46 protein-coding genes (2 of these 46 running past the window's edge) are annotated in these 57,671 nt (G+C 30.6%); 37 read left to right on the forward strand and 9 right to left on the reverse strand.

Annotated elements, in window-relative coordinates; all coding sequences use genetic code 11:
• On the reverse strand, window positions 1-457 hold the 5' portion of the coding sequence (locus ACSIGE_RS00330; RefSeq protein WP_440880810.1) for a VPS10 domain-containing protein. 3,608 nt of this gene lie to the left of the window's left edge; the window shows 457 of its 4,065 coding nt (coding positions 1-457); the start codon lies at window positions 455-457; the stop codon falls past the left edge of the window.
• Window positions 458-833: 376 nt separating this feature from the next.
• On the opposite strand from ACSIGE_RS00330, the gene ACSIGE_RS00335 reads away from it, so the two are divergent.
• Window positions 834-1,679 (forward strand): transketolase, encoded by an 846-nt coding sequence (locus ACSIGE_RS00335; protein ID WP_440880811.1) that lies wholly within the window; start codon window positions 834-836, stop codon window positions 1,677-1,679.
• A gap of 268 nt (window positions 1,680-1,947) precedes the next feature.
• Complete coding sequence (gene bshA / locus ACSIGE_RS00340; protein ID WP_440880812.1) at window positions 1,948-3,072, forward strand: N-acetyl-alpha-D-glucosaminyl L-malate synthase BshA; 1,125 nt, start codon at window positions 1,948-1,950, stop codon at window positions 3,070-3,072.
• 106 nt (window positions 3,073-3,178) lie between these two features.
• Here the strand turns inward: bshA and aroB are convergent, their stop codons facing one another.
• Window positions 3,179-4,237 carry a 3-dehydroquinate synthase gene (gene aroB / locus ACSIGE_RS00345; protein ID WP_440880813.1) on the reverse strand — a complete coding sequence of 353 codons (1,059 nt, stop codon included), beginning with the start codon at window positions 4,235-4,237 and terminating at the stop codon, window positions 3,179-3,181.
• Between the two features lie 102 nt (window positions 4,238-4,339).
• Here aroB and ACSIGE_RS00350 point away from each other — a divergent pair, with 102 nt between their 5' ends.
• The 20 genes from ACSIGE_RS00350 (at window position 4,340) to ACSIGE_RS00445 (ending at window position 25,813) form a co-directional block, all read left to right on the forward strand.
• Window positions 4,340-5,503 (forward strand): proline dehydrogenase family protein, encoded by a 1,164-nt coding sequence (locus ACSIGE_RS00350; RefSeq protein ID WP_440882228.1) that lies wholly within the window; start codon window positions 4,340-4,342, stop codon window positions 5,501-5,503.
• Window positions 5,503-5,808, forward strand: a complete 306-nt coding sequence (locus ACSIGE_RS00355) for an LETM1 domain-containing protein (RefSeq protein WP_440880814.1) — start codon at window positions 5,503-5,505, stop codon at window positions 5,806-5,808. Before ACSIGE_RS00350 ends, ACSIGE_RS00355 begins: the two co-directional genes overlap by 1 nt.
• A gap of 113 nt (window positions 5,809-5,921) precedes the next feature.
• Entirely contained in the window at window positions 5,922-7,694 is a 1,773-nt protein-coding gene (gene typA / locus ACSIGE_RS00360) for a translational GTPase TypA (RefSeq protein ID WP_440880815.1), read from the forward strand.
• Window positions 7,695-8,090: 396 nt separating this feature from the next.
• Window positions 8,091-9,590 carry a transcriptional regulator gene (locus ACSIGE_RS00365; protein WP_440880816.1) on the forward strand — a complete coding sequence of 500 codons (1,500 nt, stop codon included), beginning with the start codon at window positions 8,091-8,093 and terminating at the stop codon, window positions 9,588-9,590.
• A 271-nt stretch (window positions 9,591-9,861) separates the two neighbouring features.
• Entirely contained in the window at window positions 9,862-11,319 is a 1,458-nt protein-coding gene (locus ACSIGE_RS00370; protein ID WP_440880817.1) for a hypothetical protein, read from the forward strand.
• Window positions 11,320-11,712: 393 nt separating this feature from the next.
• Complete coding sequence (locus ACSIGE_RS00375; RefSeq protein WP_440880818.1) at window positions 11,713-13,200, forward strand: tetratricopeptide repeat protein; 1,488 nt, start codon at window positions 11,713-11,715, stop codon at window positions 13,198-13,200.
• A 284-nt stretch (window positions 13,201-13,484) separates the two neighbouring features.
• The gene (gene hisG, locus ACSIGE_RS00380) at window positions 13,485-14,342 is read left to right on the forward strand and encodes an ATP phosphoribosyltransferase (protein ID WP_440880819.1); all 858 of its coding nucleotides are present in this window, start codon (window positions 13,485-13,487) and stop codon (window positions 14,340-14,342) included.
• 13 nt (window positions 14,343-14,355) lie between these two features.
• A complete protein-coding gene (gene hisD, locus ACSIGE_RS00385) occupies window positions 14,356-15,645 on the forward strand; it encodes a histidinol dehydrogenase (RefSeq protein ID WP_440882229.1) in 1,290 nt (429 codons plus the stop codon).
• Entirely contained in the window at window positions 15,638-16,675 is a 1,038-nt protein-coding gene (gene hisC, locus ACSIGE_RS00390; protein ID WP_440880820.1) for a histidinol-phosphate transaminase, read from the forward strand. The genes hisD and hisC overlap by 8 nt, the downstream gene beginning before the upstream one ends.
• 28 nt (window positions 16,676-16,703) lie before the next feature.
• Window positions 16,704-17,840: a bifunctional histidinol-phosphatase/imidazoleglycerol-phosphate dehydratase HisB gene (gene hisB / locus ACSIGE_RS00395; RefSeq protein WP_440880821.1), complete on the forward strand. Its 1,137-nt coding sequence runs from the start codon at window positions 16,704-16,706 to the stop codon at window positions 17,838-17,840.
• A gap of 61 nt (window positions 17,841-17,901) precedes the next feature.
• Entirely contained in the window at window positions 17,902-18,486 is a 585-nt protein-coding gene (hisH, locus tag ACSIGE_RS00400) for an imidazole glycerol phosphate synthase subunit HisH (protein ID WP_440880822.1), read from the forward strand.
• Entirely contained in the window at window positions 18,486-19,199 is a 714-nt protein-coding gene (hisA, locus tag ACSIGE_RS00405; protein WP_440880823.1) for a 1-(5-phosphoribosyl)-5-[(5-phosphoribosylamino)methylideneamino]imidazole-4-carboxamide isomerase, read from the forward strand. The genes hisH and hisA overlap by 1 nt, the downstream gene beginning before the upstream one ends.
• Window positions 19,193-19,951, forward strand: coding sequence for an imidazole glycerol phosphate synthase subunit HisF (hisF, locus tag ACSIGE_RS00410; RefSeq protein ID WP_440880824.1), 759 nt, complete (start codon window positions 19,193-19,195; stop codon window positions 19,949-19,951). Before hisA ends, hisF begins: the two co-directional genes overlap by 7 nt.
• Complete coding sequence (hisIE, locus tag ACSIGE_RS00415) at window positions 19,942-20,526, forward strand: bifunctional phosphoribosyl-AMP cyclohydrolase/phosphoribosyl-ATP diphosphatase HisIE (RefSeq protein ID WP_440880825.1); 585 nt, start codon at window positions 19,942-19,944, stop codon at window positions 20,524-20,526. The genes hisF and hisIE overlap by 10 nt, the downstream gene beginning before the upstream one ends.
• A gap of 367 nt (window positions 20,527-20,893) precedes the next feature.
• Complete coding sequence (locus ACSIGE_RS00420) at window positions 20,894-21,832, forward strand: fasciclin domain-containing protein (RefSeq protein ID WP_440880826.1); 939 nt, start codon at window positions 20,894-20,896, stop codon at window positions 21,830-21,832.
• 258 nt (window positions 21,833-22,090) lie between these two features.
• Window positions 22,091-22,258 (forward strand): hypothetical protein, encoded by a 168-nt coding sequence (locus ACSIGE_RS00425; protein WP_440880827.1) that lies wholly within the window; start codon window positions 22,091-22,093, stop codon window positions 22,256-22,258.
• Between the two features lie 36 nt (window positions 22,259-22,294).
• Window positions 22,295-23,449 (forward strand): class I SAM-dependent methyltransferase, encoded by a 1,155-nt coding sequence (locus ACSIGE_RS00430; protein ID WP_440880828.1) that lies wholly within the window; start codon window positions 22,295-22,297, stop codon window positions 23,447-23,449.
• A 17-nt stretch (window positions 23,450-23,466) separates the two neighbouring features.
• Window positions 23,467-24,033: a Crp/Fnr family transcriptional regulator gene (locus ACSIGE_RS00435; protein ID WP_440880829.1), complete on the forward strand. Its 567-nt coding sequence runs from the start codon at window positions 23,467-23,469 to the stop codon at window positions 24,031-24,033.
• Window positions 24,034-24,103: 70 nt separating this feature from the next.
• Entirely contained in the window at window positions 24,104-24,778 is a 675-nt protein-coding gene (locus ACSIGE_RS00440) for a type 1 glutamine amidotransferase domain-containing protein (protein WP_440880830.1), read from the forward strand.
• A gap of 111 nt (window positions 24,779-24,889) precedes the next feature.
• Complete coding sequence (locus tag ACSIGE_RS00445; RefSeq protein ID WP_440880831.1) at window positions 24,890-25,813, forward strand: EamA family transporter; 924 nt, start codon at window positions 24,890-24,892, stop codon at window positions 25,811-25,813.
• Here ACSIGE_RS00445 and ACSIGE_RS00450 read toward each other — a convergent pair.
• The 5 genes from ACSIGE_RS00450 to ACSIGE_RS00470 all read right to left on the reverse strand — a co-directional run bounded on the left by ACSIGE_RS00450 (window position 25,788) and on the right by ACSIGE_RS00470 (window position 29,555).
• Window positions 25,788-26,603 (reverse strand): DUF1853 family protein, encoded by an 816-nt coding sequence (locus tag ACSIGE_RS00450; RefSeq protein ID WP_440880832.1) that lies wholly within the window; start codon window positions 26,601-26,603, stop codon window positions 25,788-25,790. The two genes, ACSIGE_RS00445 and ACSIGE_RS00450, sit on opposite strands and share 26 nt — an antisense overlap.
• 121 nt (window positions 26,604-26,724) lie before the next feature.
• Window positions 26,725-27,630 (reverse strand): tRNA (adenosine(37)-N6)-dimethylallyltransferase MiaA, encoded by a 906-nt coding sequence (gene miaA, locus ACSIGE_RS00455; protein ID WP_440880833.1) that lies wholly within the window; start codon window positions 27,628-27,630, stop codon window positions 26,725-26,727.
• Window positions 27,630-28,448, reverse strand: a complete 819-nt coding sequence (locus tag ACSIGE_RS00460; protein WP_440880834.1) for an ion transporter — start codon at window positions 28,446-28,448, stop codon at window positions 27,630-27,632. Before ACSIGE_RS00460 ends, miaA begins: the two co-directional genes overlap by 1 nt.
• A gap of 182 nt (window positions 28,449-28,630) precedes the next feature.
• The gene (locus tag ACSIGE_RS00465; RefSeq protein WP_440880835.1) at window positions 28,631-29,122 is read right to left on the reverse strand and encodes an acyl-CoA thioesterase; all 492 of its coding nucleotides are present in this window, start codon (window positions 29,120-29,122) and stop codon (window positions 28,631-28,633) included.
• A gap of 43 nt (window positions 29,123-29,165) precedes the next feature.
• On the reverse strand, window positions 29,166-29,555 hold the full coding sequence (locus tag ACSIGE_RS00470; RefSeq protein ID WP_440880836.1) for a 6-phosphogluconate dehydrogenase: 390 nt from the start codon (window positions 29,553-29,555) through the stop codon (window positions 29,166-29,168).
• 97 nt (window positions 29,556-29,652) lie between these two features.
• On the opposite strand from ACSIGE_RS00470, the gene ACSIGE_RS00475 reads away from it, so the two are divergent.
• The 6 genes from ACSIGE_RS00475 (at window position 29,653) to ACSIGE_RS00500 (ending at window position 36,267) form a co-directional block, all read left to right on the forward strand.
• A complete protein-coding gene (locus ACSIGE_RS00475) occupies window positions 29,653-30,828 on the forward strand; it encodes a GlmU family protein (RefSeq protein WP_440880837.1) in 1,176 nt (391 codons plus the stop codon).
• Between the two features lie 318 nt (window positions 30,829-31,146).
• Entirely contained in the window at window positions 31,147-32,811 is a 1,665-nt protein-coding gene (locus ACSIGE_RS00480) for a sodium:solute symporter (protein WP_440880838.1), read from the forward strand.
• A gap of 782 nt (window positions 32,812-33,593) precedes the next feature.
• A complete protein-coding gene (locus ACSIGE_RS00485) occupies window positions 33,594-34,007 on the forward strand; it encodes a contact-dependent growth inhibition system immunity protein (protein WP_440880839.1) in 414 nt (137 codons plus the stop codon).
• Window positions 34,008-34,090: 83 nt separating this feature from the next.
• Window positions 34,091-35,260: a hypothetical protein gene (locus ACSIGE_RS00490; RefSeq protein ID WP_440880840.1), complete on the forward strand. Its 1,170-nt coding sequence runs from the start codon at window positions 34,091-34,093 to the stop codon at window positions 35,258-35,260.
• Window positions 35,261-35,411: 151 nt separating this feature from the next.
• Window positions 35,412-35,825, forward strand: a complete 414-nt coding sequence (locus ACSIGE_RS00495) for a hypothetical protein (protein WP_440880841.1) — start codon at window positions 35,412-35,414, stop codon at window positions 35,823-35,825.
• Window positions 35,826-36,099: 274 nt separating this feature from the next.
• Window positions 36,100-36,267: a winged helix-turn-helix transcriptional regulator gene (locus ACSIGE_RS00500; RefSeq protein ID WP_440880842.1), complete on the forward strand. Its 168-nt coding sequence runs from the start codon at window positions 36,100-36,102 to the stop codon at window positions 36,265-36,267.
• A 346-nt stretch (window positions 36,268-36,613) separates the two neighbouring features.
• On the opposite strand, the gene ACSIGE_RS00505 is transcribed toward ACSIGE_RS00500, so the two are convergent.
• Both ACSIGE_RS00505 and ACSIGE_RS00510 read right to left on the reverse strand, forming a co-directional pair.
• Entirely contained in the window at window positions 36,614-36,808 is a 195-nt protein-coding gene (locus ACSIGE_RS00505; protein WP_440880843.1) for a cold-shock protein, read from the reverse strand.
• 147 nt (window positions 36,809-36,955) lie between these two features.
• Window positions 36,956-37,255, reverse strand: coding sequence for a cold shock domain-containing protein (locus tag ACSIGE_RS00510; protein WP_440880844.1), 300 nt, complete (start codon window positions 37,253-37,255; stop codon window positions 36,956-36,958).
• 1,541 nt (window positions 37,256-38,796) lie between these two features.
• Here ACSIGE_RS00510 and ACSIGE_RS00515 point away from each other — a divergent pair.
• The 9 genes from ACSIGE_RS00515 to ACSIGE_RS00555 all read left to right on the forward strand — a co-directional run.
• On the forward strand, window positions 38,797-43,491 hold the full coding sequence (locus ACSIGE_RS00515) for a hypothetical protein (RefSeq protein WP_440880845.1): 4,695 nt from the start codon (window positions 38,797-38,799) through the stop codon (window positions 43,489-43,491).
• Window positions 43,492-43,497: 6 nt separating this feature from the next.
• Window positions 43,498-45,579: a hypothetical protein gene (locus ACSIGE_RS00520; protein WP_440880846.1), complete on the forward strand. Its 2,082-nt coding sequence runs from the start codon at window positions 43,498-43,500 to the stop codon at window positions 45,577-45,579.
• A gap of 2 nt (window positions 45,580-45,581) precedes the next feature.
• On the forward strand, window positions 45,582-46,889 hold the full coding sequence (locus tag ACSIGE_RS00525) for a hypothetical protein (RefSeq protein WP_440880847.1): 1,308 nt from the start codon (window positions 45,582-45,584) through the stop codon (window positions 46,887-46,889).
• Window positions 46,889-48,247 (forward strand): hypothetical protein, encoded by a 1,359-nt coding sequence (locus ACSIGE_RS00530; protein ID WP_440880848.1) that lies wholly within the window; start codon window positions 46,889-46,891, stop codon window positions 48,245-48,247. The genes ACSIGE_RS00525 and ACSIGE_RS00530 overlap by 1 nt, the downstream gene beginning before the upstream one ends.
• Before the next feature lie 84 nt (window positions 48,248-48,331).
• On the forward strand, window positions 48,332-50,215 hold the full coding sequence (locus ACSIGE_RS00535) for a SprB repeat-containing protein (RefSeq protein WP_440880849.1): 1,884 nt from the start codon (window positions 48,332-48,334) through the stop codon (window positions 50,213-50,215).
• A 5-nt stretch (window positions 50,216-50,220) separates the two neighbouring features.
• On the forward strand, window positions 50,221-55,137 hold the full coding sequence (locus tag ACSIGE_RS00540) for a T9SS type A sorting domain-containing protein (protein ID WP_440880850.1): 4,917 nt from the start codon (window positions 50,221-50,223) through the stop codon (window positions 55,135-55,137).
• A complete protein-coding gene (locus ACSIGE_RS00545) occupies window positions 55,138-56,490 on the forward strand; it encodes a PKD domain-containing protein (RefSeq protein ID WP_440880851.1) in 1,353 nt (450 codons plus the stop codon). It abuts the gene before it with no gap.
• A gap of 46 nt (window positions 56,491-56,536) precedes the next feature.
• Window positions 56,537-57,010, forward strand: a complete 474-nt coding sequence (locus tag ACSIGE_RS00550; protein WP_440880852.1) for a hypothetical protein — start codon at window positions 56,537-56,539, stop codon at window positions 57,008-57,010.
• Between the two features lie 155 nt (window positions 57,011-57,165).
• On the forward strand, window positions 57,166-57,671 hold the 5' portion of the coding sequence (locus ACSIGE_RS00555) for a fibronectin type III domain-containing protein (protein ID WP_440880853.1). Its footprint extends 2,620 nt past the window's final position; only the first 506 of its 3,126 coding nucleotides appear in the window; it begins with the start codon at window positions 57,166-57,168; its stop codon lies off the right edge, out of view.

Genomic DNA, 57,671 nt, shown 5'->3' on the forward strand with positions numbered 1-57,671 from the left:
GCGAACTCTTTTGTTGTACACCTCCATTTTTAAAAGTTTCAAAGGGACCAAGAGGAATCCAGTTTGCAACAGCTACTTGATTTTTGGATATATTTCGCGATTTTAAAACTCGATAACTATTTTTGTTTAGTTCATCTAAAGAAGGAATATGAATACTTCCATCATCTTTTAGATAATCCTGATCATGAATAATTTTAGAGAAATATTTAAAATTTTGTGTATGAATATTTTTTTTAAATAAATGATTTCTATAATAAGTGTTAAAAGCTTCTACAATTTTATAATAATTAGGATTTGAACTGTATAATAAATGAATCCATTCTGGTGCATCAGATTCTATCAATGGTATTATTTTAAAAAGCTCATGATATTTAGGGGTTGGTGAATTTTTGTTTTGGGAGAATAAATTGATACTAAAAAGCAGGGAAAAAAAGAAAATATGCAACTTTTTTTTCATTGTTGAAGTTTTTAGAGGTTTGGTTACTAGTAATATAAATATAAAGATAATAATGTAATTTTTTTTGAAAAATGATTTAGACTTTTATTGATCAGATAATAAACTGTCAATGATTTTACATTTTAATTCGTGAGGTAGCAATTAGGTCAATACTAAAGAGAAAACAAAGCAATGACATTTCTTTTATGAAGTGTAGAATTTTTATTTTGACTAATTCATTTAAATTTAGTGTACGGAACAGGTTTTTATATTAAAGTTTTAATTTAAAATTCATTTTTTGATGTGTAATGTAAATCCTAAATTTAAATAAGAAATAAAAAAGTAATTGCCCATTTTTATTTAAAGAATTACATTTGCTATACAAAACATAACACGAATGCCAACAACACAACAACTTCAAAATTTTACGCAGCAAGTTCGTAGAGACATTTTACGTATGGTTCACGCCGTAAGTTCAGGTCATCCAGGAGGATCATTAGGATGTGCAGAATTTATATCATGCCTATACCAGGAAATTATGGAATATTCCACTGATTTTAGTATGAATGGGGATAATGAAGACTTATTTTTCTTATCCAATGGCCATATTTCTCCTGTTTTTTATAGCGTTTTGGCGCGCAGTGGATTTTTTCCAGTATCTGAATTAGCTACCTTTAGAAAGTTGAATACACGTTTACAAGGTCACCCGACAACTCATGAACATTTACCAGGTGTACGCATCGCCTCTGGTTCTTTAGGACAAGGGATGAGTGTCGCTATTGGCGCTGCTGAAGCTAAAAAGTTAAATAACGATGCTAAAATAATTTATTCTCTTCATGGTGATGGAGAATTACAAGAAGGGCAAATTTGGGAAGCAGCAATGTATGCTTCGGCTAAAAAAGTTGATAATTTAATAGCTACAGTTGATGTTAATGAGAAGCAAATAGACGGTACAACAGATGAAGTTCTTGCTATGGGAAGTTTAAAAGCTAAATTTGAAGCTTTTGGTTGGGATGTTCTAGAAATACAAAAAGGAAATAATATAGAGGCTATTTTAAAAGGAATGTCAGAAGCAAAATCTAGAACAGGAAAAGGAAAACCTGTATGTGTACTGCTACATACAGAAATGGGGAACGGTGTAGACTTCATGATGCATACCCATGCTTGGCATGGAAAGGCTCCAAATGATGATCAATTAGAAAAGGCATTGGATCAAAACCCAATAACATTGGGAGATTATTAAGAAAGTTATACCTTAAAATTAATAATAAAATATAAACGCTATCATTAAAAGTGATAGTGTTTTTTATTTAACAAAATAAAAAACGAAATCTCTTAAGTAAAGCTGTAAATTTACACTTGTGGATAGTCATTAATATTGTTTAATGAAAACTGATTTTTTGATGCATCATTAAGTTTAATAAGATTTGGATTAACAAATCTTTAAAAAAACTTAATTATTAAAATGATATTTTTGAGAACACTAACATAAAAACCCAATCAAAATAAATATGAAAATAGGCATTGTATGCTATCCTACTTTTGGAGGAAGCGGTGTTATGGCAACAGAATTAGGGATGGCTTTAGCAGACAAAGGACATGAAGTGCATTTTATAACTTATAACCAGCCTGTTAGACTTGATTTCATATCGCATAGATTACATTTTCACGAAGTAGTATTAGAAGAATACCCACTTTTTCAATATCAGCCATATGAACTGGCATTATCAAGTAAAATGGTTGAGGTTGTAGAAAAGCACCATCTAGAAGTACTGCATGTTCATTACGCAATACCTCATGCTTATGCAGCTTATATGGCTAAGAAAATGCTTATAAACAAAGGCATTCATGTAAAAGTGGTAACAACATTGCATGGAACTGATATTACATTAGTAGGAAGCCACCCTACATATAAAACAGCATTAGAATTTAGTATTAATAAATCAGATGAGGTTACTGCAGTATCAAATAGTTTACGAGAGGATACATTGCGGTTATTCAACATAGAAAAGGATATAAAAGTAGTGTATAATTTTATTGATGGTAAGAAGTATAGTAATGAAAATGAGGTGGAGTGCAAAAGAAGTGCACTTGCAAATAAAGAAGAACGAATTCTTACACATATTAGTAATTTTAGGCCTGTAAAAAGAACAGAAGATGTTATAAAAATATTCTTTGAAGTTCAGAAAGAGATCCCCTCTAAACTACTCATGGTTGGAGATGGACCAGAAAGATTAAAAGCTGAAAATTTAGTTAATAAATTGAATTTAGATGGTAGAGTATTATTTTTGGGTAACAGCGATGAAGTTGCAAAAATTTTATGTTTCTCAGATGTGTTTTTACTTCCTTCAGAAACGGAAAGTTTTGGTTTAGCTGCATTGGAAGCAATGGCAGCAAAAAATGCCATTATATCAACGAATTCAGGAGGGCTACCAGAAGTTAATATTTCTGGAAAAACAGGTTTCTTAAGTAATGTTGGAGACATAAAAGATATGGCAAAAAATGCGATTAAGGTTTTGAAAAATGACACAGTTTTAGACGAATTTAAACAAAACGCAAAAGAACATACTTCAATATTTTCTTTAGATACTATTTTACCTCAATATGAAGCGATTTACAAAAAATGTTATAGATAACGTCTTTATAAGCAAAATAGTAATCTGTTGAAAGTAGGTAGTTCTTAATAAAAAGATCCAAGCCAGATGAAATTAATTACAAAAATGGAGATTTCCAATAAATATTTTATTTGATATAAAATTGAATACTTTCGTTTATTAAAGAATTAGAAACGTTACAGTCGATCTTGAATTTTTCGTAATTTTCTAATAAAATAAAATTGATTTGACCACCTACATTCTTTTTGTCATGTTTCATTAAATGAATTATTGAATTAATATCATCTTTTTCAATAGCTGTTTTACCATAAATAGATGTAATAGCAGACTTAATTTGATAAACATGTTCTTCAGGAAAATTTAGAATTTTAGAAGAAATATAAGCTTCGCAAACCATTCCTATCGCAATTGCCTCACCGTGTGTTAGGTTTTCTTTGGTTTCACTATCCAAAAAATAAGATTCTATACCATGTCCAATAGTATGTCCCCAGTTCAAAACTTTTCTAACATTCTTTTCTTTCGGATCTTCTAAAACTACGTTATTTTTTATTTCAATGGAACGATGAATTAAATCAATAATATTCAAATTAGGGTTATCCTTTATTTCATTGAATAATCGAATATCATGTGTCATTCCATATTTAATAATTTCAGCAGTTCCAGATCTAATTTCTCTTGGGGTTACTGTATGTAAGTATTCAGGATCAATTATGATTAACTCAGGGTTAGCAAAAACACCAATCTGATTTTTTAAAACACCTAGGTCGACTCCTGTTTTTCCTCCAACGGAAGCATCAACCATACTTAGTAGGGTAGTAGGTATATTAACAAATTCGATACCTCTTTTAAAAGTTGAGGCAACAAACCCCCCTAAATCAGTTATAACACCGCCGCCTAAAGTAATTAATAAACTTTTTCTATCTGCTCCAAGCTCAGTCATGGCATTCCAAACTCCTATACAGGTTTCTAAGTTCTTATAAATCTCTCCAGCATCAATTTGAATAATTTCTATAGGCCTATCTGTTTTTAATAGTCTTATAAATCTAGGATAACAATGCTCAAAAGTGTTTTCATCGACTAAGATAAAAATAGAGGAGTATGCTCTGTTTTTTATATAAGAAGCTAATTCAATATATGCTTTTTCTTCAAAGTAAATAGGGTATGTTGAGGCCTTAATAGATTTCATTTATTATGTTTTTCTAAAAATGCAAATTAAATAGAAAAAATGGAAATATTTAATACCATACAATTATATTTGTTTCGAAGATTAATTATTAAAGTATTTGTTATGGGACTATTTGACAATACGGAAACTGCGTTTAAATTAAAATCAGATTCAGAATTAGAAAGAGCTTCTTTCTTGTTTAAAATGATTCAAAATCAACCAATGGTTAGAATTGGTACAGCTGTTACAAATTTTGCTTTAAAAGCTCATTTACCAGTAGAAGGTTTAATTAGAGCTACAGTATTTGATCATTTTTGTGGAGGTGTAACAGAAGACGATTGTTTACCCAATATAACGAAAATGTATGAAAAAGGTAATGTTCATAGTATTTTAGATTATTCTGTCGAAGGAAAAGAAGATGAAGAACAGTTTGAAAATGCTTTAAGAATGACCTTAAAGACCATTGATTTTGCAGCAGAAAAAAAATCAATACCTTTTGCAGTATTCAAACCAACTGGATTTGGGCGTTTTGCTCTTTATCAGAAGTTAACTGAGGGTAGAGAATTGAACCAACTAGAGAAAGTTGAATGGGAAAGGGTAATTGAGCGATTTCACACTGTTTGTAAGTCAGCTTCAGAAAAAAATGTACCTTTACTAATTGATGCTGAAGAAAGTTGGATGCAAAAAGCCGCAGACGATTTAGTCGAAAGTTTAATGGAGATATATAATAAAGAAAAAGCATTAGTTTTCAATACATTACAGATGTATCGTCATGATAGAATGGCATATTTGAAATCACTGCATCAAAGAGCTCATCAAAAAGGATATCACATCGGAATGAAAGTTGTTCGTGGAGCTTACATGGAAAAAGAAAGAGCCAGAGCTGAAGAGATGGGGTATGAATCTCCCATTTGTGTTGATAAAAACGCAACGGATATTAATTATAATAATGCGATTACTTACATGATGGATCATAAAAATATGGCAATTTTTGCAGGTACTCATAACGAAGAAAGTTCTTATTTATTAATGGATTTAGCAAAAAAACATAACATAGCTTCAACAGATAAACGTATGTGGTTTGGTCAATTATATGGCATGAGTGACCATATAAGTTTTAATTTGGCTAATGAAGAATATAACGTAGCGAAGTATGTTCCTTTTGGTCCAGTTAGAGATGTCATGCCCTATTTAATTAGAAGAGCAGAAGAAAATACCTCAGTTGCAGGGCAAACTTCTCGTGAATTAAACCTATTAAAAACAGAGAAAAAAAGACGAAAACTGTAATGAATACAGTTGAAGAAATAAAAGAAGCAATTCAAAAAAATAAGAAAAGGCTAGCTCTAGAACTTCAAGAAAGTAAAGAGCTAGTATTTTTAATCAAAAAATCACTTTTAACATCTTTAACTGAAAAAGAGAAAGGAAAAGTTAAAGAACAATTACTTGATATTTGTAGAGCTATTCCCGCCTTTACCGTTTTTATGCTTCCTGGGGGTGCTTTATTATTACCTTTGTTGATAAAGTTTATACCAGATATATTACCAAGTGCCTTTAGAATAGATGATTCAGAGTTAAATGATGAGGAGGAATAAACAAAAAATTATTATTGAGTTTGTTAGCTGTCAATTTAATTTTGTATCTTAAATAAAAAACTTCATATATTACATAATAATATACTATTTTTGCGCCAAATTTAAGTAGCAAAATGCAATCAATAAGAAATATCGCTATTATAGCACACGTCGACCATGGAAAAACAACTTTGGTTGATAAAATAATAGACCAGGCTAAAATTTTAGATGAGCGAAAGGAGCGTACAGATTTATTACTAGATAATAATGATCTTGAGAGAGAACGCGGAATTACTATCTTGTCAAAGAATGTATCGGTTAATTATAAGGGTGTTAAAATTAATGTAATAGATACACCTGGGCACGCCGATTTTGGTGGTGAAGTAGAGCGTGTGTTAAAAATGGCCGATGGTGTCCTTTTATTGGTTGATGCGTTTGAAGGTCCTATGCCTCAAACTCGTTTTGTTTTAGGAAAAGCAATTGAATTAGGGTTAACACCTGTTGTAGTTGTAAACAAAGTCGATAAAGAAAATTGTACTCCTGACTTGGTTCATGAAAAAGTTTTTGATTTAATGTTTGCCCTTGATGCAACTGAAGAACAACTTGAGTTCACCACCATATATGGTTCAGCTAAAAACGGCTGGATGAGTAAAAATTGGCAAGAACCAACAGAAGATATAATTCCGTTGCTAGACGCTGTTTTAGAAACTATTCCTGAAGCGCCTTATAGAGAAGGTTCTCCTCAAATGCAAATTACGTCATTGGATTATTCTTCATTTAAAGGAAGAATAGCCATTGGGCGAGTATTTAGAGGTGATTTGGAGAAAAACAAAGACTATATGCTTTGTAAGTCAGATGGGTCAACTAAAAAAGTTCGTATTAAAGAACTTCATGTTTTTGAAGGGATGGGAAAAGTTGAAGCAGATAAGGTTAGAAGTGGAGATATATGTGCTATAACGGGTATAGATGACTTCGAAATAGGTGATACGATTGCTGATTTAGAATCACCAGAAGCAATGCCAAGAATAGAGGTTGATAAACCTACTATGAGTATGCTATTTACAATTAATAATTCTCCATTTTATGGAAAAGAAGGAAAGTATGTAACTTCGCGTCATTTAAGAGATCGTCTTTATAAAGAAACTGAAAAAAACTTAGCCTTAAGAGTTGAGGATACGGATACAGAGGATAAGTTTAATGTTTTTGGTAGAGGAATTTTACACTTATCGGTACTAATTGAAACAATGAGACGTGAAGGTTATGAATTGCAAGTAGGAAGACCACAGGTAATCTTAAAAGATATAGATGGGGTAAAGAGTGAACCATACGAAACATTAGTGATTGATGTGCCAGAAGATTTAGCTAGTAAGGCAATTAATCTTGTCACTATGAGGAAGGGGGATTTGTTAGTAATGGAACCCAAAGGTGATTTGCAACACTTAGAATTTGATATACCATCAAGAGGTTTAATAGGATTAAGGAATAAATTATTAACAGCTACACAAGGAGAGGCAATTATCAATCATCGTTTAAGAGGATATGACGCCTATAAAGGCGAATTTTCTGACTTAGTAAACGGTGCAATAATATCTTCTGAAGCGGGAAAGGCTACAGCATATGCTATAGATCGTCTTCAAGATAGAGGAAGATTTTTTATTGATCCTAATCAAGAAATATATAAGGGACAGGTTGTTGGAGAAAATGCGAAGCAAGACGATTTAGCAGTTAATTTAATAAAAGGTAAAAAATTAACAAACGTAAGAGCTTCAGGCTCTGATGATGGAGTTAAAATTGCACCTAAAATAGATATGTCGCTCGAGGAGTGTATGGAGTATATTAAAGATGATGAATATTTAGAGGTAACCCCAGAAAGTTTACGTTTACGAAAAATCAATTTTGTGAAATAATTGTATATGTAATAATATCTTAAAATATTTCCTTAGTTTTACCAAGAGTTATTGACATAAAAAACCCATTATAAATGATCATTTATAATGGGTTTTTCGCTCGACATGAGCTTTTTTATAAATTTAGTAATGAGTTTTTCTATCGTAATTTTAAATCTGTAATTATATGATTTAAGTGACTTATTTATAGTGTTTTTATCCTATTTATCTATGTTAATTAACCATTTGTGTGTTATTTTTCACATTTTAAAAATTATCGTTTAATATTTTTTTTGTCGTGAAGATATTTTTGAAATAAATTATATTTGGATGGGTTTAAGCTAATATATTTATTTGTAAGTGGGTTTTCATTATTTTTTTTGTATTGATAAAGTATGTGTTTTTTGGAACAATAAAGTGAATTTACTTTTTTGTTTAATATTTTTATCTTTTAATGTTCTTGGTTTTAAAGGGGAATCAGATGTTAATGGTGATGGTGTCGTTGTAACCTATCATAAATATATTGATTCTGAGGATGAAAAATTACTCGATTCAATTTTAACAAGGTTAAGGTCTAGGAAGCTTACTTTTAAAGAAGATTCAATTAATAGTAAAATATTGTATTTAAGAGGTGTTAAAAACCTTAAGCTTTTGCGATATAAAAAAGCTATAAAATATTATTTAAAGGCATATGAATTGGCTGAGAATTATGAGGATTGTCTTTTATTGGGGTTGGTTAAAAATGATTTAGGAGTTATTTCCTCAAAAATGAATGAGGATGCTACAATTACTGAAGTTTATTATAAAGAGGCCATTGATTATTTTAAAAAATCAGATAGAAAAGTTCAAGAATTAGATACATATTATAATTTAACGATATTAAATAAGAAGAATAAAAACTGTAAAAATGTTCTTGAATACTCAGAATTATGTATAAACTTAATAAAAAAAACAAAAAAAAGATCTGATTTATTGAATACACTTTATGTTATTAAAGCAGATTGTTATATTGCAACAAAAGATTTTGAAAATGCTAAGAGATCATTTATATCTGCAGATAGTTTTATAGTGAATACAGGACCTGAAAGATTCTTATACTTTTTGAAGTATGCAAAGTTTTTAGAATCAAATAGAGAGTTTAGTAAAGCTAATACTCTTTATAAAAAGGTAGTTTCTTTAAAAAGTGAACAAAATAAAGAGAATGAAAGAAACTTAAAAGAAGCTTTTGAAAGAGAACTAAGCTTAGAAAATAAACTAAAAAAAGATAATCAAATAATAATTAATTCGCAAAGAAAAATATTATACTTGAGTAGTGTAATTATAGTTGTATTAGTTTTATCTTTAATTTCAGTTTTTTATTTAAGAAAAAAAAATAGAGAAAGAAATAAAAGCATATTTCATTTAAATGAGAAATTAAAAAAATTAATAGCTAATCTAGAAGACAAAAATAAAAAACTAGAAAACAATAAAAATGAAATAGAACAACTCTTAAAACTAAACGAACAAGCTTTGTTTTCACGTATTCTTAAAATTTCAACATATAATGATACCCTTAATAAAATAATCGAGCAAATAGATTCTTTTTATGACAACAATTCATTTAAATCTTCCTTTCTTGCTACTATTAGAAGTAAACTTATTAGTTTGGTTTGCGAAGAAGAATTATGGAAAGATTTCAAAGTTCAATTTGAAAAAATTCGTCCAAGTTTTTTTACTAAATTAAAAGAGATAGCGCCTAATTTATCTGTTAATGATTTAAAGCACTGCACCTATATTGTTTCAAATTTAAAAAGTAAAGAAGTAGCTCAATTAATCAATGTTTCTCCTAGAAGCGTTGAAACAGCCAGGTATCGAGTTAAAAAGAAAATAGGTCTTGATAAGGAAGAAAATTTATACGATTTTTTAAGCAATCTTTAAATTCTTTCAAAATTTTAGCGAATCAATACCTATTTTTTCGCTATGTTACTAAATTGTTATTTTTATAAAAAAAAACATATATATAATGATAATCATTAATTTTGTGATTCTATTTTATGTTTTTTTTGTTAAAAATATAATTTTTAAGGTTAAGTGTTTTTATATTATGACTAGAAGATTTACTTTTAAATTTATCTTATCATTTCTTTGTTTATTTTTTTATGATATTAATGTATTTTCATTCATACAGGATAAAAATGGGGCAATCAGTGTGGAGAATTATCAAAATAAGGTTATTGATATTTTTAATAATTTTAAAGAGACAGAGGATACTTCAGATATTGAGGTTTTACGTAAGTTCTTGAAAAAAAATAACGAACTTAAATTAACAGATACTATAAATAGTTATATTTTATATCTAAACGGTGTTTATGAAGCAATAACGCTACATAGGTATAAAGAGGCTGATAAAATTCTAGAAGAATCCTATAAGCTTGCAGTCAAAACTGAAAACAAGTTGCTACAAGGTTATATATTTAATGATAGAGCTGTTCTAATCAATTATATATATAAAAACTACGAAAAGTCAGATTTGTTATATCGAAAAGCAATAGAGTGTTTTGAAAAAGTCAATAATAAAAACAAGTTGATTGAAATATATTATAATTTGACAGTTAATTCTAGGGAGTTGCAAAACTATAAAAAGGCATTGAAGTATGCTGAAACTTGTCTGAATCTTATCGGTGATAATGAAGAGTTATTAATTTATTATAAGAGACTTTATTACTTAATAGCAGATACCTATATAAAATTAAATAAATATAAAAGAGCCGAATATTATATTAATATTCTAGAAAAAAAATTGCAAAAAAGTAATCATAAAAACAAAGAAAGAACATATGCTTGGTATTATGAAGCAAAAGCTAATTTAAATGCTTCAAAAGGAGAAAACAAACTTGCTGTTGATGATTTAAAAAAAGCGATTCTTTCATGGAGAAAGTTAAGTAGTTTTAATATCAAATCAATTGAAGAATCTTACAAGAGAGAATTAGACTTAGAACAAAAACTACGAATAGAAAACAAAAAGACGATAAAAAATCAAAAAAAAATTCTTTTAGTTGGTCTAACAGCAATAGTATTACTTTTCATGATCATTTTTTTATTGATTCTTTTTTTTAAAAAAAATAGCCGAAAAAATAATCAAATAACAGAGTTAAATAAGGAATTAAATAGTTTAATTATAGATTTAAAAAACAATAATATTAAATTAAATAAAAAAAATAGGGAGATTGAAGATTTACTTAAATTAAATGAAAAAACGCTCTTTTCTCGTGTTCTAAAAATTTCAACATATACAGATACAATTAGGAAAATTAGTTTAGAAATTGATGATTATATGAATAAGAACTCTTCTGCTTCTTCTTATGTTATGAAAATTAGAAATAAATTAGAATTATTAATTTCAGAAGATGAATTATGGGAAGACTTTAAGTTTCAGTTTGAAAAAATTAGACCAGATTTTTTTGATAAAGTAAAAAAGTTAGCTCCTGATTTATCGGTAAATGACTTAAAGCACTGTACTTATATTGTATCAAATTTGAAAAGTAAAGAAGTTGCTCAACTAATAAATATATCACCAAGAAGTGTTGATACAACAAGATATAGAATCAAAAAAAAAATAGGACTAAATAAAGATGAAAGTTTATATGATTTTTTATCGAGTTTATGAATTATTTCTTTAGAACATCTTTCTTATAAAACAAGATCAACAATTATGAAATTGAGCTTTATTTGAAATAATATCAAAAAATAATAATTAAATAAATAAGTGATAAAAAATATTTAAACAAGAATTCTTATTCATCATACATCTTTTATGATGTAATAACTAACTGAAGAAAGATCATGGTTAATCGTCGAAAAAAAAAAGAATTTAAATATAAAATTATTTCTTTCAGGAAATATCCATGAACTTAAGTTATAGTTAATTTATTTTCAATTAAGTAAATATGTAAATTAGAAGAGAAAAAATATTAATAATTCAGTTTTACACAAAAAAAGAAACAAAGTGCGTAAAATTAACTTTTTAAATAAGTGTTTGATTATATATTTCTTTATTCTGATGAAGAGTATAGTCCTTGGAGCTACAGCAGATAAGGGAAAAACAAAAAGTCTAAGTAGTGATGATAAAATTTTAACAGCCTTTTATTCATTCCAAAAAACAGAGGATACGAGGATTCTTGATACTCTTTTTAGATATATAAAGATTAATAACATTAATGTAAAAGAAGATTCTATTAAAAGTAAATTATATTATTTACGAGGAGTCTGTTGTTATATGAATAAAAATTTTGAAAAGTCTGGTTTTTTTTTTAACAAAGCGTTGACTTTAATTCAAAATTCAAAAGATCATTTTTTTTTAGGATTAGTTAATAATGCTGTTGGAGCCAATGAGGTCTTAAAAAATAAAAATTTTTTAAAGGCCAGAGATTATTATAAAAAAGCACTATTCCATTTAGAAAAAACAAAACAAAAGCAGCATATAATTGATACTTACTATAATCTTTTTATGAATTCAAGAGATCTTTGTCAATGGGAATCATCAATAAAATATGTGATGTCTTGTCTCGATTTAATGAAAGAGATTAAATCGGAAAGAAATATAGTTAGAATTTACGCTCGAACAGGAGATAGTTATGTTAAATTGGGAGATTATGCTAATGCAGTTTCTTATTTTAAAAAAGCAGAGCAGTTTCTTGATGAAAATAATCTTTTTGATAATAGTTTAATTAATTATGTTTATGGTGAGTATTATTCTGCTCGAAATAAATTTAAAAAGGCATCAAACTATTTTAAAAAGTCTCGAAATATTAGTGTTAAAATGCACTTTAAGCAACAGGCACTATTAAGTAAATCTTTTGCTAAAGAATTAGACTTAGAAAGTAAACTTAAAAAGGATAAAGAAATCATAATAAAAGCACAAAGAAGGTCCATGTTTTTAGGAAGTATTTCGTTGATTTTTTTGGTTTTACTTGTTTCTGTTTTATTTTTCAATTCAAAAAGAGACAGGAAGAAAAAAAGAGAAATAATAGATTTGAATAAAAAATTAAGTTCGTTAATAGTGGAAATGAAAGAGAAAAATATTTTATTGAAAGACAAAAAAAGCGAAATTGAAAATTTATTGAAATTAAATGAGCAATCTTTATTTTCAAGAGTTTTAAAAATTTCAACATATAACGATAATATACGAAATATAAGTAAGGATATTGATGCCTATGTAGACACTAATTCTTCTGCTTCCAAATATTTAATAGGCATTAAAAAAAAGCTTAATATTCTTATTTCTGAAGAAGAGTTATGGGATGATTTTAAAGTTCAATTTGAAAAAAACCGTCCAGAGTTCTTTGAAAAGTTAAAAAATGTAGCACCCGATTTATCTGTAAATGATTTAAAACACTGTACTTATATTGTATCAAATTTGAAAAGTAAAGAGGTTGCACAAATGATAAATGTATCTCCAAGAAGCGTTGAAACAACAAGGTATAGGATAAAGAAAAAAATAGGGTTGGACAAAGAAGATAGTTTATACAATTTATTAAATAACTTGTAAATAGAGTGTTATTTTTCAAAAAAGAATATTTTTTAATAGAACCAAATAATTATTTGGTAATTAAAATAATTTTTAGAATATTTGCTTAATAATTTTAAATAGAATGAATTTTATTCAATTACATCACCATCATTTTCATACTTGCACTCAGGCGAGCTGAAAATGTATTGAATAAAAATTAAAATATATTTTAACCCGTTTGAGTAAATCAAACGGGTTTTTTATTTCTATACTATCAAGAAATAAACTTTCCAAGAAGATTTACTCAAACAAAAAAAACTAAAATGAGTAAATTAAAAATAGCCATACAGAAATCAGGAAGATTAAATCAAGATTCTCTACAAATTTTGAAGGACTGTGGTATTTCAATTGACAATGGAAAGGATCAGCTTAAAGCTTCTTCTAGCAATTTCCCACTTGAAGTTTTTTATTTAAGAAACGGCGATATTCCTCAGTATTTGAAGGATGGAGTTGTTGATATTGCCATTATTGGTGAAAACTTATTGATAGAAAAGGGTGAAGAAATCAACTTTATTGAAAAGCTCGGTTTCTCAAAATGTAAAGTCTCCTTAGCAATTCCAAAAGGTGAAGTTTATGACGGGATACAATATTTTCAAGGAAAGAAAATAGCAACTTCATACCCGAAAACGGTAAGTGATTATTTAAGTGAAAACAGTATTGATGCACAATTGCACATTATTAATGGATCGGTTGAGATAGCTCCTAACATAGGTTTAGCAGGTGGTATTTGCGATATAGTTTCAAGTGGTTCTACACTATTCAAAAACAATTTAAAAGAAGTAGAAGTAATTTTAAAATCTGAAGCGGTTTTGGCGGTTTCTCCAAAAATTGAAAGCTCAAAACAAGAAATACTTGATAAGCTTCAATTTAGATTACAGTCTGTTTTAAAAGGACGACAATCGAGATATGTTTTATTGAATGCACCAAATGATAAATTGGAAGAGATAATCAATATTCTTCCTGGAATGAGGAGTCCGACAGTATTACCTTTAGCTGAAAAAGGCTGGAGTTCAGTACACTCAGTGCTTAATAAGAATGAATTTTGGGAAATAATAGACGAATTAAAAAAGTCGGGAGCAGAAGGTATTTTAGTGTGTCCAATTGAAAAAATGGTGATGTAATATGGACAATCTAATGAATATAATTACAAATCCAGATAAAAGCTCTCTTCAAAGTTTAACAAAAAGAGTGCTACTAAATAATGAAGGTTTAACCGAAAAGGTTCAAAGTGTTTTATCGAAAGTTAAAATAAAAGGAGATACAGCTATTAAAGAGTATACAAAGCAATTTGATGGTGTTGTTCTTGATGGTCTTTTGGTTTCAAATGAAGAATTAATTGAAGCTGAAAACTTGGTAGAGAATTGTTTAAAAGAAGCAATTAAGTTGGCACAATCAAATATATTGAAGTTTCATACTTCGCAAATAAGTGAAGAAAGCATTGTTGAAACAACAGAAGGAGTCAATTGCTGGAGAAAAAGTGTTCCTGTAGAAAAGGTAGGATTATACATTCCTGGAGGATCAGCTCCTTTATTCTCAACAATTTTAATGCTAGGTGTACCAGCGAAATTAGCCGGATGTGAAGAAATTATCCTTTGTACTCCACCAAATAAAGAAGGAAAGGTTAATCCGGTGATTTTATACACAGCCTCTTTGGTTGGTGTTACAAAAATTTTCAAAATAGGAGGTGCACAGGCAATAGCAGCAATGGCTTTTGGAACAGAAACGATTCCCAATGTATATAAAATTTTAGGGCCAGGAAATCAGTTTGTAACAAAGGCAAAGGAGTTGGTTCAACAAAAAGGAGTGGCCATTGATATGCCAGCAGGCCCTAGTGAAGTTTTGGTTATTGCTGACGAAACGGCGAATCCTGAATATGTGGCAGCGGACTTACTATCACAGGCAGAACACGGACCAGATAGTCAGGCTTTGTTGGTTACAATTAACGAGAATTTAGCCAAAGACGTGGTAGAAGAAGTTCAAAAACAATTAAATCAGTTACCAAGAAAGGAAATAGCTGAGAAAGCTATAGCAAACAGCTTTGTTTTGGTTTTAGAAAATGAGGAAGAATGTCTTGAATTTAGCAATAAATATGCCCCTGAACACTTAATTATTGCTTCAGATAGTCCAGAGAAATTCATTGGAGGAATTGTGAATGCAGGTTCAGTCTTCTTGGGAAATTATAGCTGTGAAAGTGCTGGAGATTATGCTAGTGGAACAAACCATACTTTGCCAACAAATGGATTTGCAAGAAATTATAGCGGAGTTTCTTTAGATAGCTTTGTGAAGAAAATTACTTTTCAAAAAGTAACGAAAACAGGAATTAAAAATATAGGAAATGCCATTGAATTAATGGCAAGTGCAGAAGGTTTAGAAGCGCACAAAAATGCTATAACTGTAAGACTAAAAGATATTGAAAATGTTTAAGTTGAATTCATTAATACGACCCAACATAGTAAAGCTAGAAGTATATTCTTCTGCTCGAAATGAGTTTAAAGGAGAAGCAAAAGTATTTCTAGATGCCAATGAGAATCCTTTTGGAGAATTGAATAGATATCCTGATCCGAATCAGTCAGAAATAAAGAAAGAACTTTCAAAAATTAAAAAAGTAGATAACAACCAAGTGTTTATTGGTAATGGAAGCGATGAAGTTATTGATTTAGTTTTTCGAATTTTTTGTGAGCCAGGAGTAGATAAGGCACTAACATTTTCACCAACTTATGGTATGTATGATGTTTCCGCTTCAATTAATAATGTGGAATTAATTAAAGTTCCATTAGATGAAAATTTTGAAATTGATACGAATGCTTTGAATTCGCATATCGATAATGAAAACTTAAAACTTATTTTTATTTGTTCTCCAAATAACCCAACAGGGAATTGTTTTGATAAGTCTTCAGTTGATTACATATTAAATAATTTCAAAGGTATTGTGATAATTGACGAGGCGTACATAGATTTTAGCTTAGAAGAATCTTATACTTCTAAAGTAAACAATTATCCTAACTTAATAGTTTGTCAAACATTTAGTAAGGCTTGGGGATTGGCAGGTGTAAGAGTAGGAGTAGCATACTCGAATGCTAATATCATTGATTGGTTTAAGAAAGTAAAACCTCCATATAATGTGAGTACCTTAAATCAACAAGCAGTTTTAGAAAGATTAGATAATAAGGTACAATTCGAAATAGAAAAGAATCTTATTCTTAATGAAAAGGAGAAGCTTATAAAACGATTTGAAGCGTTGGATATGGTAAAGAAAATATATCCTTCACAAGCTAATTTTATATTGATTGAAGTAGTTAATGCAAATGAAATCTATCAAATTTTGGTAGCTCAAAAAATTATTACCAGAAACAGGAATAAGGTGGTTAGAAATTGTTTACGGATTACTGTGGGTAGCAAAGAAGAAAATGATCAACTAATCAATGCTATGAAATTATTAGTAAAAAAACAATAACTGCAAAAACTTAATATAACTCAGAAAGATGAAAAGAGTATTATTTATAGATAGAGACGGAACATTAATCAAGGAACCAGCTGATGAACAAGTAGATTCGTTTGAGAAATTGGTTTTCTACCCTAAAGTGTTTCAAGGCTTAGGTAGAATAGCCAAAGAGTTAGATTTTGAGCTTGTATTAGTCACCAATCAAGATGGATTGGGTACTGAAGTTTATCCAGAAAATACATTTTGGCCTGTTCAAAACTTTGTAATGAATACACTTAAAGAGGAAGGTATTGTATTCACCAATGAAATAATTGATAGAACTTTTGCAAAAGATAATCAACCGACTCGAAAGCCTAATACTGGGTTGTTAACAAAATATTTTTCCGATGAGTATGATTTGGCGAATTCATTTGTTATCGGAGATCGATTGACAGATGTCGAATTGGCCAAGAATTTAAATGCAAAAGCAATCTATATTAATGATGAAACTTATTTTGGTTCTGATGAAATTACAGTAAAACGAAAAGAATTAGATAGAGTCATAGCGTTGGAAAGTAATGATTGGAATGCAATTTATGAATTTTTGAAATTAGAAGACAGAAGTGCTGAAATTACAAGAAACACAAACGAAACAAAAATAAGTATCCAGTTAAATTTAGATGGTACTGGTAAGAGTAATATTAATACTGGAATTGGATTTTTTGATCATATGTTGGATCAAATAGCTCGTCATGGACAAATGGATTTAGATATTAAAGTTATCGGAGATTTAGAAGTAGATGAGCACCATACAATTGAAGATACCGCTATAGCTTTAGGAGAAGTTTTTTCAAAAGCTTTAGGTAGAAAGTTAGGTGTTGAACGCTATGGTTTTTGTTTACCAATGGATGATTGTTTAGCGCAAGTGGCAATTGATTTTGGAGGTAGAAGCTGGTTGGTTTGGGAAGCTCAATTTAAAAGAGAAATGATTGGTAAAATGCCTACAGAAATGTTTTATCACTTTTTCAAATCCTTCACAGATGGCGCAAAATGCAATCTAAACATTAAGGCTGAAGGAACAAACGAACACCATAAAATAGAAGCGATATTCAAGTCTTTTGCAAAAGCTATTAAGGTAGCTGTGAAAAGAGATACTGATAAAATGATATTACCATCAACGAAAGGTGTGTTATATTAATCAATGGTTGTCAATAATCAATAAATAATTTTAACTAATAACTGATAACTGATAATTGAAAATGATAGTGATAATAAAATATAATGCCGGAAATATAAGATCTGTCCAAAATGCGCTTTTAAGATTAGGATATAAAAGTGTTATTACAGATAATCATGCTGAGATCTCAAAAGCAGATAAAGTTATATTTCCCGGTGTGGGTGAAGCAAGTTCCGCAATGGCCTATTTGAGAGAAAAGCAATTGGATACGTTGATTGTTTCTTTAAAACAACCTGTATTGGGTATTTGTCTTGGTTTACAACTTTTATGTAAAGATTCGGAAGAGGGAAATACAAAATGTTTAGGTGTGTTTAATACTTCTACCAAGCGTTTCCCCCCAGAAGATAAAGTCCCTCATATGGGATGGAATAATTTTAAAATGAGTGCGAAATCTGATTTATTTAAAGAAATGCCATCAGAGAATGACGTGTATTATGTACATGGATATTATGCAGAAGTATGTGATGATACTATTGCAACTGGCGATTATATAAAGCCTTTTAGTTCCATTATGAAAAAGGGGAATTTTTACGCTATGCAATTCCATCCAGAAAAATCAGCAAATGTAGGAGAAAAACTATTAAAGAACTTTTTAGAAATTAAATAATGAGAATTATACCAGCAATTGACATTATAGACGGAAAGTGTGTACGCTTAACTAAAGGGGATTATAATACTAAAAAAGTGTATAATGAAAACCCCGTTGAAATCGCCAAGGAGTTTGAAGATAATGGAATTCAGTATTTACATTTAGTAGATTTAGATGGAGCGAAATCTAGTCATATTGTAAATCACAAAGTATTAGAGGCAATCGCATCCAAAACGAGATTAATCATAGATTTTGGCGGAGGATTAAAATCTGAAGAAGATGCACAAATCGCATTTGAAAGCGGAGCGAGCCAAATAACAGGAGGTAGCATTGCCGTGAAATATCCTGATATTTTTATGAACTGGATCAACCTTTATGGAAGTGAGAAAATAATTCTGGGAGCAGATTGTATTGATAGAAAGATAGCAACACACGGTTGGCTTGAGAAATCTGAGCTAGATGTTATTGATTTTATAAAGAAATATAAATCGAAAGGAGTTAAGAACTGTATTTGTACTGATGTAGCTAAAGATGGAATGTTGCAAGGTACTTCGGTTAAATTGTATAAGGAGATAAACAAAGAAACGAAAGTTAATTTAATAGCTAGTGGTGGAGTTGCAAACATGAATGACCTTTATGAATTGAAAGAAATAGGCTGTAGTGGAGCTATTTTGGGAAAAGCTATTTACGAAGGGAAAATAACATTAAAAGAACTACAAGAATTATGCTAAAAAAGAGAATTATTCCTTGTTTGGATATCAAGAATGGGCGAACGGTTAAAGGTGTAAACTTTATGGATATTCGTGATGCAGGAGATCCTATTGAATTGGCCAAACGGTATGTATTGCAAGGCGCTGATGAATTAGTGTTTTTAGATATCACAGCAACCTTAGAAAATAGAAAAACCTTAGTAAATCTTGTGGAAAGAATAGCGAAGGAAATTAATATTCCGTTTACAGTAGGGGGAGGTATAAGTTCTGTTGATGATGCGTTAGTATTAATTAAAGCGGGCGCAGATAAAATAAGTATTAATTCTTCCGCAGTTAAGAATCCTCAGTTAATAGTCGATTTAAAGGAACGATTTGGAAGTCAGTTTGTCGTTGTAGCAATTGATACTAAAAATGTTGACGGTGTTTGGAAGGTGTTTACAAAAGGAGGAACTTTTGAAACAGATTTAAAAACTTTAGACTGGGCAAAAGAGGTAGAAGATTTAGGAGCAGGTGAAATATTGCTAACTTCAATGAGTAGTGACGGAACCAAAGATGGTTTTGATATAGAAGTTACTAAGGCAGTAAGTACTTCGGTAAATATTCCAGTGATAGCTTCCGGAGGGGCAGGTAAGGTTGAGCATTTTGATGAAGTGTTTATAAAAACAGAAGCGAGTGCGGGTTTGGCTGCTAGTATTTTTCACTTTGGAGAAATACCCATACCGACATTAAAAAAAGAATTGAAACAAAAAAATATTCCCATACGATGCATATAGATTTTTTAAAAGTAAATGGCTTAGTTCCAGTAATCATTCAAGATGAAGTCACTTTACAGGTATTAATGCTTGGCTATATGAATGAAGAAGCATTTGAAAAAACACAAAAAGAAGGAGTGGTTACTTTTTATAGCCGGACAAAAGAACGTTTATGGACGAAAGGAGAAACTTCAGGTAACTTTTTGTATGTAAAAAAAATTCAAATAGATTGTGATAAAGACACTTTATTAATTCAAGTTACACCGAAAGGTCCAACATGTCACAAAGGAATAACAAGTTGTTTCGGGGAAGAAGTGAATAAAGGTTTTTTATATAAACTAGAAGAAATTATTCACGACAGAATAGATAATAATATTGAAGAATCTTATACAAATAAACTTTATAAAAGAGGTATTAATAAGGTGGCTCAGAAGGTAGGTGAAGAAGCAGTGGAATTAGTTATTGAATCCAAAGACGACAATGATGAGCTCTTTAAAAATGAAGCAGCTGATTTGTTATACCATTATCTACTACTATTAAAATCTAAGGGTATGAGATTAAATGACATTGAAGAGGTTCTGAAGGCTAGAAATTAAAATATTTTGGATTTAAACTACTATATAAGCTTTGGGTGTTTTTGTTGTAAAAATATAAAATTATAGTTGTAACACATATAGTAAATTAGTTTACAGATATTTTAAAAGCAGTAAAATTCAGAGATAACTTTTTATTAAGAGCCATTCGCTATTGTTTTTTTGTTTAATTTTTTTAACATTTTGTTAAACAAATTTTGTTTAAATTTGTTTGAATCAGTTTTTTAGGTTGTGATGATTTTTTAAATGAAGTACAACTTTACTGTAGTTTGAATAAAAATAAACAAAGTCTGAACTAACCGAATATAGACTCAAAAAAAGAAGTAGGTATAATTTAAAACAATTAGCAATGTTAACTAATAATTTAAAAATGATTGTGATACTTGGATTGGTAGTTTTTTCAACATTTATTTCATGTGATGATTCTGATGATGATTCAGTTGTTCTAATGCCAAAGAATATTGTAGAATTAGCTTCTGCTTCAACTGATTTAAGTTCGCTAGTAGCGGCTATACAAAAAGCAGGGTTAGTAGAAACCCTCTCTGCAGATGGTACACTAACGGTTTTTGCTCCAACTAATGCGGCTTTTCAGTCTTTATTAGATTCTAATAGTGATTGGAATTCATTAGAAGACATTCCAATGGACTTGTTAACAAATGTTCTTAAGTTTCACGTGTTAGATCAAAAAGTGACCTCTGATGATTTATCTGATTCCTATGTCAAAACATTGGCTGTTGGTCCAAATGAAGAGAGTTTATCTTTACAAATTGAAACTACTGAAGCCATTGAATTTAATGGAGATTCAAAACCAATTACTGCTAATTTAGAAGCAAAGAATGGTATTGTTCACATAATAGATAAAGTAATGTTGCCTCCAAATGTTGTTACCACAGCAATTAATAATTCAAACTTTTCAATGCTTGTAGCAGCTTTAACAGATAGTAGACATGCAACAGATTTTGCATCTATTTTAAATGGAGATGGTCCGTTTACTATTTTTGCTCCAACTAATGATGCTTTTCAGGTATTGCTAGATAGTAATTCAGCGTGGAGCAGTTTGACAGATATACCAATTGAAACTTTAGATACCGTTTTAAAGTATCATGTTGTAAATGCTGCTAATGTTCAATCTAAGCAACTTCAAGATAATCAAGAAATAAAAATGTTTAGTTCTGATAAAATTACTGTTGATTTGACAAATGGAACTAAATTGAAAACTTCAAGTGGTCAAATAGTTACTATAAGTGCAACGGATATTCAGGGTATCAACGGAGTAATTCACGTCGTAGATGCCGTTTTACTTCCATAACTTTAATAATCTTAACTTTTTTACTTCAAATATCGGTGTAATTTTGTTGTTATGCCGATTTTACTTCTTTTAGAAAAAGCTTTTGAAATTTATTATATTTCTAAGATCTTAGTTTGTTACCTCTTTTAAGTATACTTCTACTAAAAAGAATTTTTAACATCGGTGTATTAGTAATATTTTAGAAAATTATGAATAGTATTTTGCTTGCATACTTCTTTTGAACGTTATTTCTTTAGTTAAGACTAAAGATTTATAAGTATGAAATTATTACTAAAACAAAAAGAGATTCTTTTCAGAAAAGAAGACATGACTTTCATCGCTATGGAAATATACAAACATAATTTTTATATTACCATAGAAACTGGAGTTTTTTGGAGCATGCTTGTTTTTAGATTGCTTATTTTTGCTATGTATGAATATGCTTAATTAAACATGCATAAACAATGATTAAAAGTTAAAGATTTGAAAGAAGCATTACAGAAACTATTTATAGGGCTAAAAGAAAGTTATACGAATGATAGCTTTGTAAAACTTACTCTGAGTAAAGTTACTAAAAAAGGGAATAAATTAGCGAATGTATATGTAAGAAAGGTCAGGATAAAAGAGGGACCTTGTTTACAATTCTTATATAGATACTTAACCAATGATCAAGTTAAAAATTATTCATTGGAAGAAAGTATTGAAGAGTTGGAGCTCCTTTTAACAGAGAACTTTAAAGCGGTAACCTTATTTACTTTATCGAACGATTTAATAGTTTTAATATCAAAGAAGAAAAAGGTTAGTTATAAAAGGACTAAGCCTACTTTAACCATTAAACCCTCAGAAATCCATGATAAACCTAAAGAAAGATTAGCTTCAGGAAAGTATTTGCAACTACTGGGAGTTTTGGATAAAGAAGCTATGGTGATTCCTAAAATGGCTGATAAGTATCGTCAGATAAACAAATACTTGGAAATTATAGAAGTTCAGTTGAAATCCGTGAAACTTCCCAAAACTATCCATATTGTAGATATGGGATCAGGAAAAGGATATTTAACTTTTGCTCTATATGATTACTTAGTGAATAGGTGTAAATATAAGGTAACCATAACAGGTATTGAGTTGCGTAATAATCTTGTAAATTACTGTAATGATGTAGCTAAAAAATGTGGCTTTTCTAATTTAAAGTTTGTAGCCCAACCAATTCAGGAATATGACAACGATAAAATAGATATTTTAATCGCGTTACACGCTTGTGATACGGCCACGGATGATGCTATTTTTAAAGGACTGTCAGCTAAATCAGAGCTGATTATTTGTGCTCCTTGTTGTCACAAGCAAGTTAGGCAACAAGTGAAAGGAAAAGAGCAAAATAGTCCAATTTTAAAATATGGAATTTTTAAGGAACGTCATTTTGAAATGGTTACAGATACGATTCGAGCATTAATTATGGAGAAATATAATTACAGTACAAAAGTATTTGAATTTGTTAGTAATGAACATACAAGAAAGAATATTATGTTAATTGGTTCTAAGTCTATAAAAAAAATAAATGCTAGTTTATTAGATGAAAAAATTCATGAGTTAAAGAGTTCTTACCAAATAGACGAGCATTACCTAGAAAGTTTAATTTCTTAGCGAAATACTAATATTTAATGAAGACTTTTATTAAAAATATCTTTTTTGATATTGACTTGTCGGTAAATGAACTCAAAGAAGTTGCTGCTATTTTTCATGAAACAAAACATAAAAAAGGAGATGTTTTATTAGATATAGAGGACAACGTCAGGTATCAATTTTATGTAGTAGAGGGGTGTTTAAGAACATTTTTCTTAGATGAAAAGTGTAAAGAGCATACTGTTCAATTTGCAGTAAAAGATTGGTGGATTAGTGATTATATAGGTTACTTTTCGGAGAGTAAGTCTGTTTTGACAATAGAATGTATTACCGATTCAATAGTTCTCAAAGTTTCTAAAAGAAACTTAGAAGATATTTATAAAAAGGTTCCAAAGATAGAGTGCTTTTACAGGAAAAAATTAGAAAAAGCAACGGTTAGATTTCAAAAACGAATTTTGAATAACCTGGCATTATCAGCAAAGGAACGATATGAAATATTTTTAAAAACATACCCTAATATTGAACAAATTATAAAAAATTATCATTTAGCTTCATATTTAGGGATCACTACAGAAAGTTTAAGTAGAATTCGAAAAGAAATATAATTTATTACCTTAGATCAATTTTTATGAATTAGTAGTAGTGTATTTTTGAGAAATTAAAATTATTAATATTATGAAAAAAATTGTTTTTGTCTTAACTAGTCATGAAGATTTAGGTGACACTGGACATAAAACTGGATTCTGGATAGAGGAATTTGCAGCACCTTATTATTTTTTAAAAGAGAAAGGTATCGAAATTACATTAGCTTCACCAAAAGGAGGTCAGCCTCCTATTGATCCTAAGAGTAATGAAATAGAAAATCAAACAGAGGCATCAGTTCGTTTTAATAATGACAAGGATTTACAAAAAGAGTTGTCTAAAACGAAAAAGCTAAGTACTATTAAAGAAGAGGATTTTGATGGAATATTCTATCCAGGTGGACATGGACCTCTTTGGGATTTGTCTGATAATATGGATTCGATCAAATTAATAGAAGCTTTTTATAAAAATAATAAACCTGTAGGGGCTGTTTGCCACGCTCCAATTGTTTTTAAAAATGTAGAAATCGAAGGTAAACCAATAGTAGAAGGTAAAAAAGTAACAGGTTTTTCAAATTCAGAAGAAGAAGCTGTACAATTAACTCACATTGTTCCTTATTTGGTAGAAGACGAACTTGTAAAAAATGGAGGTATTTATTCAAAAGCAAATGACTGGGAATCGTTTGTTCAGGAAGAAGGTAATCTTATTACAGGGCAAAATCCAGCTTCATCAGAGTCAGTAGCAGCCAAATTACTAGCAAAGCTATAAATTAATTTTTATCGAAAAAGCACTTACAATTAATAGATTGACTAGTGCTTTTTGTTTTAGAGCATTTAAAATAGAAAGTTTATTATATATTTACCACCTTAAGCAGTAGACATGAATAAATCAACTATTTTAGTTATTTTGGCATTCTTTTCAACATATGTTATCTGGGGATCAACTTATTTATTAAATAAAATAGCTGTTTCTGAGATAGATCCGATGTTTTTAGCGGGAGTACGGTTCACTACCGCAGGTATTTTAATAATGTTAATAGCTAAAATTCTAGGAAAGTCTCTTAAGGTAAGTAAAAATCAAATAATTAATTCAGCAATAGCTTCATTTCTGTTTTTGGTTTATGGTAATGGTGTTTTTGTTTGGGCATTGAAGTATGTTGATAGTGGTTTTGGAGCTTTATTGGCATCCACCCAGCCATTATTCGTGCTATTTCTAATGCGTTTAATAGATGGAAAAAAAATGCAACGAAGATCGATATTTGGAGTTGCTTTGGGAATTTTTGGAATGTATTTATTGGTAAGTCAAAATGAGGTGAGGACTTCAGAAGATACTATTCTGGGTGTTTTTATGATTTTTACTTGTGTTTTTAGTTGGAGCTATGGGAGTGTTTTTGTTTCTAAAGCAAACCTTCCTAAAAACTTTTTTGTAAGTACAGGGTTTCAGATGTTAATAGCAGGCATGCTTTCATTAATGGTTAGCTTTCTATTAGGAGAGCCTTGGAGTTCTCCATACCATTGGAAGTTTAGCACGCAAATGTCAATGTTTTTATTAATTATATTTGGCAGTATCGTAGCTTTTACATCCTTTAATTATTTATTGAAGGAAGTTTCTACAGAAAAAGTATCAACATCAGCGTATGTTAATCCTGTAATAGCACTTTTATTAGGTTGGTATGTTTTAGATGAAAAGTTGACTATTCAGTCTGTCATAGCTTCTGTTGTTTTATTGACAGGCGTTTATTTTATAAATACTAGAAAAAGATTAGGAAAGAATAAGGTTACCACCAAACCACAAAAAGTTTAATAAGTTCACCATTATTTTTTTTTATCCAACAAAGTGGTGAGCGTTCTTGCTTAATAAATTTAGTAATTTCGTCATGGGCTTCTTTATAATTGCGCCATGTTACATTTTTATGTGGTATTATAAGCCAATCATGTTTATTAGGAATATAGAACTTGTGTTTTGAAAATTGAGATAATTCTATGTAATTACAATAAAAGCCAATGATACAATTATTGTTAATGATAGAAAAATTATATTTTTCATAAGTAAAAGGGATGTAAAGTTGTGCTTTGAAATAGACTTGTTGCTTAATGTTTTTTTTAACTAAGTTTAGTTTTTCCAAATAATGATCACTTTGCTTTGAGAAAAGTAGAGGGAATTGTTTGTCTTTTAATTTTTTTAACTTTTTAACTAGGGAGTCTTTTAAATTAGGACCAACCCATTTATGAAGCTCAGATTCATTTACTTTAGGGTTATAAAGATAGAATTTATAAATTATCTCAATATGTATTGGAGTATTATTTTTAACAAGTAAACAATCAAATTCACCTAAGGTAATTTTTCCATTTTGAATTTGTATATTTTCTGCTATGATTTTAATATTTGGAGTGTTCTGAAAATCAAATGAGACAAATCTTTCAACAAGCTTTCCTAATCTTAAGTTTCTATCAACAGCTAAATTAAAGGAAATACTTGATCTATTTTGAGGTTTAAATTGATTTAAGTCAAAAACTTTTTTGTCTTTCCATAGAAATGGTGTTTTAGAAAAGCCAGTATATTGCAGTCCTATGTTTCCTTCATTCTTCTGCATTGTGATTTATTTTTAACTATAATTATTAAAATACAGAATATTAAATTATAGAGCATTAATTACAAAACTTAAAAATCATTATTTTTTTATATCATTTAAAATAAATTTTGCTTTTGTTATCTTAAACGATATTGCTTTCTATTGCCGAAACTATACATTCCAATTTCTCTTTAAAATCAAACCAAATAATTTCTGAATCTTTCCTAAACCAAGTTCCTTGACGCTTTGCAAACCTCCTTGTATTTTTTTTTATTTCTTCAATGGCCTCTTTCATAGGAATTTTTCCTTCAAAATAGTCAAATAATTCTTTGTAGCCTACAGTTTGAAGAGCATTTAACTCTTTGAATTGATGTAATGATTTTACTTCATCAATTAAACCATTTTTGATCATGATATCAACGCGTTTGTTAATACGATCATAAATTATTTCTCTATCAGCTTTTAAACCTATTTTTATTGACTTAAAGTTTCGCTTTAATTTAGGTTTATTTTTAAAAGAAGAATACTTTTGATCAGTCCCAATGCATATTTCTAGAGCCCTTATTAAACGATGTGGGTTGTCTATAGCTATTGTATCATAAGCCTCAGGATCGTATTTTTTTAGTAATGTTTGTAGAGAATTTATTCCTTCTAATTTCATCTTTTTACTAAGATCTAACCTGATACTTGAATCAACCTTAGGGAAGTAGTCTAGTCCTTTTAAAACAGCATCTAAATAAAGTCCACTACCACCCACCATTATTTGTATAGGAGATTTTAAAAAAAGTTCATCTATTTTTTGAAGAGCCTCCTTTTCGAATTGACCTACATTGTAGCTCTCAGTTATGCTTCTATTTTGTATGAAATGATGGTTAGCGGCATTAAGTTCCTCTTCACTTGGAACAGCAGTTCCAATAGTCATTTCCTTATAAAATTGTCTTGAGTCGCAAGAAATGATGTCACAATTATAATGATTAGCTAATTTTATGCTAAGTGCAGTTTTTCCAATTCCAGTTGCACCTACAATGGAAATAAGTAGTTTATTCATCAAATGTTTAATTTAGTTCCGCAGTGATTACAAAAAATAGCATCATCATCATGCCCATCTTCACCACAGTTTAGACATACCTGAGTATTTAAATGTAAATCTTGTGTTTTTACCATTTCAGAGGAGACAATACCAGTTGGAACAGCAATAATACCGTATCCAAGAATCATAATAATACTCGCGATTAATTGACCAAAAGGAGTGTTTGGAGCAATATCTCCGTAACCTACTGTTGTGAGTGTAACAATAGCCCAGTAAACACTTCTTGGAATACTAGTAAAACCATTATCCCCTCCTTCTATTAAATACATAAGTGTTCCAAGTATAATACATAATATCAAAACAAAAAATAAAAAGACAGCTATTTTTGCTCTACTTGCTTTAAGAGCCTTTATAAAATTATTACTTTCACCTATATACCTGGCTAATTTTAAAATTCTGAAAATTCGAAGCAACCTTAATGCTCTGAGAGCGATTAAACTGTGGGTTCCTAAAAAGAAAATAGACAAATAGTTTGGAATAGTTGACAAAAAATCAATAATGCCATAAAAGCTAAAAATATATTTAGTCGGTTTGTTTATTGAAATAATTCTAAAAATATATTCAAAAGAAAACAAAATAGTCAAAAGCCATTCACCGATATTTAATAATGTACCATATTTTAGTTGAATATGATTAACGCTTTCTAGCATGACAAAAAGAACTGACGACAGAATAGCGATTAAAAGAATTACATCAAATATTTTGCCTTCTTTGGTGTCAGCTTCATATATAATTTCATGAAGTTTTTCCTTCCAATTATTTTGTTGACTTTTCACAAAAAAATATTTTATTTAACAAAAATAGGCTTTAGAATTTTGGTTGCCAAATTTGAATAATATATGCATAGTTTACGTATATAAATAAAAGAGAGGCCTCATTATAAACTAGATGTCTTTAATTGCTATCAAAGGTTAAATATCATCAATCTTTAGTACTTTATTAGGTATAAGGATAAGATTTAAAGGTTAATTTTTACATTATAGAATTCTAAATCTTTAATATACTTCTGGATTAAAAAGTTCTCTCCATCAAATTCATCTTGCCGCTTTCTTTTCATTTCAATTCGCTTAGTAGCTTTTAAAAATCTTCTCATTTCAATTTCACTGTTTATGATTAAGCCAGGTACTTGTTTACCTATTCCATTTTGATCTTTAGCAACCATAGTAAAATATGAAGAATTACAGTGGTTTACTTTTCCAGATTGAATATTTTGAGATTCTACACGAATACCCACGACCATTGACGTTTTACCAACGTAATTTATGCAAGCTTTCATAGTAACAAGCTCGCCAACTTCTATCGGATTAAGAAAATCAACGGTATCTACAGATGCTGTCACACAATAAGTGCTTGAGTGCTTGGAGGCACAAGAAAAAGCTATTTGATCCATCAAATTTAAAACATACCCACCATGTATTTTTCCACTAAAATTAGCGTGTGAGGGCAGCATCAATTCAGTTATTGAAATACGAGTGTCTTCTACATTTACAAATTTATTTTTCATCTTTCTTTGTTGTAGTACCTCTAAAATGAGGTGATTGTTCTTCTTCTACTTGTGTTACAAAATATTTAGTATCTCCTAACCAAAAAAAAGTACCAAAACGTTCTTTATAGTGAACTTTTACATATCTTCCTTGATATTTTTGAAGATCATCAATAACCTTTTTATTCTTGTCTTCAACTGAAAAGGAAAAAATTTGAGCACCAGAAATCCCCTGGCTAATTTCGCCTTCCCATGTTTTTACAGCAATACCTTTATTACTAATTTTTATTAATTCTCCAGATCTAACACCTTTACTGTAGGGTACAAAATAAATAAATGAATAATATAGGCCTGCTGTTAAACTAATAATAACTAATATTAAAACTAGTATTTTTTTCATGTGTTTTTTTTATTTATAATAACAAATGTAAGTTTAAAATTTTGACTTGTAAAATAAATTGAAATTGGTATGTTTGTCCTGCTGAAAAAATAAAAAAATGAATTACATTTTATTTGATGGGGATGTTAGAAATGCCTTGTTACCATTTACCTATACAAAACCTGTTGCTGATATTAGGGTTGGAATTCTGACAATTAGAGAAAAGTGGGAGAAACTTCTTGGTTTTACAACAACTTCAATTACTGAAGATTACTTAGAGGAAAAATATCCAATGGTTGAAATGGAAAACAATGTTCTTCTGAATGCTTCTTTTTTACCAACGGAAAAACTTGTTGAAATGGTTCGAGATTTAAAGGTTAACCAGGCTATTTTTAAAGATGAAGATGTAATAGCTTTTTATTCAAACAATTCTCAACAAGAAGTTGACTTTGACACGTATGATCAAATAGAGTTTGATAAAGATCTGATTCAAATTAAAAACACATGGGATATATTTAGTTTTAATGATAGCGCTATCAGGTTTGACTTTGATCTTTTAACAAAAAATAGAAAGTCTCAATCAATTCCAGATACAGTTAATTATCTTAATAAGGATGATATTTTTATTGAGGAAGGTGTTGAAATTAATTTTGCTACACTTAACGCATCAAAAGGACCAATATATCTTGGAAGAAATTCAATAGTAATGGAAGGTTGCATGATTAGAGGAGCTTTCGCTTTAGGAGAAAACGCTGTTCTAAAAATGGGAACAAAAATTTATGGGGCTACAACAGTAGGTCCTCATTGTAAAGTAGGTGGAGAAGTAAACAATTCTGTTTTATTTCAGCATTCAAATAAAGGGCACGAAGGGTATTTGGGAAATTCAGTTATCGGAGAATGGTGTAATATTGGTGCTGATAGCAATAACTCTAATCTAAAAAACAATTATGCTGAGGTTCGCCTATGGAATTATGAAACCGGTGGGTTTTCAAAAACGGGATTACAATTTTGTGGTCTAATGATGGGAGATCACTCTAAATGTGGCATTAATACAATGTTTAACACAGGTACAGTTGTTGGAGTATCGGCAAATATTTTTGGAAGTGGATTTCCAAGAAATTTTATTCCCTCTTTTAGTTGGGGAGGCTCTTCAGGCTACAGTGAATACAAAACTAAAAAAGCTTTTGAAGTAGCTGAAGTTGTTATGGCGCGAAGAAGTATACAACTAGACGATAAAGAAAAACAAATTCTAGAGCATATATTTGAAGAAACTAAAAAATATAGGGTATTTTAAAAACCTTTTATGGTAAAATGCTTTAAAAACACATTGATGATATAGGTTTTTGGCATAAAACAAGAACATAATCTTATCATTAGGAAAAAATTAACGCTTTATTTTTATTTAAATGGTTAATTTTGAGAGTAAAAGCTGTTGTTACAAAGCTACCTATTTAAATAGTACTTTTTGGAAAGCAGAATTTATCGATAAAAATGACTTTTATGACTTTTAAAAAATACAGGTGGAAGCTAGAATATAGTCTTGTTCTACTAGTGAATATTGTTTATTTTATTTTCTTTTATATAATAACAAACTTATATAATTAAAAAAAATATGCAGAGTCTTGATTGGTTAGTATTGTCCTTCACGCTATTGTTTATTGTAGTATATGGAGCATGGAAAACAAAGGGTCAGAAGAGTGTCCAAGAATATATTAAAGGAGGAAATGATACAAAATGGTGGACTATTGGCTTGTCTGTAATGGCGACGCAAGCAAGTGCAATTACTTTTTTGTCAACACCTGGACAGGCTTTTAATAGTGGTATGGGGTTTGTCCAATTTTATTTTGGTTTACCTGTTGCAATGGTGATCATTTGTTTGGTATTCATTCCAATTTATCATAAACTCAAAGTATACACCGCTTATGAGTATCTTGAAGGAAGATTTGATAAAAAAACAAGAATATTAACAGCTATTTTATTTTTGATTCAAAGAGGACTCGCTGCAGGAATTACCATATTTGCGCCAGCGATAATTTTATCTGCAGTTTTGGGCTGGGATTTAATTATTCTAAATATTATAATTGGTTTTTTGGTTATTGTTTACACAGTTTCAGGAGGAACAAAAGCTGTTAGTGTTACACAAAAACAGCAGATGGCCGTAATTTTTGCTGGTATGTTTATTACTTTCTATATAATACTTCAGTATTTGCCTAAAGAAATTACTTTTTCGAAAGCTATCGCAATAGCAGGGGCAAGTGGTAAAATGCAAATTCTTGACTTTTCATGGGATTTAAACAACCGTTATACAGTTTGGACAGGAATTTTAGGAGGTACATTTTTAATGCTTTCTTATTTTGGAACAGATCAGAGTCAAGTGCAACGATATCTATCTGGAAAGTCTCTTAAGGAAAGCCAGTTGGGGTTGATTTTTAACGGGATATTAAAAGTTCCTATGCAATTTTTTATACTATTGGTTGGTGTTATGGTATTTGTTTTTTACCAATTTAATAGTTCCCCTTTGAACTTTAATCCAAAAGCGGAAGAAGCTGTAATTAAATCAGAATATGCTAAACAATATAAAGAATTACAACGTAATCATAAAAGTATTGAAGAGGAAAAAAAGGTTCTTTTTTTTAATAAATTGACAAAGGAATCCAAAAAACAATTGATTTTTTTAAATAAAAAAGATCTTGAACTAAAAGAACAAGCAAAATCACTTATAAAAAAATCAAATACAAAAGTAGAAACAAACGATAAGGATTATGTATTTATAAGCTTTATATTAGATTATCTTCCTAAAGGTTTGGTTGGTTTGTTGTTAGCTGTAATTTTATCGGCTGCCATGTCTTCGACAGCATCAGAATTGAATGCACTAGCTTCTACAACTACTATAGATTTGTATAAAAGAAATGTTTCCCAAGAGCATTCAGATAAACATTATGTTAAAGTTTCTAAATGGTTTACTTTTATGTGGGGTATCATAGCCATATCAGTGGCTTGTGTAGCAAATTTATTTGATAATTTAATTCAATTGGTGAATATAATAGGATCGATTTTTTATGGGAATGTCCTTGGTATTTTTTTGTTGGCTTTTTTTATAAAATTTGTACGTGGACCAGCTGTATTTCTTGCAGCAATTATAACACAAGTACTAATTATAGTAATTTGGTATTTAGAGATACTTCCTTATTTGTGGTTAAATCTCTTAGGATGTGTTATTGTCATGATTTTAGCTAGCCTAATAGAGTTAATTAGTGAAAAAAACAAGAGAAGTTAAAATGAAATATTATCGATAAAAAGTAAGTATTCATTAAAATTATTCGTAATTGTTGCGCATTATATCAAGTCTGTTATAGTTTTGAAAATCAAACCTATAAATTTTACGATAAGTTCTTTTAAAATATCTGTAGTTTTTCCTTTTGCGTATTTTTCTAACCCGATTCTATAATTTTTTAGTTTTATTGTTAGTAAATCTATGTTTTCAATATCTCTGTCAAGGTTTTCATAGAAATAGCGGTATGATTTTTTTCAAAAAGATACGCTAGCATTTTATTTATTTTTGCAAAATCATATTGACTATGATATATAGCAAATATTTTTACTTAATGTTTTGATTTACAGAGGTTTTTTGTTGGGTGTCACCAGAGGCGTCAATTTTTGTTTTTTCGATATTTTCAAATTAATTAGGCAAGTTATCAAAAAAAGTAAATGGATAGATAAACATTTCTTCAATTAATTATATAGGCTCTTTTATTTAATAAAAGCTTTGGTATTTAAAATGATCTTGAATATTCTCTTTACCTCTTAATGTGTAAATGATTTTTATAAAACTTATAATTTGTTAGCTTTTTAGTTTTTTTTGATAATTCTCATTAATGTTATATTTGTAGCGGAAATATATACAATTGTGTATATCCGCTAGTTATGCACAATCCCCCTACTAAAAATCAGTTGAGTTTTTTCGACAACGATTTTGAAAGGGAAATATTTAAGAAGCTGATAATCAATCAGTTGATTTTGAAGTTGTTTAGAATAAACTAATAGAAGAAAACTGGAATAATGGACTTAAATAAGTCGATAGAGCAACTTGAGAATGATATTTGGATTGAAGATGGAGAATTTCCTTCTGGACTTGTGGAAAGGTGTTTTAAATATCGAAAAATACCAATTGGCTCATTGACAAACGAACAATTGAGAACACTATTGAGTCAAAGGATTGGAACAAAGCACTTACTCCCAATTGTGATTAAAAAATTGGAAGAAAACCCACTAAGCGAAGGTGACTTATATGAAGGTGATTTACTTGAGTCCACAATTAAGATTGAAGAAGCTGTTTGGAAAATTAGTCCTGACTCATTCTCCAGATACGAAAAGATAATAGAGGAATATCATTCCATAATTGCTAATGAACTTGGAGAAAAAACGTTAAATAGAATAAAAGAAGAAATAAGTAAAGTGCATAACAAGGTGTAAAAATGCATTAAAACGCATTTTACACGAACCGTTATAAGCCATAAAAGAAAACAACTTAAAAACAATTATAAATTTAAATTATTATGAAAACAAAAATTAAAATTGCCGTCATTGCTATGATGGGAATGAGTATGGGAGTTAATGGGCAAGATCAAATTAAAGATAGATTAACGATCACTAATTCTAATAACGATCAAGTTTTGCATTTACGACCTAATTCAGGAAATTCTGGCTATATTTATTGGGCAGAAAATGGAGTGGCAGAAAGAGGAATTTTGGGCTTTAAAAAAGGAAGTCGAGATTTGGTTTACGCTTCGGGAGGTTTTAATTTTGATAACTCTATTGAGCGTTTTAGAATTAAATCAAATGGAGATGCTATTTTTGGAGGATATGTAAATGGTTCTAACTTTGTTGCTGTGAATAGTAATAACTCAGCAAGCACCTCTCTTCAATCCTATGGAATAGACTTTAATAGATCTTTAAGTTACTTGCAACCTATGGAAAACAAAACCAGTAGACTGTTTATAGGTGGTTATACATCTAATGATAAGGACTGGAAAGAGGTAAATGTTAGATCAAGTATATTTAAAGTTTTTCATAAAGGATATTTTGGAGGAGATGTCGGAATTGGAACAACAAGTCCAAACGCTAAGTTAGAAGTAAAAGGTTCAGAAACGAGTTATCATCAATTGATTGTAGGCGGTGGTGTTGGTGCTGCTATACAGTTGGAGTCAAGAAACAATACAACACAAAGACCTGTTTTAAGTGCTAACAACGGTAATTTTTCTATTCAAATGTGGAAAAATCGAGGTACTTGGAAATCTACTCCTTTTCATATTGATTCAAATGGAATGATTGGAATGGGAATTAAAGATACAAAAGGTTTCAAGTTAGGGGTCAATGGAAAAATAGCTGCAACAGAAGTTAAAGTTGCTACTTATTCAAATTGGGCAGATTTCGTGTTTAAAGAAGACTATCACTTACCAACCTTAATAGAAGTAGAAAACCATATAAAAGAAAAAGGACATTTAAAGGATATTCCAAGTGCTAAGGAAGTTGAAGAAAATGGAATTTATCTTGGTGAAATGGATTCTAAATTACTACAAAAAATAGAGGAATTGACTTTGTATACGATTGAGCAAGAGAAAAAACTAGATGTTCAACAAAAAGAAATAGAAGAGTTGAAAAAGCAAAACTCTAGAATTAAGGATTTAGAAATCTTAGTTCAAAAATTACTAAAAGATAAAAACTAAGCGTAACGGCTTATAACAGGGTATATAAAAAATAGCAGTTTAGAGCTAAAATAAAAGTTCGTTCTTTTCTGCTATTTTTGTATTTAAATTGAAAAAGTACTAGTTTTTTATTCTGCTACTTTTCATATACAAATACGTTAGGTTTCATTAAATGACGAAAGAAGAATTTTTAATATTAATCAATAGGACAAGTTTTGTCTCTTTTAAGTTCGCTGAGCGTTATTTGAAAAATAAATTGGTTCCAGAATTCCGATATGATGTTCATTTGAATTCATCAAATGATAATCCTAAATTAACTCAATTTGACATCTATCCTGAAGACAATGATAGAATTGAAAATGGACTAACGGATAAAGAAGTACGAGATTTGATTTATAGAAATGGAAAAGTACCAGTATGGATTGATGTTGCTGTCCACAAATCAGACAGACGAATTACTACTTTTAAACTTCCAGTAACAATTTCAATATTAGCTTTCTTTTTAAGTTTTTCATTTGATTTTGAAGACATAGTTATAACACTATTTCCATTTTCAATTAACACATCACTAATTTTTGCTCCTTGAGCACCTGTGGCACCTAATACAAATATTTTATCATTCATAATATTTTGTTTTTGATACAAAGTTCTCTATTTACATAGTATTAAACAAGTACCTGCATAAAAGTAAGGTACTTACATTAAGGTTTAAGTCGTTTATTACAAGTGTTTTATTGGTTTAAAGAAGAATAAAATTATTTGTCCAGTAAACAAGTCACTAACAATTATTAGTGTTACATAGAGACTAAGAGTTATACACGAGATTGGTAACAGCAAAAAATGTTTTGTGAATTAAAGGATTGATTCCGGAGATAAGTGAAAAAATGCTTATTCGAGAATTAAAAAGTTTAAAAATACATAAAGTAGTAAATAGAAAAGCTTATCCTGAAATATCTTCTAAAGTTGAATATTCGCTTTCGAAATTTTTGGAAAAGAATAATACCATAACTCAAGTTAACAAAATCTAAACTGCATTAAAACGCAACTTAGCAAAAACGTTATAAGCGATAAATAAATAAAATTTATCAAAGCTTATTAAGACAATTAAAATTATACCAAAAAATAGCCATGGCAACCTTTTGAATAGGTATTGATAGTGTTTTTAATACGGTAAAAAAGAATTTTTTATAATTTTCAAGAAGTATGAAATCTAAATAAGAATAAATTTTTATACTATTTATTTTCTTTATGATTATTTTCATTTCTATTATATTGGATTTGAATACATAGAAATTTTAAAAATTAGTTACTATTATTTTTAAAGCAAAGCCATTAACAATATTGATAAGGGCTTCGCTAAGCTAGAAAAAGTCACTATAGTAGCTGTACGTCTACAGCATGTGGTCCTTTTTTGCCTTCCCTAAGTTCAAATTTTACATTATCACCTTCGCTAATTTCATCAATTAACCCAGAGATGTGTACAAAATGTTCTTTTTTAGTACCTTCTTCTGAGATAAATCCAAAACCCTTCGTATCATTGAAGAACTTTACAATTCCTTTTTTGTTCATCGTAATTAAAATTTTTATTAAATGTTTGGTTTACTCACATGCTTTTCATGTGTTTATCAATATTACGGAAATACTTTTTGAAAAAAAAAGTTAATTGTATTGAAATTATTATTTTTTGTTAGGAGGCTTTCATGTCATTAAGGAACTTTATAATTCATTTTTCATTATCTTCCAACGTTCATTTAAACGTTCATTTATTCTTTTTATATCAAGCTCACCATTGCTAGATATACAATGAGAAAACTCGTTTTTACGTAGTACCTTTACTTCAATAGCATGTGATTTTTTTTCTATTTCTTTGGTATTAAACTCTACAAAATCACCTTCGCCAATTTCATCATTTGAAGAAGAAAAGTGTACAAAATATTGTTTCTTAGTAACTATCTCCCAGATAAATCCAAAGCCCTTAGCATAATTGAAGTATTTTACAATTCCTTTTTTTTTCATTATAATTAAATTTTTATTAAACGTTTGGTTTGCTCACTTGCTCGTTAAGTGATTGTTAATATTACTCAAATTATATCTAAAGTAAAAGTAAATTGTATCGAATTTATTTTTGGTATATGCCATTATGAAATCTTTTGTTGATTGGTATTAAATAATGTAATCAAGTAGGAACAAATAATTCGATAAAATTAAAAAAGGAGCTTTCAAGCTCCTTTTTATAAACGTAATATAAACTCTACTAAAAATCTAAACATTTTTTTTGAAATACGACGAAACGAACTACCATAAGTAGTACGGACATTATAATTCGAAAATGCTTTACAAAAGTCAATAAATAAAATGGTGGAGTAAATAGATAACAATACTGAAATTAAGATTAGTAGAAACCATTAAAAAATAAAATGTAATACTGCTTTTTTATAAAATAGTTTTAGAGTTCCTGAAACTAGAAAATAATTAGCATAAATAGGCTAAAATAGGCTAAAATAGGTTAAAACTTAGTTTATTGACAATTATGTGTTTTATTATAAAAATAGTATTTTAAACATAGTGCTTTAGTAATAATTTTGATATAAAGAAAAGACAATTGCATTATAAAAAGTAATATATATTACAATACAATCTAAGTTATAGAGCTTAAAACTATTGAATTTTATAAGTAAATAGATTTTTAAAAACAAAAATCCCGTTCTAAATTGAACGGGAAAAACTAATTTAATAAGAAAAAACTTAGTTCGTTCTCTAAGCTAAAGCAAAGAAATTAATATTTCTTGAGACAAGAAATAGGTGATAACCCTGAACTTGCATTAAGGGTATTAATTTGAAATAGTATTCAGTTTCAATTTTAAATAAGATAATTTTTTGATTAAGTAGTTGATTTTTAATTTTAAAAAAAATATGTTGACTGATTTTTTGTTTCAAAAAAAAACACTTTAATAAGTGTAATAATAAAAAATTAAAAATGAAGTTATTATACTGGAAAAGAAATGCCTCAATACAAATAATAAATACTGCGCACTAACAGGTTATTCAAATAATTACGCAACGAAAGTTTAGTTAATACGCAGCTAAAAGTTTATACCCAAAATTAATAAAAAAAATGAATTTAAAAAATTGTAAACCAGTTTTTTATGTGTTTATTGAATTGTAGGTCAATTTAATTAGAAAGCTTTACCGTAATTACCCTTTATAACACAATATTATTTATTATTAATTATCAAGATAAAGTTGTGTTAAATTAAAAAATGTAAGGTAAAGTGTATTTTTTTAAATGAACAAGCCTTTAATTGTAAAAAAACTTCTTTACTAAACGGATGTAATCTTAATGTTTCAAGAAAAATTTATGTAAATTAGAAATATTTAACAATTGGAATAATAAATTATTGTTCGCTGTTTTATTTTTAAGTTTTAAAAACATCAAAAAAAAACATAAAATTGTAAAAATTGAAAAAAATAAATTAACAAATCTTTAAGAGGTTGTAAAATAATATTATTTTTGAGGTTAAAATAAGAAGAAGAAATTAACCCCTTAGAATTAAGTTATGCAAAAATTGTTTTTACTGCTATTGATATTTAGCTCTTCCTTTATATATTCAAATGATTTATTTAACGAAATCTCAGTAAAGAAGCTTAATACAGAGCTTAATGTATTGTCAGGCTTAGATGATTTTAACGAGGATTATCTAATAAAAAACTACATTCAAAATCCGAAAGTAGATTCCTTAATAGCAAAGGCAAGTTCCATATTTAATAAATTAGAAACTAACGGTAGTTATGTTGATGTTCTTGGATCGGATGATATGATTAGTTTACCTATCGGCGTTAAAAAAAAAGTAGGAGGATTAACGACAGTCTTAGGTATTAGCAAAGCAAAATTTTATCCAAGTTATACAGAAGTAACAGCATTTGTTAAACTTGTAATTCCACAATCTAGAAAAGATGGAAGTCAGGTTGTTTTATTTTTCGGAGCAGACAATCTAAAAATATCACATAAAGGAGGCATTGTAGGAGATACTAATATTTCCTTATTAGGGAACATTCCAATCCCTATTAATGGGAATAAAGCTTTACTTGAGTTAAAAGGAGGGTTTAATATGCAGACAGGAGCGATTGATAATAAAACTTACGTTACCATAGATTGCTCAGGATTAAAAGAAATCGGAATCGCCGCTGATGTGCTTTTTTCACGTGATTTAATAGAGCCTGTTAAAAGAGAAGGTGAAAATTACAAGAGAGATGATAGTAATGGAGGTACAAATAGAGTAAAAGGAAGTTTTCAAACAGTTGTTGAAGATTGGAATGACATTATTGCTGAAGTTAGCCTTAGTCCATTTCAGATAACTAATAAAAATCGAGGGGATGGAAAAGGAAAGGCTGGACTTGTATTTGAAGTTAATAAAGCTGTTTTCGATTTCAGTGATATTAGAAACTCCGAGAGTGTTGAATTTACTGAAAGTTATAAGAGCAAATACTTAGTAGCAGGAAATGAAGAATTATGGCGAGGTGTTTTTATAAAATCCTTAAAAGTGGCGCTTCCAAAAGAATTTAAAGAAAACGGAAGTAATGAGAGAATCTCCTTTAAAGCCATGAATTTATTATTAGATAATGAAGGGGTTTCGGGAAACTTTTCTGCAGAAAACATACTTTCTTTGGATAAAGGAAATGCTTCAGGGTGGCAATTTTCAGTGAAGAATCTCCACGCAAATCTTGAAGCTAATAAAATTACAGGAGCAGGCTTTGGAGGTAATATTGTATTACCCGTTTCTAAAAAAATAAAGAAAGAAGAACTCACGAATCTTTCTGAGGAAGCGTTAGCAAATAAAACGGTTAAGTACGAAGCCATAATTGATGTAGCAAAAGATGAATATATCTTAAGCTTAGCACCTCTTAAAAAGCTTGCGTTTAATGTTTTCAAGGCAAAAGCGACACTTCTAGAGAATTCAAGAGTTGAATTAAAAGTATCAAAAGGAAAATTTAGACCCAAAGCAGTTTTACATGGCAGTTTAAATATTAATGCAAGTAATGCCGAGTTAGAAAATGGAAAAAAAGGAATTATAGATTTTAAAGGAGTAACTTTTCAGAAACTTCAACTTCAGACAGAATCACCTTATTTTTCAGTGGATTATATGGGGTATGAGGGAGATGTTAAGTTTGCACGGTTTCCAGTAACAATTTCAGAAATTGGAATTACAGCGAACGAACGTAAAACTTCTTTAAGTTTTGCTATAGACGTAAACTTGATGGGAAAAGGTTTTTCTGGTGGAACAAAATTGGATATCGTAGGGAAGTTTTATGAAGAAAATGAGTTACAACGCTGGAAATTTGATAGAGTTGATATTCAAAGAATAAAGGTTGCTGCAGATCTTGGAAGTGTAAAGTTTAAAGGACACGTCGATATTAAAGATGACGATCCTGTGTATGGTGATGGTTTTTATGGAGAATTGGAAGCAGATTTTAATGACATAAATGTAAAAGCAACTGCTTGGTTTGGAAAAACAGATGTTCGATACTGGTACGTAGATGCCTATGCAGATTTATCAGCTATGGTAACAAAACCCACAATTGGCGTTCTTGAGGTAAACGGATTTGGAGGAGGTGCCTATTACCATATGACAAAAAAAACAAATCCACCAGTTTTGGTTTACGAAGGGAAGCCTGTAAAGACTCCAGGTCCTCCTTCAGGAATGGATTATGTTCCGGATGCTAACTCAGGATTAGGGTTTAGGGCAATGTTGGGATTTGCTATTGGTAATGAAAGGGCATTTAATGGAAAAGTAGGGTTTGAGATGGCATTTAATAAGCATGGAGGGCTAAATAGAGTTCTTTTCTTTGGAGAAGCCCATGTTATGAAATCTATTGACTTTAAGTTTGGCGATAAATTCAAGAAAAAGCTAACAGCAATGCAAGACAAGGTAAATAACCTTGAAAACAATGCTGCTATTGAAAAAATTAAAGAAACAAAATTAACAGAGTACAGTAAATTAGCCTTTCCACAAGATGGTTTAACATTTGATGTTGGAATAGATGCGCATTTTTCTATGGAAATGGATTTTCAAAATAGGTCTTTTCATAGTGAAATGGAAGTATACGTAAACACACCTGGAAACTTTTTTAGTGGAGTAGGGCCACGGGGTAGGGCTGGTTGGGCAGTTTTTCATTCAAGTACTCAAGGTTGGTATTTGCATATGGGAACACCTAAAGATCGTATTGGATTGCGTGTCGGGATAGGTAGTTTTAGTGTAAAGGCAACTACGTATTTAATGATAGGAGATAAAATTCCAGGAAGCCCGCCTCCTCCACAGGCTGTAGCTGACATCTTAGGTGTTAATTTGTCTAATCTGGATTACATGAGAGACTTAAATGCTTTGGGGGATGGTCGAGGATTCGCAATAGGTATGGATCTGAGTGTGGATACAGGAGATATGAATTTCTTGATTTTTTATGCTCGCTTTAGAGCTGGATTAGGATTTGATATCATGATCAAAGATTATGGCGAAACAGCTTGTAAAGGAAGTGGTCAAATAGGTGTAGATGGATGGTATGCAAACGGACAAGCTTATGCGTATTTAGAAGGAGAATTAGGAGTTAAGGTAAATCTGTGGTTTTATAAAGCAAAAATTCCAATTATTAGGGCAGGAGCTGCCGTTTTATTACAAGCAAAATTACCAAACCCATCATGGTTTAGAGGCTATGTTGGAGGGCATTTTAGTGTTCTTGGAGGGCTCGTTAGTGGAAGGTTCCGATTTAAGATTGAACTCGGAGATGAATGTGAAATTATTGGAGGAGCACCTTTAGGCGGACTTAAAATTATATCAGGCGTAACTCCCGATGACCAGGCTTCTGAGGTAGATGTTTTTACAGCTCCACAAGCAGCTTTTAATATGAAAATTAACGAAGCATTTGAACTTGAGGATGATCAAGGTGTTAAAACGTATAGAATTTTACTCGATGAATTTGTAGTTACCAAAGAAGGAAAGCTAATAGAAGGCGAGCTGGAATGGAGCGATAGCAAAGACGTTGCTAACTTTATTTCTTTTGACGTATTACCACCAAAATCCACCTTAAAAACAAAAGTAGTTGTTAGTTTTCAGGAATTGAGAGGGGGAAGTTGGGTAACGATATTATCAAAAGGAAAGAAAGCACAGGAAATAGAGGAGCGAACTTTTACAACGGGTGAAGCTCCAGATTTTATTCCACTGAAAAATATTGTATATGCGTATCCTGTAATTGATCAAAAATATTTTTTTCAAAAAGAGTCTAAAATAGGTTTTGTAAAATTAAAAAGAGGACAGCCTTATTTATTCAAGCCAGAAACAAACTGGTCTCAAAATGTCAGATATTCTAATGAAGATGGGCATTTGGTAACGAATACAGTAAGTTATCATAAAGGAGATCGTAAGGTTAATTTTAACCTTAGTCAACTTCAAAATAGTAAAAAATATACCTTGGAATTAATTAGCATGCCTGAAGGAAAAGAAAGGGAAGAGAATACTACCTCTTATACAGAAAAAGATACAGGGCAGGAAGGTAATACGATAAAAGTTAAGAATAAAAATGTTCAAAATGTGGTGAACACTGAGGTTGAAACAGCATTGTTAAAGTATGATTTTAATACCAGTAAATACAATACCTTTGAGAGAAAGATAAAAGCAAAAAATGTTGTTAAACACTACCTAGATCCTATTTATTCAGATGTTCATGCAATACAAACAGATATGAAGGCATCGGAGAGATTTGATGAGGTTGAACTAGAAGGAAGTGAGTACTCAGGATATAAGCCATTAATAGCAGTAGAGGCAGTATTAGATGATTCTTATTATAAAGATAGAATTTACAACTTGATATATGAGGGATATCCTTTAGAAGCTGATTTTACCTTTAATAGGAATACGGATAAATTAGGTTTACCACCCATAAAAGGGCTTGATATATTAACTTGGTATGTGCCGTATTTGCGACAAAAACCAAATTTTTCATTACTGGATAAAAGAATGCCATTTCGATATAATTTACCATATCATTATAAGAATGATTTTATCGATTTACAATATAAAGTGGTAAATAAGTATTTAAATTATCCTTCTCAATATGCCACACAAATTCAAAAGTATAATTTTATCATAAATGGTATCTTTCCAGCCATTAGCTCTGGAAAGTATAAGGTTAAAATGCAGTATGTATTACCAGGAGGTAAATTAGGGACCAATGCTATATTTAAATATAAAAACCCATTTTAAAGCTGAATGAAAAGGATTGTTAAAATAACCATATTAATATTGTGCTCAATTGGCGCTGCTTATGCACAAACGATTACTAAAAAAGCAGAAATAAAAGTTTTAGGAAGAGCGCAAACGGATCCAAAAATAATGCTTCGCTGGGCTCCAGATACTCCAAGAGCATTTAGAAAGCTAGCTAAATACGGATATAAACTCAAGAGATATACTATTAGTATTGATGGACAAACTATAAATAAACCTATTCTTAAAGAGCTTGGAGAATTTAAACCTGCATCACCTGAAGAATGGATGAAAGTTATTGAAAAAAATAACAATGCAGCTGTGATGGCACAAGCTTTATTTGGCGAGAATTTCAATGTTCAAGGGGTCGGCAGTTTACAAGGAATCATCAATATGTCGCAAGAGCAGGAGCAGCGTTTTACATGGGCACTTTATGCAGCAGACCAAGACTTTTCCGTAGCTCAATTAGCAGGGCTGGCATTTGAAGACCATGAAGTTAGACCGAATGAAAAATATGTTTATAAGGTGTTTTCTTTGGTTCCAAAAAATGAAATGAAGATAAATGATGGAGGTGTATTTATTGGTATGAAAGATTATGAGGAGTTACCTAGGCCACTTGATTTAGCAGCCATCTTCGATGACCAAAAGGTAATGTTAAACTGGAATTATAAAATATATGCAAATCAGTATAATAGTTACTTTATAGAGCGTTCTGAAAACGGACAATTATTTGAGCAAATTAATAAATTACCATATACTACCTTAAATAGCGGTGGAAGGGTAGATACGAAAAGAATTTATTATATAGATTCAATAACGAACAACAAAACTTATTACTATAGGGTTAAAGGAAGAACACCCTTTGGTGAGCTAAGCCCTCCTTCCGAGGTAATTTCTGGAAAAGGACTAAAAGTATTAGCATATGTGCCAAAAATAAGCTCAAAAGAAATTGTTAATACTAATAAAAGCGTATTGCTGGAATGGGAATTTTTAGAAGAAGGGACTAAATTTATAACTGGTTTTCGCCTCAATAAAAGTAATAAAGTAGATGGTATTTATAAACCTGTTATCGAAAACATAGCGCCAAAAGAGCGATCTATTCAATATGATGATATTGATCCAACAAATTATTTTACCATTACTGCCATAGGTAAGAATGGAAGTAATCGTGATTCTTATCCTGTTTTAGTACAGCCCATAGATTCAATTCCACCGGTAAAACCTGTTGGGCTAGAAGGCAAGGTAGATAGCTTAGGTGTGGTAACTTTAGAATGGAAAGCAAATACAGAACCAGATATGCTTGGGTATCGCGTATTTAGAGGTAATAATCAAAAGGAAGAGTTTTCTCAAATAACGGTAAGTCCTCACAAAGCAACTATTTTTTATGACAGTATTGCGGTTAAGAATTTAAATGATAAAGTATATTATAAAATCGTTGCAGTAGATCAACGTTATAATATGTCTGAATATTCGGATAGGTTAACACTAAAAAAGCCAGATTATATACCACCAACATCCCCTGTGATTACATCTTACGAGGTAAAAAAAGGAAAAGTACACTTAAAATGGGCCAATAGCCAGAGTAGAGATCTCCTAACACACGAGGTTTATAGGCGTGTAAAAGATTCTGTTAAGTGGTCATTATCAGCTTCCATTCCTAAAGATAGCTTAAAAGTAGCATACACCGATTGGGTAGATTCCAATGTGGATGGAGGTACCGAGTATCAATATCTGATAAAAGCGGTTGATGATAGTGGGTTAAAGTCTGAAAATGAAAATTATTTAACGATTGAGGTACCTAAAACAAAGCTTAGATCTGGCATAAAAAGCCTTGGGAGTTATGTTGATAAAATAAATGGTTTCATTGAAATTTTTTGGAAAATAGTAGATAAAGATAATTTGCTAGAGGTTATGATTTATAAAGGTGTTAAAGATAAAAAAGTGACTTTGTTAAGAAATGCTCCTCAAACGATTACCAGAATTGTTGACGAAGACGTACACCCAAACAATAGTTATATCTATATGTTAAGACCTGTTTTTAAAGACGGTAGTTTAGGAGAAATGAAACAAATGGAAGTTAAATATTAGGTATGAGAGTAGCAATGTTTTATTGTTTTTTATGTTCCATTGTTTTTAATATAAATGCACAATCAGAGCTATATGTTTTAAAAAAAGAAATTTTGATAGACCCTGAAAACTGCCCAATAGATAAAGTCAGTTTGTTGGTGAGTCATCAGCAGGGGAAGTATGATATTTCTGAAAGAGATGTAAAAGTTTATATTGATTTTACACAAATTATTGATGAGCGTGATGGTAATGATTGTTCTGGTAACTGTGGAGGAACTCTCTTTGATGAATGTCCAAATACAGAAGTTGATAAAATACTAAATCATTTCGACAGAATTGATGTTTTATATACGGGAAGTAATCCAATTTATTGTGTTGCACCATGTCTTCCGCTTTCATATTATGCAGTTTTACTACCCAAAATAAATGTTCCAAACGGTAAGATTTGCGAAAGGGAGGCAATTTTTGCAAGGTATTCAGATGGATTAAATCATAATGTGAACGGTTTAGTATGGGAATATTACAGTAACTCAGGTTGGAAAGAAATACCAAATCATAAAAATAGGTATCCTTTAAATGTGAGTTTACTAGATGTTTTTGGAACCTCTTGGCAGTCTCAATTTTCCGGAAACTTACAACTACGTTTCAAGTTCACTGCACCATTTACAAACGATGTAATATACTCATTGAACAATTACACCATTAGTTTAACAACATGCTCACCAGAGTTTAGTGCAATAAATCCTATTAAAACAAAATGTAATTACTCTGATGATGGTAGCTTTAAATTAAAACTAAAGAGGAGCTTGGATACCAATGAAAATTTAGTGATGACGCTTTACTATGAATACGATACAGGCTATGATTTAGCAGCAAATCCGCAGGAGAGTACTTTTAACTTATTTAATGAAAGTGATGGTACTTACAGCTACACTTGGGTAGGTGATTTACCTGCGGGTAATTATAAATTGAAATACCAGACAAAACTAGGCAATGGTGGCATTGTTTCAAGTGATCCTACATGGGCTACTTTATCGGAGCATCTTTTTACGATCGGGAAGGCCAAAAAAGTAGCGTATTTTGCAGAAAAAATAAACGATGAATCATGTTATGCAGTAAAAGACGGTAAAATTCGTCTTTATAATGTCTCATCTGAAGGGAATAGAACTTTTTCATATATAGTTTATGAGGTTCAAGGAACGAATACCCTTACTGTTCTTAAAAACTGGACATCATTTTCGGGGAATAATGTAGTGGTTGATCAATTAAAAAGAACAAAACTAAGAGTAAAATTAAAAGATGACCAAGGTTGTTTTGCTAAAGGAATTTAATGGATAAAATTAAATCAATATTGTGTGGGTTTTTAACGTGCTTTCTTTCAGAAGGAAATGCACAGAGCTCAGAGTATGCTTATTTAGTGGAAACTGAAGTAACCAAAGGATTGCATAGGAACTATGGACAGGTTAAATTGTCTATTGATTCAGGACAAAATACTCAAACTCCAAGCCATGCAGGGCATGCTTTTCTTGATAATGTTGGGGAGGTGTTTTTTGATTTTTTAACCTTACCAAATACATGGAGTTATATCGATATAAGTGTTGAAAATCATGAAATTAGCCTCTTGGATCCAACAAGTCAATGCGATACATTCAATGATTCACGTTATAAAAGAAGGGTAAGAAGCAATAATTTTACAACGGAATTTTTTCGGGAAAGTTGTGGTTTTAAGCAAAAGCTTTATGCATTGCATCTTGAAGGTCCAACTAACTCAGATGGAACTAATAAAAACTTATGCTATAACGAAACGATTGAATTAAAAGGAGGCTATGATTGGGATTATCAAATAAATACAAATGGGTGGGAACCTTTGGAGTCGAAAAAAACGACAATTAATATAAATATAGAAGACTTATATACAAGGTTAGGTCTTCCTACCAACGGGCAAAGTATTTTAAGGTTTAGAACAGGACATAGAGCTTTAGACAAATTTGTTGCCATTAAAGATTATACAGTGACAACATGTTCTCCCAAATTTGAAGGATATTACAGTAAAAAAAATTATTACTGTTCTTATTCACGCCCAGATCTTGATGAGGGTAAAATTTCAATTAAATTAAGTAGAGCGATCGAACCAACAGAGCAGCTAGTAGTAACGTTATTCTATGTAGACGATACAGGTCTTAAAGTGCTAGTAAATCAGTTAAGCACCGAACCGATAGTCTCAACGGATCCCGAAATAAAATTAAATAATTTAGGCGGAGGAAAATTTGGTTTTGAATGGCCAGAGGAAATTCCATCTACTGCAGGGGTTGGTGATCATTATTATTTCAGGTATCAGACTTTAAATCTGGGAGAAACGCCTAATCAACCATCAGAAACAGATGTTTTTTGGGATTCTTTAGAAAAGACAGATTCTTTTCGAATGGATAGACCAACAAATGTAGTTTTTTCAGCAAAGTATAAAAAAGACCAGTCATGTTTTGATGTGAATGATGGACAAATTGAAATATACAATGCTGGAGGAGGAACAGAAGAGGGGTATGAATACGAGCTAAATGGTAACGGAACATGGATTTCTTTTGACGCTTCTAACAGTTCAGTAAGAACGGTAGTAGTTGGAAGTTTACCCAAAGGAAAGGTTCGTTTAAAAATACGAGATAAAAATAAATGTTTATCCAAAGGGAATTAGTGGGATTTCTTTTGATATAAATAAAAAAAATAAAGGATATAGATAGGCAATTCATAAAGACAGGGTTCTTTAAAAATAAATAACATGAAAAAATACTTCTTCATAATGCTTTTATGTAATTATGTGCTTTACGCACAGGATTATAACTACAAAGTAGATATAATAGATTATGATTATAATTTTCTTGCAAATAGTGGACTCTGTGGAGAAAATAAACATGTACGACTTACTGTAACGGATGTAAATAATGTTACGCATACTGTTATTTTTACTCGTGATCCTAAAGTAGAAAAGAGAAAAATACTAACGAAGTATTTTGAGCATAAGCCAAAACAAATTCAGTTTTCATCATTTATTCATGAAAGAAGCTGGTTTAGTTGTGATGGCTACAGTGCAAGTGTGGGTAAAACAGATATACTCTCCTTTAATGCATCAAATATAGCATCAGGTTTTATGGATTTATATGATAGTAATGGAGGACAAGCAACTATTGACGTTAGTTTTAAATATAGCGCCGAAAAATTAAAGAAAGGGTTTAACTATAAAGTTGAGTATAACTTTGATCTTTCTAACAAGTCTAAAGAGTTATTTTTTCCATTTGATAGATATAAAGGGAGTTATTACTTAAAGTTACGTTCTTCTTTGCAAAGTAAAAGAATATATCTTGATAATGTTCAAATTACAAATATTACTGATCCTGAAATAATAAGAAACAAAAAGTATGATAGTATCATAAGATTTATTAGTCCTATGGAGTTTGCAGAGGCAAATTCAAAGATAAATTACAAAGCAACTTCTTCTTTTATATGTGACGGAGCAGTACAAGATGAAAATGGTTTTGTAAAAATGGATAATACTAGAAAAACTGTTATTTCAGAAGTATCTGGATGTTTGAAACATAATTATCTTTTTCCATATTGTGGTTCTTTAAGTATTAATTATGTTAACATTTATAGAATTTACGACGACCCTAGAATTTATAGTAGTAATTCTTTAGAGAAAGATCAAAAAGAAGCGTTTGATAATCTTTTGCTTAAAGATTGTCAGCCACTTAAATTTTATGTTAATGATTGTAATGAGGAATCCAGTTATGCTGTTGAATATAAATTAGAAACCAATGCTGATTGGAAAACTTATTTGCCCTATGAACGCAGAGCTAGTTTTTTTGAATTAAATACGGCGAATATCTCAGGTGCAACTATAGGTAAATCTTTGAAAGTTAGAATTAAGTACTATAATGAAGATTGCGAAAAATACTCTTATTTATGTAACGAACCACTAAGCTTTAGTATTATATCGTGTTCTCCAGAATTTTTGGCACTCTACAATCAGAAAAATTATTTTTGTTCTTATCAACGTGCAGATCTTGATGAGGGCAAAGTTTCGGTGAAATTGAGCAGGCCTATTGAATCTGCAGAGCAATTGGTGGTAACTTTATTTTATGTCGACGGAATGAACCGTAAGATTTTAGTAAACCAATTAAGTTCAATTCCTATCAATACATCAGATCCAATCATTCAATTTGATGATTTAGGAGGTGGAAATGTTGGTTTTGAATGGCCCGAGAAAATTTCTCCCACTAAAGGAACAGACGATTACTATTATTTCAGATATCAAACCTTAAACATAGGGGAATCTCCTCAAAAACCAGTAGAATCATCTCCTTTTTGGGATTCTTTGGAGAAGACAGATACGTTTCGATTGGATCAGCCAACAAATATAAGCTTTTCAGCAAGGCACAAAAAAGACCAGTCTTGCTATGGTGTAAACGACGGACAAATTGAAATCTATAATGTTAATGGGGGGACAGGTGAAGGATTTGAATATGAGCTTAATGGAAATGGAACATGGGTTCCTTTTAGTACTTCTGTTAATACAGCCAGAAACGTGGTAATAGGTAGCTTACCAAAAGGAAAATCAAGAATACGAGTACGGGATGGAAATAAATGTTTGGCTAAAAAAGAATAAGTAATATGAATTATCAAGGGAAAAATAAAAATACAATGAAGTATAAGTTTTTAGTAATAATGTTATTAATGATATCATGTAGCATTTTTTCTCAAACAGTAATAGTTGACGGGGATAATAATAAAATTATTGAATTAGAAATAAAAGGCCCCTCGGAAAAACTATCTGTTACCATTGTAAAAGCACAAGAAATAAAAGAGTATAATACCAATACAGGAATTATTGAGTTAAGTGTGGTGAAAGGAGGATGGGATACAGATTTAAATCCCTATACATATACCTGGTATAAAAACGATGTTCAAATGAGCCCGCAGCCTATTTTAGATCAGAATAATAAGATTAACGGGCTTTCGCATGGAGAATACCATGTGATAGCTAAAAGTAGAACCTGCCAAGCTACAAGTAATAAAATTAACTTAACCAATCCGCCAGAATTGAAAATTAGCACTTCTGTACATTTACCAATAGCTTGTTTTGAGGGAGAAGGACATATTAGAGCGTTAATAAAAGGAGGTTTTTCACCTAGTAGTGGAAATTACACAGTAAAACTTTATAAAAATGGTAACACTTCTATATTGCCTATTAAATATGTTAGTTATTCGAGTGCTACTAATCAAGTTGTTGATTTTGGACCCCTATTGGCTGGAAATTATAGAATAGAAGTTTCAGATAAATATATAAAAAAGAGTGCTACAGTAAATCTTGTAGAACCAACAAAACTATCGACACCAATAATTACTCCCAGTGATATTTCATGTAATGGAGGGAATGACGGAAAGATAAATGTGTCAATAACAGGAGGTATGATACCATATACTTTAATTCTTGATGGTATTGAACAATCAGTAAATTTCAATTCAACAAAAACAATAGCTAATTTAACTGCAAAAAATTATTCAGTACAAGTAAAAGATGCAAATGGATGTTTGTCGACTATTGTGCCAACCAAGCTTGAACAGCCTAGTGCCATAAAGGTTTCTAAGGTAAGCGATGGAAATCCAACTTTCGCAGGCGCAAGTGATGGATTTATTAATGTATCGGTTTTAGGTGGAACAGGAGCGTACTTTTATCAATGGTTTAAGAATAGTAGTTCTACTCCTTTTGCAACTACTCAGAATGTTTCAGGGCTAAAGGAAGGTTCGTATAAAGTAGTTGTAACTGATTCTAATAATTGTAATGAGGAGCTAGCAAATATTATATTGACAGATCCCGAACCACTTATCATTAAATTAAACAAGAGTGATGTTAAGTGTTTTGGAGAAGCATCAGGTACGATAACAGCCAATGTTGAAGGAGGGGCTAGCTCTACTTATCAATATGAATGGTTTAAAGTAGAAGGTACCAATACAACTTTTGGTACCAATACAGCTTCCGTTTTTAATTTAGGCATCGGAACTTACAAGGTTAAGGTTACAGTACTTTTAGCAGGAGTTCCTGTAGAGCAAAAAGAAAAAAGTATTGTTATCAACCAGCCAATACAGCCCCTTTCAATACAAGAAACAGTAGCCAATGTATTGTGTAAGGGAGGAGATACGGGAAGTATTGCATTAAATATTACAGGAGGAACCCCAGGGTATACCTACGAATGGTCTAATGGTGCAACAACGAAAGACATTGGAGGTTTAAGAGAGGGAAACTATACGGTTAAGATAACGGATAACAATCGCTGTTCCTTAGAAAAAACGATAACCATAGTGGAACCACTACAAGAGCTATCTGTTGGAATCGTAAATGCTCAAGATCCATTAGCATATGGTGGCACAGACGGAAGCATAAACATCAATGTTACAGGAGGTACTTTTCCTTATACATACGAATGGTTTAAAGATGGAGCAACAATTTCAATCGCATCAACCCCAAATTTAACGAATATAGGTAAAGGACGTTATGAAGTAAAAGTTAAAGATACAAATGGATGTTCAGAAACGTTGATTCATATTTTAGATGAACCAGAACAATTGGTGGCAGCTATTACTATTCCAAGCGATGGACGTTTATTTTGTTTTAACGATACTGATGGAAAAATGGAAGTAGCTGTTTCAGGAGGATTGCCTCCATATACCTATCATTGGTATGAAAAAGAAGCAGGAGGAGGAAAAATATTTATATCTGGCGCTACTGGAACAACATTGACAAATATTGCTGCAGGAGTTTACGGTATCGAGGTAACGGATAGAAATGGAAACGGTGTTAAAACGACCACTGAGTTAGAAATGATAAATCCGGCCTTGGTAGAAATTTCTTCTTCAAAAGTTACTAATGTGGCTTGTTTTGGAGATACAACTGGCGCAATAGAGGTAGCCTTAAGTGGAGGAAGTAGCTCGTATTTGTATCAATGGACTAAACAAGGGCAGGCTGATGTAATTGGTACAACTAATAAGCTCTCAAATATTCCTGTTGGAACCTACAAATTAAAAGTTACAGATAATTTAAATTGCCCTAATCCAGCAATTGAAAAAACATTTACGATTACGCAACCAGAAAAAATAGAAATAGAGAATGATACTCAGGTAAATTTATCAGGTTTTGAAACTAATAATGGAGAAATTAAAGTAGTAGCTGTAAAAGGAGGTGTTTTGCCCTACGCATATACGCTTAGATTAAAAAATAGTGTTGCTATCATTGGTACAACAAGCCATGTAACAGGATTGGCAGCAGCTACCTATGTAATGACTATTACAGATGCTAATAATTGTATCCTTCAAAAAGAATATACAATAACACAACCTGATAAATTAGAGGTAACATTAGCAATTGCAGATCCGATAGATTGTTTTGGTGGAAGAGGAACGATTAGGTCAAACGTTTCAGGAGGATTTTTAAAAATGAATGAAACCTACACATATCAATGGTTTGATTTGAACAACCCTACTACAGAAATAGGTAGTGCCTTTAAATTGACAAACTTTTCTGGAACCTATATGGTAAAAGTAACCGATTCTAATGGAAATACTGCACAAGCACAAATTTTATTACCTCAGAACAATCCACTCGCTATTAGCTATACTAAAACAGCGGTTAGTTGTTATAATGGAAATGATGCGAGTATTACACTTTCGGTAACTGGAGGAACCAATGCATACCGCTACGCGTGGAATAATGGAATGACGACTTCAACAATAACAGCATTAGCAGCAGGACGTTATACAGTGGTTGTGAAAGATGATAATAATTGTGAAATTTCAGCAACCATACTAATTTCTGAACCTAATGAATATAAGGCTACACCTACAGTATTTAACACACCAACAGGAGCAGGACTTAGTAATGGAAAAATAGCAGTTGATGTAATTGGAGGAACAGCGCCATATCAATTGGAATGGAGAGATGAGGATCTAAATCTTTTAGGAAATACGAATGCCATACAAAATCTTTCAGCAGGAAATTACACTTTAAAAGTAACAGATCAGCTTGGTTGCGAGCTTGTTGAGGTATATAATCTAGGAGAACCTGAACCTCTTACTGTCACTATTGAACAGAATGAAGAAATACAATGTAAAGGAAATAGTCAAGCATCCTTAAAAGCAGTGGCTAATGGAGGCGTCGGAGGAAATACCTATGTATGGTATTCCGCAAGTACCAATAACGTACTAGGCAACGGTCAGTTTATTTACAATTTACCATCAGGAAATTATTATGTAGTAGTTACCGATTTTAATAATAATGCAAGTAACAGCCAATCTTTTTTTGTTGCAGAACCTGAAATTTTAACGGCTACTCTTCAGTCCAATGCTACTGGATGTGGAATGAATAATGATTGGGAGATTACTCCCATAGTTAAAGGAGGAACACCGCCTTATTCGTACGCATGGAGTTCTGGAGAAACTAGCGCTGAACTGACGGATGCCTCATTAGGAACGTATTTTGTGTTAATAACAGATGCCAACGGATGTCAAACAACAGCAAGCATTACGTTAGAGAACAATTCTCCTCTCATAATTAACGAGACAATCACTGATATTAAATGCTACAATCAATGTAGTGGAGCAATCAATGTTGATATAGAAGGAGGAGAAGCACCTTTTACATTTCTTTGGAATAATGGAGCAACAACAAGTAGTATTGCTAATATATGCTCAGGAACCTATACTGTAACAGTGACCGATCAAAAGGGCTGTCAAATGAAAAAAGAATTTACGCTTGAAAACCCAGAAGAATTTGCTTTTGAACTAGTACCAAGCGAAGTTACCCTGTGTTCAGGAGAAAGCATTGAATACAATGTGGCACAAAGTAGCATTGCATCGTATAAATGGACATCTTCCAATGGGTTTAATAGTACTAGTAGCAATGTTATTTTAAGTGAGGAAGGCGTGTATACATTAACTGTAAAAACCAATGAAGGATGTGAGATATCGAAAAGTATTACTATAAACGCTTCCAATGCTATTATTGATGCACAGTTTATACTTACTTCTCAGGCATTTGTTGGGGAAGATATTGTTATTATAAACGTATCCAACCCGATCAGTGATACTATTTCTTGGCGTATACCTACCAACGTTAGTTTAGTTCAAGAGACAACGGAAGGTGTTGTATTGCGATTTCCAGCTCCAGGAAGCTATGAAGTCTCAATGATTTCTGAAGAAGGAAATTGTAGAAAAATGATAACTAAAGTGGTACAAGTTCACAAAGCAAGAACTATAGAAGATATTGGTGATATTGAAGGTCCATTAGTAAAAGAATTTAGCGTTTTTCCTAATCCGAATAAAGGAAACTTTAAGGTAACGATTACCTTAGAAAAAGAGGCTGAAATTTCTTTACGTCTTTTTAGTCTTTCTGCCAATACGATAATTGAAGATCAAATGTTATCTGGACAAAAAGAATATGAAGTTGATTATAATATTAATGTTCCTCCTGGAATATATATTATTCTTTTAGAATCGGCAAAAACAAGAAGAATTGCAAAAGTAATTATAGAATAAATGAAAAGAATAGTTATTTTATTGACATTGATAAGTGCTGTTTTTGCTTGTATTGATGAGGTAGCTTTACCAGTGAAAACAGCCTTTACTCATACCATTTTGAATAATGATTTAACGGCACCTGTAAGCGTTAAATTAGCCAATTCTACAACGGGAGCAGATACTTATAAATGGACATTTCAAGGAGGAAAACCCAATAATTCTAACCGCAAAAATCCGGGGGTAATAGTGTATGATGAACCAGGAGAATTTGTGATAAAACTTGAAGCATCTAATAGGGATGGAAGTGTTGACATACAAACGGACACTATAAGTATTAACCCAACAATTCATTTGGATTTTGACGTACAGGTTATAGAAAATAATTTTTCGCCTGTAGAAATTGCGATTACGAACAATACAACTGGAGCATTTTTCTTCGATTGGTTTTTTCAAGGAGGTTCTTTGCAAACTTCAAGAGAACAACATCCAAGTACGATTGTATTTACTACCCCTGGTGAGCATACAATACGATTAAGAGCAGGAAACGGATCGGAAGTACATACACTAGAGAAGACAGTTGAGGTATTTCCTTACTTAGAAGCTAATTTCGATTATTCTGTGGTTACGGAAGATGATGATTTTCAAATTCCAGTAAAAGTTAGTTTAACAAATCGAAGTATAAGCGCTACTCAGTTTAATTGGACCTTTGAAGGCGCTACAATTAATTCAAGTACCGACGAAAATATGGAAATTACGTTGGTAACACCAGGAACACATGCAATTAAACTGAAGGCTTCTAATAGCAAACAAGAAAAGGAAATTGTCAAAACGATTTCCGTTTATGAAAATACCAACATCAGAACATTTGAGAACTTAAAATTAGGGATAAATACGGCACATAATAACGGTAATATTGGTGCTTTCTTTTCGGCAGCGGATAGAAAAGTATATACTAAAAATGAAGTTACAGATGCAATCGGGTCTAAAATAGATATTGTATACTTCGGACTTAATGATAGTTTTACATTTAACAAGTTTGTAAGTCCAGATAAGGCACAGTCTACCGCTTTTTCTGTGATCCCCAATTCAGGAACTACCAAAATTATCAATTCTCAAGAACATTGTAATTGCCAAACTTCCATGTCGGTTTTAGAATTTGATACACTTAGGAATGATGTATTTTTTCAAAATACAACGATTCATGAAACAGCAGCAGGGCATCAAGAGTTTTCAGAGGTAGGTTTGCCAAGAATAGTATTATTTGAAACCGCAGATCAAAGAAAGGGCGCAATTAAAATTAAAGAGTTTGTAAAGCAAGGTGTCAATTCTTACATTGTAGTAGATATAAAAATTCAAAAAGAAGCTAAGTAATGTATTTTAAAGACGTAAAAGCATATAAAGAGTATTTGTTTTAGCCATGAATATATTTGAAAAAACAAAAAAATATCCAAAGGAAGAACGTTCTTTTTTAAGAAATCAAATGAGAAGAAGTTATAGAAAAATATGTCCAAATAGTGCAGAAGGCCACAGAAATTATTTATATGCAATACTATTTCTAAATAAAAATTTCGCATATAAACAGTTTCTTTTTACATCTTTCGTCGATAACATAAGAAACCGTAGCAATGTTATGCTTTATTTTTTTGCCTTGTTAAATGAAAAAATAATCCAGTTTAGTAGTACCAAATTTTCATTAACCGATAATATAAAATATATTCTTATGAAGTTGTCAGATGCCGATATGAAAAATAGCGAAACGCAAGTTTGGATCAATTTTTCTTTGGCTTGTGAATATATAGAGAATGAAACACATGGTATTTTGATGAAAGAGTCATTAGATGCAAGAAAATTGCTAGGATGTATGATTCAAAACCCTCAAAAAATTAAATAGTAATGAGAAAATTGTTAGAAATAGTACATTTATTTAATTGTTATTTTGTTCTGTATTTTGAAGGTTGTTTGAACAATTTAAAAAAGTTCAGCTTAGCAACTCATTGGCAACAAAAAACAAGTCTACTAAATAATAGAAAGATTAAAAATTGCTTTTTGAAAACCAGTTTGCTATTAACCATTCTGGTAACCTCCCTTCAAACCAATGCACAAACCTATCCAGTGCAAGTAACACCACAAATAGTACCTCCGTACAGCATTAAACTATCTGATTATGCAACCACAACAAGTGAAAAGCTATTTGTTAATCTGCTACTAACAGATATTAATGAAATAGGAAGGCGTGTTCGATTAAAAATGCAAATCAAAGGGCAAGGACTGACCATTATATCCAATGATTTAATTATAGGAGAAGCTCCTATATTTTTAGACGGAGGTGTTAATTTAAGGCTATCAAATCTTGACTTACAAGCTTATTTTCGTCAAAATAATCTAACAGGAATTACGCCACAACGATTCAATACGCCATTACCCAACGGACCTTACGAATTTTGTTTTGAGGTATATGATTATTTTACCAATAGAAAGATATCTAACAACGGATGTACTACTATTTATCTTATTCAAAATGATCCGCCCATTTTAAATTTACCTTTCAGAGA

It is taken from the genome of Tenacibaculum profundi (assembly GCF_052050075.1).
Classification (GTDB): Bacteria; Bacteroidota; Bacteroidia; order Flavobacteriales; family Flavobacteriaceae; genus Polaribacter.

What these genes read in the sequence shown, in the direction of transcription:
- ACSIGE_RS00465 (WP_440880835.1), bottom strand. Translation starts at nt 29,122, where the DNA reads ATGCTGCCCTCACACGCTAATTTTAGTGGAAAAATACATGGTGGGTAT.
- bshA (WP_440880812.1), top strand. Translation starts at nt 1,948, where the DNA reads ATGAAAATAGGCATTGTATGCTATCCTACTTTTGGAGGAAGCGGTGTT.
- ACSIGE_RS00440 (WP_440880830.1), top strand. Translation starts at nt 24,104, where the DNA reads ATGAAAAAAATTGTTTTTGTCTTAACTAGTCATGAAGATTTAGGTGAC.
- ACSIGE_RS00505 (WP_440880843.1), bottom strand. Translation starts at nt 36,808, where the DNA reads ATGAACAAAAAAGGAATTGTAAAGTTCTTCAATGATACGAAGGGTTTT.
- ACSIGE_RS00485 (WP_440880839.1), top strand. Translation starts at nt 33,594, where the DNA reads ATGGACTTAAATAAGTCGATAGAGCAACTTGAGAATGATATTTGGATT.
- ACSIGE_RS00435 (WP_440880829.1), top strand. Translation starts at nt 23,467, where the DNA reads ATGAAGACTTTTATTAAAAATATCTTTTTTGATATTGACTTGTCGGTA.
- hisD (WP_440882229.1), top strand. Translation starts at nt 14,356, where the DNA reads ATGAATATAATTACAAATCCAGATAAAAGCTCTCTTCAAAGTTTAACA.
- ACSIGE_RS00510 (WP_440880844.1), bottom strand. Translation starts at nt 37,255, where the DNA reads ATGAAAAAAAAAGGAATTGTAAAATACTTCAATTATGCTAAGGGCTTT.
- ACSIGE_RS00350 (WP_440882228.1), top strand. Translation starts at nt 4,340, where the DNA reads ATGGGACTATTTGACAATACGGAAACTGCGTTTAAATTAAAATCAGAT.
- ACSIGE_RS00425 (WP_440880827.1), top strand. Translation starts at nt 22,091, where the DNA reads ATGAAATTATTACTAAAACAAAAAGAGATTCTTTTCAGAAAAGAAGAC.
- ACSIGE_RS00550 (WP_440880852.1), top strand. Translation starts at nt 56,537, where the DNA reads ATGAATATATTTGAAAAAACAAAAAAATATCCAAAGGAAGAACGTTCT.
- ACSIGE_RS00535 (WP_440880849.1), top strand. Translation starts at nt 48,332, where the DNA reads ATGAAAAAATACTTCTTCATAATGCTTTTATGTAATTATGTGCTTTAC.
- ACSIGE_RS00480 (WP_440880838.1), top strand. Translation starts at nt 31,147, where the DNA reads ATGCAGAGTCTTGATTGGTTAGTATTGTCCTTCACGCTATTGTTTATT.
- ACSIGE_RS00445 (WP_440880831.1), top strand. Translation starts at nt 24,890, where the DNA reads ATGAATAAATCAACTATTTTAGTTATTTTGGCATTCTTTTCAACATAT.
- ACSIGE_RS00490 (WP_440880840.1), top strand. Translation starts at nt 34,091, where the DNA reads ATGAAAACAAAAATTAAAATTGCCGTCATTGCTATGATGGGAATGAGT.
- typA (WP_440880815.1), top strand. Translation starts at nt 5,922, where the DNA reads ATGCAATCAATAAGAAATATCGCTATTATAGCACACGTCGACCATGGA.
- ACSIGE_RS00495 (WP_440880841.1), top strand. Translation starts at nt 35,412, where the DNA reads ATGACGAAAGAAGAATTTTTAATATTAATCAATAGGACAAGTTTTGTC.
- miaA (WP_440880833.1), bottom strand. Translation starts at nt 27,630, where the DNA reads ATGAATAAACTACTTATTTCCATTGTAGGTGCAACTGGAATTGGAAAA.
- hisF (WP_440880824.1), top strand. Translation starts at nt 19,193, where the DNA reads ATGCTAAAAAAGAGAATTATTCCTTGTTTGGATATCAAGAATGGGCGA.
- ACSIGE_RS00525 (WP_440880847.1), top strand. Translation starts at nt 45,582, where the DNA reads ATGAGAGTAGCAATGTTTTATTGTTTTTTATGTTCCATTGTTTTTAAT.
- ACSIGE_RS00450 (WP_440880832.1), bottom strand. Translation starts at nt 26,603, where the DNA reads ATGCAGAAGAATGAAGGAAACATAGGACTGCAATATACTGGCTTTTCT.
- hisC (WP_440880820.1), top strand. Translation starts at nt 15,638, where the DNA reads ATGTTTAAGTTGAATTCATTAATACGACCCAACATAGTAAAGCTAGAA.
- hisA (WP_440880823.1), top strand. Translation starts at nt 18,486, where the DNA reads ATGAGAATTATACCAGCAATTGACATTATAGACGGAAAGTGTGTACGC.
- ACSIGE_RS00375 (WP_440880818.1), top strand. Translation starts at nt 11,713, where the DNA reads ATGAAGAGTATAGTCCTTGGAGCTACAGCAGATAAGGGAAAAACAAAA.
- aroB (WP_440880813.1), bottom strand. Translation starts at nt 4,237, where the DNA reads ATGAAATCTATTAAGGCCTCAACATACCCTATTTACTTTGAAGAAAAA.
- hisIE (WP_440880825.1), top strand. Translation starts at nt 19,942, where the DNA reads ATGCATATAGATTTTTTAAAAGTAAATGGCTTAGTTCCAGTAATCATT.
- ACSIGE_RS00540 (WP_440880850.1), top strand. Translation starts at nt 50,221, where the DNA reads ATGAATTATCAAGGGAAAAATAAAAATACAATGAAGTATAAGTTTTTA.
- hisB (WP_440880821.1), top strand. Translation starts at nt 16,704, where the DNA reads ATGAAAAGAGTATTATTTATAGATAGAGACGGAACATTAATCAAGGAA.
- ACSIGE_RS00355 (WP_440880814.1), top strand. Translation starts at nt 5,503, where the DNA reads ATGAATACAGTTGAAGAAATAAAAGAAGCAATTCAAAAAAATAAGAAA.
- ACSIGE_RS00470 (WP_440880836.1), bottom strand. Translation starts at nt 29,555, where the DNA reads ATGAAAAAAATACTAGTTTTAATATTAGTTATTATTAGTTTAACAGCA.
- ACSIGE_RS00530 (WP_440880848.1), top strand. Translation starts at nt 46,889, where the DNA reads ATGGATAAAATTAAATCAATATTGTGTGGGTTTTTAACGTGCTTTCTT.
- ACSIGE_RS00335 (WP_440880811.1), top strand. Translation starts at nt 834, where the DNA reads ATGCCAACAACACAACAACTTCAAAATTTTACGCAGCAAGTTCGTAGA.
- ACSIGE_RS00520 (WP_440880846.1), top strand. Translation starts at nt 43,498, where the DNA reads ATGAAAAGGATTGTTAAAATAACCATATTAATATTGTGCTCAATTGGC.
- hisG (WP_440880819.1), top strand. Translation starts at nt 13,485, where the DNA reads ATGAGTAAATTAAAAATAGCCATACAGAAATCAGGAAGATTAAATCAA.
- ACSIGE_RS00420 (WP_440880826.1), top strand. Translation starts at nt 20,894, where the DNA reads ATGATTGTGATACTTGGATTGGTAGTTTTTTCAACATTTATTTCATGT.
- hisH (WP_440880822.1), top strand. Translation starts at nt 17,902, where the DNA reads ATGATAGTGATAATAAAATATAATGCCGGAAATATAAGATCTGTCCAA.
- ACSIGE_RS00515 (WP_440880845.1), top strand. Translation starts at nt 38,797, where the DNA reads ATGCAAAAATTGTTTTTACTGCTATTGATATTTAGCTCTTCCTTTATA.
- ACSIGE_RS00475 (WP_440880837.1), top strand. Translation starts at nt 29,653, where the DNA reads ATGAATTACATTTTATTTGATGGGGATGTTAGAAATGCCTTGTTACCA.
- ACSIGE_RS00545 (WP_440880851.1), top strand. Translation starts at nt 55,138, where the DNA reads ATGAAAAGAATAGTTATTTTATTGACATTGATAAGTGCTGTTTTTGCT.